This window comes from Acinetobacter sp. AG1 (genome assembly GCF_001005525.1).
GTDB lineage: Bacteria > Pseudomonadota > Gammaproteobacteria > Pseudomonadales > Moraxellaceae > Acinetobacter > Acinetobacter modestus.
Genome location: NZ_LBMZ01000118.1, coordinates 1 through 57671, shown reverse-complemented (window position 1 = coordinate 57671; position 57671 = coordinate 1). Strand labels below are relative to the sequence as shown.

52 protein-coding genes and 1 riboswitch (1 of these 53 running past the window's edge) are annotated in these 57671 nt (G+C 37.6%); of the genes, 24 read left to right on the top strand and 28 right to left on the bottom strand.

Going from position 1 to position 57671, the window contains the following annotated elements:
• Positions 1–1146 carry the 5' portion of a 30S ribosomal protein S12 methylthiotransferase RimO gene (rimO, locus tag AAV96_RS12910; RefSeq protein ID WP_046739592.1) on the bottom strand. 198 nt of this gene lie to the left of the window's left edge, so 1146 of the gene's 1344 nt are visible here — the first part of the coding sequence; it begins with the start codon at positions 1144–1146; the stop codon falls past the left edge of the window.
• A 328-nt stretch (positions 1147–1474) separates the two neighbouring features.
• Here rimO and glnL point away from each other — a divergent pair, with 328 nt between their 5' ends.
• The 5 genes from glnL (at position 1475) to AAV96_RS12885 (ending at position 6556) form a co-directional block, all read left to right on the top strand.
• Positions 1475–2584, top strand: coding sequence for a nitrogen regulation protein NR(II) (glnL, locus tag AAV96_RS12905; protein WP_004662024.1), 1110 nt, complete (start codon positions 1475–1477; stop codon positions 2582–2584).
• Complete coding sequence (glnG, locus tag AAV96_RS12900) at positions 2571–4058, top strand: nitrogen regulation protein NR(I) (RefSeq protein WP_004662022.1); 1488 nt, start codon at positions 2571–2573, stop codon at positions 4056–4058. Before glnL ends, glnG begins: the two co-directional genes overlap by 14 nt.
• 147 nt (positions 4059–4205) lie before the next feature.
• On the top strand, positions 4206–4847 hold the full coding sequence (locus AAV96_RS12895; RefSeq protein WP_046739591.1) for a TetR/AcrR family transcriptional regulator: 642 nt from the start codon (positions 4206–4208) through the stop codon (positions 4845–4847).
• Positions 4848–4959: 112 nt separating this feature from the next.
• Positions 4960–5880, top strand: coding sequence for an ornithine carbamoyltransferase (gene argF / locus AAV96_RS12890; protein ID WP_004662017.1), 921 nt, complete (start codon positions 4960–4962; stop codon positions 5878–5880).
• A gap of 151 nt (positions 5881–6031) precedes the next feature.
• Entirely contained in the window at positions 6032–6556 is a 525-nt protein-coding gene (locus AAV96_RS12885; protein WP_046739590.1) for a protein tyrosine phosphatase family protein, read from the top strand.
• Here the strand turns inward: AAV96_RS12885 and ispF are convergent.
• Positions 6544–7035 carry a 2-C-methyl-D-erythritol 2,4-cyclodiphosphate synthase gene (gene ispF / locus AAV96_RS12880; protein WP_046739589.1) on the bottom strand — a complete coding sequence of 164 codons (492 nt, stop codon included), beginning with the start codon at positions 7033–7035 and terminating at the stop codon, positions 6544–6546. The two genes, AAV96_RS12885 and ispF, sit on opposite strands and share 13 nt — an antisense overlap.
• A gap of 98 nt (positions 7036–7133) precedes the next feature.
• On the opposite strand from ispF, the gene AAV96_RS12875 reads away from it, so the two are divergent.
• Positions 7134–7781, top strand: coding sequence for a hypothetical protein (locus AAV96_RS12875; RefSeq protein ID WP_046739588.1), 648 nt, complete (start codon positions 7134–7136; stop codon positions 7779–7781).
• Between the two features lie 47 nt (positions 7782–7828).
• On the opposite strand, the gene AAV96_RS12870 is transcribed toward AAV96_RS12875, so the two are convergent.
• The 4 genes from AAV96_RS12870 to galE all read right to left on the bottom strand — a co-directional run bounded on the left by AAV96_RS12870 (position 7829) and on the right by galE (position 12641).
• A complete protein-coding gene (locus tag AAV96_RS12870; RefSeq protein ID WP_046739587.1) occupies positions 7829–9073 on the bottom strand; it encodes a D-amino acid dehydrogenase in 1245 nt (414 codons plus the stop codon).
• Positions 9074–9253: 180 nt separating this feature from the next.
• A riboswitch (glycine riboswitch) is annotated at positions 9254–9343 on the bottom strand.
• A 136-nt stretch (positions 9344–9479) separates the two neighbouring features.
• Positions 9480–9971, bottom strand: a complete 492-nt coding sequence (locus AAV96_RS12865) for a hypothetical protein (RefSeq protein ID WP_171066582.1) — start codon at positions 9969–9971, stop codon at positions 9480–9482.
• A 115-nt stretch (positions 9972–10086) separates the two neighbouring features.
• Positions 10087–11481 (bottom strand): class II fumarate hydratase, encoded by a 1395-nt coding sequence (gene fumC / locus AAV96_RS12860; RefSeq protein ID WP_046739585.1) that lies wholly within the window; start codon positions 11479–11481, stop codon positions 10087–10089.
• A 152-nt stretch (positions 11482–11633) separates the two neighbouring features.
• Positions 11634–12641, bottom strand: a complete 1008-nt coding sequence (galE, locus tag AAV96_RS12855; RefSeq protein ID WP_004662006.1) for a UDP-glucose 4-epimerase GalE — start codon at positions 12639–12641, stop codon at positions 11634–11636.
• Positions 12642–12705: 64 nt separating this feature from the next.
• Between galE and tusD the strand changes: the two genes are divergently transcribed.
• From tusD to AAV96_RS12835, 4 genes are read left to right on the top strand one after another with little or no spacing between them, the layout of a single operon-like run.
• Positions 12706–13074 carry a sulfurtransferase complex subunit TusD gene (gene tusD, locus AAV96_RS12850; protein ID WP_046739584.1) on the top strand — a complete coding sequence of 123 codons (369 nt, stop codon included), beginning with the start codon at positions 12706–12708 and terminating at the stop codon, positions 13072–13074.
• A 43-nt stretch (positions 13075–13117) separates the two neighbouring features.
• Positions 13118–13468 (top strand): hypothetical protein, encoded by a 351-nt coding sequence (locus tag AAV96_RS12845; protein WP_005160339.1) that lies wholly within the window; start codon positions 13118–13120, stop codon positions 13466–13468.
• Positions 13469–13479: 11 nt separating this feature from the next.
• On the top strand, positions 13480–13764 hold the full coding sequence (locus tag AAV96_RS12840; RefSeq protein WP_046739583.1) for a hypothetical protein: 285 nt from the start codon (positions 13480–13482) through the stop codon (positions 13762–13764).
• 27 nt (positions 13765–13791) lie between these two features.
• Entirely contained in the window at positions 13792–14103 is a 312-nt protein-coding gene (locus AAV96_RS12835; RefSeq protein ID WP_004662001.1) for a TusE/DsrC/DsvC family sulfur relay protein, read from the top strand.
• Between the two features lie 10 nt (positions 14104–14113).
• Here AAV96_RS12835 and AAV96_RS12830 read toward each other — a convergent pair whose 3' ends face one another.
• Positions 14114–14977, bottom strand: a complete 864-nt coding sequence (locus AAV96_RS12830; protein ID WP_046739582.1) for a DMT family transporter — start codon at positions 14975–14977, stop codon at positions 14114–14116.
• Positions 14978–15097: 120 nt separating this feature from the next.
• On the opposite strand from AAV96_RS12830, the gene AAV96_RS12825 reads away from it, so the two are divergent.
• A complete protein-coding gene (locus AAV96_RS12825) occupies positions 15098–16492 on the top strand; it encodes a PLP-dependent aminotransferase family protein (protein ID WP_046739581.1) in 1395 nt (464 codons plus the stop codon).
• Between the two features lie 5 nt (positions 16493–16497).
• Here AAV96_RS12825 and AAV96_RS12820 read toward each other — a convergent pair whose 3' ends face one another.
• The 13 genes from AAV96_RS12820 to AAV96_RS12760 all read right to left on the bottom strand — a co-directional run bounded on the left by AAV96_RS12820 (position 16498) and on the right by AAV96_RS12760 (position 33952).
• Positions 16498–16980: a winged helix-turn-helix transcriptional regulator gene (locus AAV96_RS12820; protein ID WP_004661997.1), complete on the bottom strand. Its 483-nt coding sequence runs from the start codon at positions 16978–16980 to the stop codon at positions 16498–16500.
• 179 nt (positions 16981–17159) lie between these two features.
• Complete coding sequence (locus AAV96_RS12815) at positions 17160–18386, bottom strand: molybdopterin molybdotransferase MoeA (protein ID WP_046739580.1); 1227 nt, start codon at positions 18384–18386, stop codon at positions 17160–17162.
• A complete protein-coding gene (gene moaCB, locus AAV96_RS12810; protein ID WP_005216003.1) occupies positions 18386–19309 on the bottom strand; it encodes a bifunctional molybdenum cofactor biosynthesis protein MoaC/MoaB in 924 nt (307 codons plus the stop codon). The genes AAV96_RS12815 and moaCB overlap by 1 nt, the downstream gene beginning before the upstream one ends.
• 17 nt (positions 19310–19326) lie before the next feature.
• Positions 19327–19848 carry a molybdenum cofactor biosynthesis protein MoaE gene (locus AAV96_RS12805; RefSeq protein ID WP_046739579.1) on the bottom strand — a complete coding sequence of 174 codons (522 nt, stop codon included), beginning with the start codon at positions 19846–19848 and terminating at the stop codon, positions 19327–19329.
• 1 nt (position 19849) lies between these two features.
• Complete coding sequence (locus tag AAV96_RS12800; RefSeq protein WP_046739578.1) at positions 19850–20101, bottom strand: MoaD/ThiS family protein; 252 nt, start codon at positions 20099–20101, stop codon at positions 19850–19852.
• Between the two features lie 26 nt (positions 20102–20127).
• The gene (gene moaA / locus AAV96_RS12795) at positions 20128–21156 is read right to left on the bottom strand and encodes a GTP 3',8-cyclase MoaA (protein ID WP_046739577.1); all 1029 of its coding nucleotides are present in this window, start codon (positions 21154–21156) and stop codon (positions 20128–20130) included.
• 272 nt (positions 21157–21428) lie between these two features.
• Positions 21429–23726 carry a molybdopterin-dependent oxidoreductase gene (locus AAV96_RS12790; RefSeq protein WP_046739576.1) on the bottom strand — a complete coding sequence of 766 codons (2298 nt, stop codon included), beginning with the start codon at positions 23724–23726 and terminating at the stop codon, positions 21429–21431.
• 20 nt (positions 23727–23746) lie between these two features.
• Positions 23747–24622: a MaoC/PaaZ C-terminal domain-containing protein gene (locus AAV96_RS12785; protein WP_046739575.1), complete on the bottom strand. Its 876-nt coding sequence runs from the start codon at positions 24620–24622 to the stop codon at positions 23747–23749.
• Between the two features lie 172 nt (positions 24623–24794).
• A complete protein-coding gene (locus AAV96_RS12780; protein ID WP_046739574.1) occupies positions 24795–25424 on the bottom strand; it encodes a molybdenum cofactor guanylyltransferase in 630 nt (209 codons plus the stop codon).
• On the bottom strand, positions 25421–28201 hold the full coding sequence (locus tag AAV96_RS12775) for a nitrate reductase (RefSeq protein WP_046739573.1): 2781 nt from the start codon (positions 28199–28201) through the stop codon (positions 25421–25423). The genes AAV96_RS12780 and AAV96_RS12775 overlap by 4 nt, the downstream gene beginning before the upstream one ends.
• A gap of 192 nt (positions 28202–28393) precedes the next feature.
• Complete coding sequence (gene nirD, locus AAV96_RS12770; protein WP_004661980.1) at positions 28394–30013, bottom strand: nitrite reductase small subunit NirD; 1620 nt, start codon at positions 30011–30013, stop codon at positions 28394–28396.
• An 11-nt stretch (positions 30014–30024) separates the two neighbouring features.
• Positions 30025–32571 (bottom strand): nitrite reductase large subunit NirB, encoded by a 2547-nt coding sequence (gene nirB, locus AAV96_RS12765; RefSeq protein WP_046739572.1) that lies wholly within the window; start codon positions 32569–32571, stop codon positions 30025–30027.
• A gap of 28 nt (positions 32572–32599) precedes the next feature.
• Entirely contained in the window at positions 32600–33952 is a 1353-nt protein-coding gene (locus AAV96_RS12760; protein WP_004661977.1) for an MFS transporter, read from the bottom strand.
• Between the two features lie 526 nt (positions 33953–34478).
• On the opposite strand from AAV96_RS12760, the gene AAV96_RS12755 reads away from it, so the two are divergent.
• From AAV96_RS12755 to accC, 5 genes are all read left to right on the top strand, one after another.
• Positions 34479–35069, top strand: coding sequence for an ANTAR domain-containing response regulator (locus AAV96_RS12755; RefSeq protein WP_004661975.1), 591 nt, complete (start codon positions 34479–34481; stop codon positions 35067–35069).
• On the top strand, positions 35070–36080 hold the full coding sequence (locus tag AAV96_RS12750; RefSeq protein ID WP_046739571.1) for an ABC transporter substrate-binding protein: 1011 nt from the start codon (positions 35070–35072) through the stop codon (positions 36078–36080). It begins immediately after the preceding gene.
• Positions 36081–36825: 745 nt separating this feature from the next.
• Positions 36826–37275: a type II 3-dehydroquinate dehydratase gene (gene aroQ, locus AAV96_RS12745; protein ID WP_046739570.1), complete on the top strand. Its 450-nt coding sequence runs from the start codon at positions 36826–36828 to the stop codon at positions 37273–37275.
• Between the two features lie 26 nt (positions 37276–37301).
• Entirely contained in the window at positions 37302–37724 is a 423-nt protein-coding gene (accB, locus tag AAV96_RS12740; protein ID WP_004661971.1) for an acetyl-CoA carboxylase biotin carboxyl carrier protein, read from the top strand.
• Positions 37725–37741: 17 nt separating this feature from the next.
• Positions 37742–39106: an acetyl-CoA carboxylase biotin carboxylase subunit gene (gene accC, locus AAV96_RS12735; protein WP_004661970.1), complete on the top strand. Its 1365-nt coding sequence runs from the start codon at positions 37742–37744 to the stop codon at positions 39104–39106.
• Between the two features lie 46 nt (positions 39107–39152).
• On the opposite strand, the gene AAV96_RS12730 is transcribed toward accC, so the two are convergent.
• Positions 39153–39629, bottom strand: a complete 477-nt coding sequence (locus tag AAV96_RS12730) for a hypothetical protein (protein WP_005160433.1) — start codon at positions 39627–39629, stop codon at positions 39153–39155.
• Between the two features lie 204 nt (positions 39630–39833).
• Here AAV96_RS12730 and AAV96_RS12725 point away from each other — a divergent pair, with 204 nt between their 5' ends.
• Positions 39834–41324, top strand: a complete 1491-nt coding sequence (locus tag AAV96_RS12725; protein ID WP_046739569.1) for an amidase — start codon at positions 39834–39836, stop codon at positions 41322–41324.
• 1 nt (position 41325) lies between these two features.
• Here AAV96_RS12725 and AAV96_RS12720 read toward each other — a convergent pair whose 3' ends face one another.
• Positions 41326–42498, bottom strand: a complete 1173-nt coding sequence (locus AAV96_RS12720) for an MFS transporter (RefSeq protein ID WP_205625871.1) — start codon at positions 42496–42498, stop codon at positions 41326–41328.
• Between the two features lie 208 nt (positions 42499–42706).
• Positions 42707–44095, bottom strand: a complete 1389-nt coding sequence (locus AAV96_RS12715) for an amino acid permease (protein WP_005215980.1) — start codon at positions 44093–44095, stop codon at positions 42707–42709.
• 355 nt (positions 44096–44450) lie between these two features.
• On the opposite strand from AAV96_RS12715, the gene fahA reads away from it, so the two are divergent.
• The 6 genes from fahA (at position 44451) to AAV96_RS12685 (ending at position 49352) form a co-directional block, all read left to right on the top strand.
• A complete protein-coding gene (gene fahA / locus AAV96_RS12710; RefSeq protein WP_046739567.1) occupies positions 44451–45758 on the top strand; it encodes a fumarylacetoacetase in 1308 nt (435 codons plus the stop codon).
• The gene (gene maiA, locus AAV96_RS12705; protein WP_046739566.1) at positions 45745–46377 is read left to right on the top strand and encodes a maleylacetoacetate isomerase; all 633 of its coding nucleotides are present in this window, start codon (positions 45745–45747) and stop codon (positions 46375–46377) included. The genes fahA and maiA overlap by 14 nt, the downstream gene beginning before the upstream one ends.
• 16 nt (positions 46378–46393) lie before the next feature.
• The gene (locus AAV96_RS12700; RefSeq protein WP_004661960.1) at positions 46394–46942 is read left to right on the top strand and encodes a VOC family protein; all 549 of its coding nucleotides are present in this window, start codon (positions 46394–46396) and stop codon (positions 46940–46942) included.
• 2 nt (positions 46943–46944) lie between these two features.
• Positions 46945–47649 (top strand): CoA transferase subunit A, encoded by a 705-nt coding sequence (locus AAV96_RS12695; protein ID WP_046739565.1) that lies wholly within the window; start codon positions 46945–46947, stop codon positions 47647–47649.
• A 10-nt stretch (positions 47650–47659) separates the two neighbouring features.
• Complete coding sequence (locus AAV96_RS12690) at positions 47660–48301, top strand: 3-oxoacid CoA-transferase subunit B (RefSeq protein WP_046739564.1); 642 nt, start codon at positions 47660–47662, stop codon at positions 48299–48301.
• A 271-nt stretch (positions 48302–48572) separates the two neighbouring features.
• On the top strand, positions 48573–49352 hold the full coding sequence (locus tag AAV96_RS12685) for an IclR family transcriptional regulator (protein WP_046739563.1): 780 nt from the start codon (positions 48573–48575) through the stop codon (positions 49350–49352).
• Between the two features lie 59 nt (positions 49353–49411).
• On the opposite strand, the gene hppD is transcribed toward AAV96_RS12685, so the two are convergent.
• Positions 49412–50467: a 4-hydroxyphenylpyruvate dioxygenase gene (gene hppD / locus AAV96_RS12680; RefSeq protein ID WP_046739562.1), complete on the bottom strand. Its 1056-nt coding sequence runs from the start codon at positions 50465–50467 to the stop codon at positions 49412–49414.
• A gap of 501 nt (positions 50468–50968) precedes the next feature.
• Between hppD and AAV96_RS12675 the strand changes: the two genes are divergently transcribed.
• Entirely contained in the window at positions 50969–52639 is a 1671-nt protein-coding gene (locus tag AAV96_RS12675) for an FMN-binding glutamate synthase family protein (protein ID WP_005215972.1), read from the top strand.
• A gap of 32 nt (positions 52640–52671) precedes the next feature.
• Here the strand turns inward: AAV96_RS12675 and AAV96_RS12670 are convergent, their stop codons facing one another.
• The 4 genes from AAV96_RS12670 to AAV96_RS12655 are packed head-to-tail and all read right to left on the bottom strand — an operon-like array spanning position 52672 to position 56401.
• The gene (locus tag AAV96_RS12670; protein ID WP_005160442.1) at positions 52672–53700 is read right to left on the bottom strand and encodes an alpha/beta hydrolase; all 1029 of its coding nucleotides are present in this window, start codon (positions 53698–53700) and stop codon (positions 52672–52674) included.
• 1 nt (position 53701) lies between these two features.
• Complete coding sequence (locus AAV96_RS12665; RefSeq protein ID WP_046739561.1) at positions 53702–54835, bottom strand: YdcF family protein; 1134 nt, start codon at positions 54833–54835, stop codon at positions 53702–53704.
• Between the two features lie 8 nt (positions 54836–54843).
• Complete coding sequence (murB, locus tag AAV96_RS12660) at positions 54844–55878, bottom strand: UDP-N-acetylmuramate dehydrogenase (RefSeq protein WP_046739560.1); 1035 nt, start codon at positions 55876–55878, stop codon at positions 54844–54846.
• A 16-nt stretch (positions 55879–55894) separates the two neighbouring features.
• Positions 55895–56401 carry a low molecular weight protein-tyrosine-phosphatase gene (locus tag AAV96_RS12655; protein WP_046739559.1) on the bottom strand — a complete coding sequence of 169 codons (507 nt, stop codon included), beginning with the start codon at positions 56399–56401 and terminating at the stop codon, positions 55895–55897.
• Positions 56402–57671 lie beyond the last annotated feature (1270 nt).

The following is a 57671-nucleotide window of genomic DNA, read 5'->3' as shown; positions in this document are numbered from 1 at the left end:
TACTGTCATCGTCTGACCAATACGTTTTTGTAGTTTTGCAGCAGAAATCGCTTGCTGAACTTCCATGAAACGCTCATAACGATCTTGCTTGATCTCTTCTGGCACATGATCAGGAAGATCATTCGCTGTCGCACCCTCTACTGGCGAGTAAGTAAAACAGCCCACGCGATCTAATTGAGCTTCTTTTAACCATTCTAATAGAATTTGGAAATCTTCTTCAGTTTCACCAGGGAAACCCACAACAAAAGTTGAGCGAATCACCAATTCAGGGCATTTTTCACGCCACAATTTCAGACGCTCTAATGTATTTTCGCTATGGGCTGGTCGCTTCATCAATTTTAAAATGCGCGGACTGGCATGCTGAAAAGGAATATCTAAATATGGCAGGATTTTTCCTTGTGCCATTAGGTCAATGACTGCATCGACATGTGGGTAAGGATAGACATAATGTAAACGCACCCAAATACCAAGCTGACCAAGTGCTTCACACATATCATAGAACTTAGTTTTTACAGGTTGACCATTCCAAAAGTCCAACTTGTATTTGGTATCAACACCGTAAGCAGAAGTATCTTGAGAAATAACCAATACTTCTTTTACACCAGCACGTTTTAATGCTGATGCTTCATCTAAAACACTACCCACAGGACGAGAAACTAAATCACCACGCATACTTGGGATAATGCAGAAAGTACAACGATGGTTACAACCTTCTGATATTTTTAAATAAGCATAATGTTTTGGTGTTAGACGTACACCTTGTTCTGGGACTAAATCAATAAATGGGTTATGTTTGGGAGGAGCTGGTACATATTCATGTACAGCTTCCATTACATCTTGATAAGCTGCCGCCCCTGTAACTTTAAGCACATTTGGGTGCATTTGACGAATTTTATCTTCATCTTTACCTAAGCAACCTGTAACGATCACACGACCGTTCTCGCTCATGGCTTCGCCAATGGCATCTAAAGACTCTTGCACTGCAGATTCAATAAAACCACAGGTGTTAACAACAACCAAATCTGCACCGTCGTAATCTGATGCAACTTGATAACCTTCAGTCTTTAACTGAGTTAAAATTCGTTCAGAATCTACCAATGCCTTAGGACAACCTAAAGATACAAAACCGACTTTGGGGGTCTTCATGAATCTGCGCTCCACTTGAATCGGCGTATTGTATGACTTTTCTTTGCTGCCGCATAGCTACAAAGCCATCTCTTTGTGTAATGCACCAAAATACAACCAAAATTTTAAACAAACCCCAACAACGCACCATTTTAAAGCATGATAAAATATTGAAATAACTCAATCTATGTGAAAAATACAGCATAAACTCATTATTTATGAATTAAGTTATTGAAAATTAGCTAATACAAAGTTGGCTTGCATTTTGCATTAAATACATTTCAGAAGTTAATGGCTATTCATCTACATTGATATTTATTGCGCCATTTTAAAACAGGACGATTCACAAATGGATCAACATAACACTATCGACTATCGACTGCTCGTAGATAATCTGACCACTGCCATATTATTGGTCGATAGTAACCTTAATATTTTTTATTTAAATTCGGCTTGTGAAGCATTATTCGATGTTAGTTTACTTCGCGCATCAGGTCAGCCTGTGCTCAATCTACTTCATGCACATGACGATTCATTTAATACACATGAAGCTTTATTAAATACATTAGAAAGCGGACAACATTACACACGTCGCGAAGCTGTAATTAATGTGAACTTTAAACCAATCCATGTGGATTATACGGTCTCACAATTAAATGCAGGTAAAAGTTATCACCCACTTTTATTAATCGAACTCAATCCAATTGATCGAATGTTGAAAATTTCTAAAGAAGAAAATTTAGTACAACAACATCAAGTTGCACGCCAACTAGTCCGCGGCGTGGCACATGAAATTAAAAATCCTTTAGCGGGCATTCGTGGTGCAACACAATTACTTGCTCGCAGCTTAAATGATGAAAGCTATCGTGAGTTTACCGACATTATTATTAGTGAAGTCGATCGCTTAACCAATCTAGCAGATACCATGCTTGGTTCACGTCAATTACCAAGCTATGAGCTGGTTAATGTGCATGAACCTTTAGAGCGCGTTCGTTCACTTATTGTGAACCAAACGAAGAAAAAAATTAAGATTACCCGTGATTATGACCTGTCTTTACCTGATGTGATGGCTGACCGTGATCAACTGATTCAAGTTATGCTCAATATCAGCGTAAATGCTGTGCAAGCAATGACTGAAAATAAAGATTTTTTTGTTGATTCAGAACCAGAGCTGATTTTAAGAACGCGCATTCAACGCTTAGTCACAATTAACGGTGTTCTGAATCGCTCATCGATAAGAATTGATATCGAAGATAATGGACCAGGTGTTCCAGAAAGCATATTAGAGTCTGTATTTTACCCTCTTGTTACTGGACGAGCAAAAGGTACAGGACTTGGCCTCAGTATCGCGCAAAACATTATGCATCAACACAACGGAATGATCGAGTGTCAATCCGTTCCAGGAAAAACCATATTTAGCTTATATTTACCTTGGGAGTCAGACCGTGTCACGAAATAAAATTTGGGTAATTGATGATGATCGTGCCATGCGTTGGGTACTCGAAAAAACTTTTAAAGAAGAAGGTTTTGACGTCACCAACTTTGAAGAGGCACAAACAGCGCTCGAACGTTTGCATGATGCTGCACCCGATGTCATTTTGACAGATATTCGTATGCCTGGAATTGATGGCTTAACTTTCTTGTCTAAAGTTAAAAACACGCATCCAGATCTACCTGTCATCATCATGACAGCACATTCTGATTTAGAATCTGCTGTCTCAAGTTACCAAACTGGTGCATTTGAGTATTTACCGAAACCTTTTGATATTGATGAAGCACTAGCCTTGGTCAATCGTGCTATTTTACACATCAACAAATTGCAACAACAAGAAGCAACCAAAGCAACGACACCTCTACAATCAACCGAAATTATTGGTGAATCACCTGCAATGCAGGAAGTGTTTCGTGCCATTGGACGTCTATCTCAATCCCATATCACGGTTCTTATAAATGGTGAATCAGGTACTGGTAAAGAACTTGTCGCACATGCATTACACAAGCACTCACCTCGTCGCGCCAAACCATTTATTGCACTTAACATGGCCGCTATTCCAAAAGACTTAATTGAAACTGAGTTATTTGGGCATGAAAAAGGTGCATTTACAGGTGCAAATACTCAGCATCAAGGTCGATTTGAGCAAGCCAACGGCGGTACATTATTTCTTGATGAAATTGGTGATATGCCTTTTGAAACACAAACACGCTTACTACGCGTCCTTGCTGATGGCGAGTTCTACCGTGTTGGTGGACATATTCCAGTTAAAGTTGATGTCAGAATTGTAGCCGCAACTCACCAAGACTTAGAGAAGTTGGTGAATGAAGGTCGTTTCCGTGAGGACTTGTACCATCGCCTGAATGTGATTCGCATTCATATTCCGAAACTTGCTCATCGTAGTGAAGATATTCCTATGCTTGCGCAACATTTCTTGGCGCGTGCAGGTAAAGAATTAGGTGTTAGTCCTAAAATCTTACGTACAGAAACAACTGACTATATGCAGCAACTACCTTGGCCAGGTAACGTTCGCCAATTAGAAAATACTTGTCGTTGGTTAACAGTGATGATTACTGGACGTGAAGTCTATCCAGAAGATCTACCTGCTGAGCTAAAACAAGTTGCTATACAGAAATCGACGAATGATGCATCAACTACAAGCCCAGCTTTAGTTGAAAGAATTGCTGTACATCATTGGGATGAGCTACTAGCTCAATGGGCGATTCAAAAGTTAAAAAATGGTGAAATGAAAATTTTAGATATCGCAACACCAATGTTTGAACGCACTTTGATTAATGCAGCCTTACAACAAACACGTGGTCGCAAACGCCATGCAGCAGAGCTTTTAGGTTGGGGACGTAACACGCTTACTCGCAAACTTAAAGAACTTGGCATGGATTCAACAGACGATGATGAAGACGATGAAGTTCGTTCAGCATAAATCATAAATAGTCCATAAAAGCGAGTAATGATCACATTACTCGCTTTTTTACATTGAGATGTTTAGATACATGATCTAATGTCATAGCCATACAAGACATATGGTTTTTGCTATAATAAAATATTCCCTCAACGCTCATTGAATATAATGACTGATATTTGTTACCCAAGTTGCGAACAACCTCAAACTCGTCGTGGTCAAGAACGTCGCCTTGCCTTATTACTATGTGCAACCGATTTATTTCTTGAAAAAGGTTATGATGCGGTTTCCTTGGATGATATTGTCAATCATGCAGGTGGCTCAAAAGCTTCTATTTATAAATATTTTGGCAACAAAGAAGGTCTTTTTACTGCGATTTGTGATTATCGTCGTGAAGTGTTTTTTAAAGGTGTTTGCTTTCCATACACTTCAGAACAAAATAATTTAAAAACATACCTTGTACAAACATTACAACGCTTTTATCAACATATTATTCAACCTGAAAATATTGCCTTTATGCGCATGTTCACAGAACAAACTCAAAAAGATATACAGTTAGCTCACTATTTTTATGACCAATGTGCTTTAAATATACAGAATACGATTGCATTTGCTTTAGGTCAGGCACACGACCTCAATGAAATATACTGCTCTAACCCTCATTTCTCTGCCATGATGTATTTCGGAATTCTACGTGATGTTGAGTGGCGACTTTTAATGGGTTTAGAAGTATCAGCAAATGACGCTGAAATAACTGATTATATTAATTATTCCGTTGATTTATTCTTAAAAGCTCATCAAAAAGTCTAATTCTTTTGCATTTTTTAGGTGGTGTAGTATAGTAGTCAATTCCTTTTTTATCACCACCCATTAAATAACAATTAATTATTGTTTTTATTCAATAATTATTGTGGGAGTAACTATGGCGCTTCGGCATTTCCTGACTTTACGAGACCTTTCAACTTTAGAGTTGCAACGCATTTTAGACCGTGCACAAGAATTGAAACGCATGCAACATGCAAATACGGTTTTTCAACCATTTGTAGGTAAAGTCTTAGGAATGATTTTTGAGAAATCGAGTACACGTACACGTATTTCTTTTGAAGCTGGTATTTGCCAATTTGGTGGTAATGCAATTTTCCTTTCTCCACGAGATACTCAATTAGGTCGTGGTGAGCCAATTGAGGATTCAGCACGTGTCATTTCAAGCATGCTTGATATCGTAATGATTCGTACTTTTGGCCATGATATTGTTGAACGTTTTGCTTCTTATTCGAAAGTTCCTGTCATTAATGGATTAACGGATGACCATCATCCATGTCAATTACTTGCTGACTTACAAACCTTTCAAGAACACCGTGGAAGCATCAAAGGTAAAACGGTTGCTTGGATTGGCGATGGCAATAATATGTGTAATTCATACATTGAAGCAGCACATATGATGGGTTTTAAACTCAAAATTGCTGCACCTGAAGGTTATGAACCAAAACCTGAGTTTTTGACTGAATTTGCCGATTGTGTCGAAGTGTTCAATAAAGCTGAAGATGCTGCAGTTAACGCTGACCTGATCGTAACTGATGTATGGGCAAGCATGGGGCAAGAAGAAGAACAAAAGCTTCGTGAAAAAGCATTTGCTGATTTCCAAGTGAATGAAAAATTAATGGATCTGGCTCATCCAGATTGTTTATTTATGCATTGCTTACCAGCACACCGTGGCGAAGAAATTTCTGAGCACATGCTGGATCATAAAAATGCTGTTGTTTGGGATGAAGCAGAGAATCGCTTACACGCTCAAAAAGCATTAATGGAATTCTTATTAAATGAGAATTTAAAGAAAGACTAAATAGCTAAAGAAAACAGCATCATCATGATGCTGTTTTTATTTTTGCGATCTAAATTGAACACTTAAATAAAAACACTTATAGTAGAAAAATCTTTTATTAGAAGAAGTTTCTTCTCTTGGTTGAAACTTTGATAACTACAAAGCGAACATTATGACTTCACTCGAACAAGCACTTTCTGAAATTCCTAGTTTTTCTTTGGTGCACGAGCATCTATTTAGTTCTGCTCAGCCAAGCGCTGAACAATTATTGCAAATTAAAGAATATGGCTGTAGTACTGTAATCAATCTTGCGACGAGCAAATCAGAAAATCATTTAGCTAAACAAGACCAAATCTGCTTGGATTTAGGCTTAAACTACATTCATATTCCTATTGATTGGGATCTTCCTTGTGCAGAACAATGCTTATTCGTTTTAGATTTAATTGCTCATCTTGTTCAAAATGAAATTGTTTGGCTGCATTGTGCCAAAAACATGCGTGTAAGTAGTTTGATGTATTTATATCGTCAATTTTATATGGATATAGATATGCCCACAGCTCAAGCATTACTTCATGAGATTTGGGAACCGAATGAGACTTGGACTGGTTTAATTCATAGTATTACTTTACAACTGCAAGGTCGTAAAGCAACACTTGAACTTGAACAATCATTAATGGATGTAGATCATCTTGCTTGATGTGAAATTAAGACAGTTGCTGTTGCTAAAATGCCTTCTTGGCGACCTGTAAATCCTAGTTGTTCCGTTGTCGTTGCTTTGATACTAATTTGAGTGATATCGACTTCAAGTACATCAGCAATACTTTGGCGCATTTCTAAATTATGTTTTGCGAGCTTTGGACGTTCACACGCAACTGTGATATCAGCATTATTTAAATGATAACCACGATCTAAAATTAATTGATATACGTGTTTCAATAAAATGCGGCTATCAGCTCCTTTATACTCAGGATCAGTATCTGGGAAATGTTGCCCAATATCTCCCAATGCTAATGCGCCAAGTAAAGCATCACTCAATGCATGCAAGACCACATCACCATCTGAATGTGCTTTTAAACCATGCGTATGCGGAATTTTAATCCCAGCTAAAGTAACGAAATTGCCTTCTTCAAAAGCATGTACATCAATCCCTTGTCCAATACGAATTTGAGCAACCATATGATTTTCCTTTTACAATATACTGAACAAATCTTGTATTCAGGCTTTCTATTTCGCTATAGTACAGTGAGCAAATTAGGCTGAACATATAAGTGATTATGCTGTTGAACACCTTAATAAATCAATTAAAGAAATCTGGTTATATCATCACATTGAGTTGTTTTTGCTCATCATTTGTATTTGCCGCGTCAATTAATTGTACAACACAGAATGCTGAGCGAAAAAAAATTTGTTCTAAGCAGTATCAAGACCAACGAACTAAGCTGAATAATAAGTTTTTAACCGCTTATCTTGTGACTGATGCTCCAATTCAACTACTACATGACACACAAAAGCTTTGGCTTAATCAAATCCAACAGTGCAAATCGAAAATTTGTTATCAGCAACAATTTGATGTTCGTTTAGATGATTTAAACTTTTATACTTCAATGAATCAGACGCTTACACAACACTATTTAAAATTTGAACATGGTGATTTAGCCAAACAACCTGTTCACATCCAGATTCATCAACTGGATAAAGATAAGTTAAAAATCGAAGGAATTGCTTATCGTAATCCCAATAATCGTGTAGAGACTCAAACTTTATCTTTACTTGCCTACACGACTCCCGAGCAAAAGAATCTAATTATTGATAATGAAAAAAAGTGCCAGTACCAATTTGACTTTCAAAAAGCTTTATTAATTATAAAAAGTGAGCAAAAAGGTTGTGAACGCTTTACAGGAATTTATCGTTTGTATGATTAATCAACAAATGCAATATAAGCCGATATTTTCACATCGGCTTTTTATATTTAGCTTGGGAATTTTTGTGCAATTTCCTCGCTAATCAATACCGCTGTTGCGGCAGATAAAGTCCAGCCTAAATGCCCATGCCCAGTATTGTAAAATACTCGCGCATGTTTCCCCTGTTTCACTACAGGCAACATATTTGGCATCATCGGACGTAAGCCCGCCCATGGTACAGCGTGCTCAGTTGAAATATCAAAATTTTGGTTAACCCAATTAATCAAAGGTTGGATTCGATCTGCTCGAATATCCCGATTGTAACCATTAAACTCAGCTGTACCAGCTACACGGAAACGATCCACGCCTAATCTTGAGGTTACAATCTTTGCACTTTCATCTAGCAAGCTGACCCAAGGCGCATTTTTTACACTTCGCTCATCTTTAAGCTGAACTGTAATTGAATATCCTTTTACGGGATAGACATTGACTGTATCCCCCAATAAATCTGCAAGCTGATAACTTCCCACACCACCGCACACTAAAATAATATCAGCTTCAATTTGAGTCAGTTGAGTATTATCAGGGTGCATATTCTCTGAACTATTTTTGCAATCTACTACAACTCTATCCTGCAAAAACTTGATATCAATCACATCTAAACCAAAGCGATATTTGACACCATATTGTTTTGTTTTTTCAGCAAGACCAACAGAATACTTATGAATATCCCCTGTTGCATCCGCAGCAGTGTAATATCCACCATAATAATCACCAGTTAAATTTGGCTCAATAGATTTCATTTCTTCAGGTGTTATTGCATAACGCTCAAGTTTACCCTCGACTAAAACATCATTCACTTTTTTGGCAATATCGAAGTCTTGTTTAGTATGGTACATGTGCAAAATACCGCGCTTTTCTAAATCAAAAGCAATATTTTCTTTTTCTGCAATTTCAAATAATCGTTGTCTTGCTAACAACGCTAAACGAACTGTTTCAATTGTATTTACCTTATAGTCCTTAATGTGAGTCAAAAACTCGACTAGCCAGCGATACTTATGCACACTAAAAGACGGATTGAGCAATAAAGGTGCATCTTTCTTACTCATCCATTTAATCCCTTTCAACACTGTTGCCTTCTGATTCCAGACCTCAGCGTTACAAGCAGACAACTGCCCACCATTGGCAAATGAAGTTTCCATTGCTGGAAATAAATGACGATCAATCACTGTGACTTCATAACCCAATTTAATTAATTCATAAGCAGACGTTACACCCGTAATCCCCGCACCAATAACAACAACATGTGGCATAGCAAACTCCTTGAAATGCATAACATTTCATAATGCTTAGCCCCATCTGTCATGGTACCTGAGAGTTTTGGCAGATGATTACCAATTAATCATTAAGCCTTCCCCTTCGGTGAGTGTTAATCGTAGAAGAAAAATTATCGTATGTTTCTACAAGTTGAGCACTGCTCTCCAGATTGTATTTCTATTATTACAGTCCTTCTGCCTGAGAGTTTCCGGGGTCGTTGCTCCTTCGGCGAGTTCATTGAAGAACTTCTCTCCCGCAATAATATTTATATCCATATAAGCAATATATATGCCGCTTAAAAATACAGACACTAAATTCTTGTAATTGTTTGTAGATTAAGATTTATGCAATTTAAAATAAATCGAAGTATAAAAAAGCAGACTTGAAGTCTGCTTTTTTATACTAAAATTTGCACTGCAAAATTTGATCTGAGAACTGTCCTTTCCATAGTTCTCGTAATGTTGGTAAATAGAATTTTTCACCAATCATCACTAATTCAGCATCAATCAGTGCATGAATCTCATGCATCAAAACATAATCCAATGCAATCAAGGAAAGCTGTGCTTGTTTCTGAGAAATCTGCTTACGTTTAACTTGCGCTTTTTTAACTAACTCGTTGGCAAAATTTTTATCTTTATAAGCGGTAATGGCACTTAAACGTAATTCAATGATTCCCCAACCTTCCAATAATTTCTTAAATACTTCGAAATCTTTAGATGTTGCTTCCCATGTGACATTTTCCAAATTATTGTCTTCTGGTAAAACTGGTAACAATAAGTCGGCGGTGCTCGGAAAAATTTTCTTTAAATTCAACAGAAACTTAACAGGATTTTCATTTGGAAGATCAGAAAATTGGATATTGGTTTTGGTATCTGTCAAATAAATATTGAGCATAATGAAGCAACAATCAGGTAAATCAAAAGCATATTGTACGCAGATCGGTTTATAAAAACTACTCATAAAAAATCCCCCTAGGTTAAAGAAGGATTTTTTAAACTAACAATACGATTTACTTACTATTCGGAGAAACCATATTTTCAGGTCTAACTACTTCATCAAATTGCTCAGCAGTCACTAAGCCAAGTTCAACTGCAACTTGCTTTAAGGTTTTATTTTCCTTATAAGCTGTTTTGGCAACTTTGGCAGAATTTTCGTAGCCAATCACAGGATTGAGTGCTGTGACTAACATTAAAGAGTTATGCAAGAAATAATCAATTTTCTCACGATTTGGTTCAATACCTACCGCACAATGATCATTAAAACTATTACAAGCATCTCCTAATAACTGAATTGATTGCAATAAGTTATAAGCAATGACTGGCATAAATACATTCAGCTCAAAGTTACCAGAAGCACCCGCCACATTAATGGTAGTGTCATTACCTAGAACCTGAGCAACAACCATGGTCATCGCTTCACTTTGTGTAGGATTGACTTTACCCGGCATGATACTTGAACCAGGTTCATTTTCTGGAATACGAATTTCACCAAATCCGCAGCGAGGACCACTCGCCAACCAGCGAATATCGTTAGCAATTTTATTTAAGCTGGCTGCCAATGTTTTTAATGCACCTGAAGCAAATACAGCCGCATCACGTCCTGCCAAGGCTTCGAACTTATTCGGTGCAGTCACAAATGGTAAACCTGTCAGTTCAGCCAGTTGCTCAGCTGCTTTCACTGCATAATCTGGATGTGCATTTAAGCCAGTACCTACCGCCGTTCCTCCTAAAGGCAACTCATAAAGACCTGCAAGTGCTTGCTGTAAACGTTTTAGACCATGCTGTAGTTGGGAAACATAACCACTGAACTCTTGTCCCAAGGTTAAAGGAGTCGCATCTTGCAAATGGGTACGACCAATTTTGACAATATCATCAAATTCTTTGGATTTAAGCTCTAAAGTCGCTTTTAGTTTTTCCACTGCAGGAATAAGTAATTCATTGATTTGAATACTTGCAGCCACATGGATTGCTGTTGGGAAAGAATCATTGGTTGATTGCGCACGATTGACATGATCATTTGGATGTACTGGTTTTTGTGCACCTAGTACTTGTCCTAATTTTTGATTGGCAATGTTTGCAATCACTTCATTACAGTTCATATTACTTTGCGTACCAGAACCTGTTTGCCAAACTACAAGCGGAAATTGTGAGTCCCATTGACCAGCAATCACTTCTTCAGCAGCATCAACGATATATTGACTTAAATCTTCAGGTAATTGTTTTAACTCAGCATTGGTTATTGCAGCCGCTTTTTTCACCAAACCCATGGCACGAATCATGGCACGCGGTAAACGTTCTTGACCGATTTTAAAGTTCTGTAAACTTCGTTGCGTTTGTGCACCCCATAAGGCGTCATTTGGAACTTCAACTTCGCCCATAGTGTCATGTTCAATTCGCATTTGCATAAACAACCTCTGCTTTATTTGGTTAAAATGTTCACGGGCTGAAGCAAACTGATGCTTTTGGCTAGCGAAGACTCAGTTCATATTGATGTATATTTGATAAGTCTTAATTATCCTAAACAAAGCCATTAAAATTGTAAATAAGAATCATTATCTTAATTACCTGTTAAGGTATTGCGATAAAAGCGCCATTCGTCTTCAATCATTTGTGATAGAGAACGTTTAGGAACCCAATTTAATATTTTTTTTGCTTTATCAATATTTGCACCCAATTGCGCTAACTCTTGGTTTTGATATACAGCAGGTTGCACTTGAATTTCGGTCTGAGTGACTCTTGCAACTTCATCAATCAAATTTTGTATAGATGTGAGTTGATGATGTGCAATATTGAATGCTTCCAAACAACTTGTTTGTGTTTTTAACCAATTTAATGCGATCAAAACTGCATCACAAGCATCCAAAACATGTAAAAAGCTTCTTTCAACCGTTCCATCTTCTGTCCGTGCTTGATTTTGCAATTCGATACAATCTCGCTGCATCGCTGCAACTTGTAAAGCTAAAGGCACAATATTTTTAGGGAGTTGAGTTACGTATTCCCCTAAAACGCCATGTTCAAAAGCACCAACAATATTAGATAATCTGAGATTGATAATTTTCCATTCATGATCGACTTTATAAGTATCCGCAATAATATCTTCAACCATTTGCTGAGATCGAATGTATGGATTAGGGTAGCGATAATTAAACTCAGTCTCTTCAACTACACTTGGATTAGATTGCCCATATACGGCCAAACTAGAAATATTGATTAACTCTCTAACCCCCATCCGCTGCATTGCTCTCAATAAGCTCATAATGCTGCTGACATTATCATTGTAGTATTCCAGAGGCTTTAGAACAGATTCTTCAAGCGATTTAAAACTGGCTGTATGAATAACAGTATGAATTGAATATTGTTCAAATACTTTATTTAAGGCAGGCGTATTTCTCACATCTACTTTAACAAATGGAATATACATTCCTGAGATGTATTCTAAGCGCTCCAAGGTTTGTAAAGTCGAATTGGCTAAATTATCAACAATAACAATTTCTTGCCCACGTGCTAATAAACTCAAAGCAATATGTGAACCGATAAAGCCTAAACCACCTGTCACCAAAATCATTGTATACTTACCTTCTTTTTTAATCTGTCCATCATTTTGCTTACATGACCATAGTGAATGTTCAATGAGTACACTACTGTTAATAACTTCTGCACCTACTTCAATTATGGCTTGGCATGCTTTTGGTTTAGCTCAAGCATTAGTAAATAAGTCCGAAGATTTTCGTGTCTTCTTTTACCAAGATGGTGTTCAGGTTGCGAATGATTTACAGTGGCTCCCTGATGATCAACGCAATCTAAAACAAGAATGGCAAAAGCTTGGCATTCGACTCCCTGTCTGTGTCAGTGCTGCCCTTGCTCGGGGAATCACTGATGCAAGCAATGCCCAACGTCATTCACTTCAACAACACAACTTAGCGCAAGGTTTTGAGCTAGTTGGGCTTGGAGAGCTAGCTGATGCTGTACAAAGCTGTTCTCGTTTAATTCAATTTTAGTTTAAGTTCATTAATAGAGTGTTGCTTTTAAAAGGTAAATTGTGTGAAATCTGTACTCGTCATCCTAACGCAATCCAATTTAACTAGTTTGCAGATCAACGAAAGCGTGTCTGCAACTATGGTTTTAGCAACCTTTGGTATTTCTGTCAAAGTATTATTAAAAGATGCTGCACTGAGCTTATTGAACAATAAGTTAGAGTTCGATCAATTCAAACAAGCTTTCAAAGTTGCTGCCAATATGGTGGACAGTTTTGAGTTCTATGATCTAACCCCGATTTTAGTTGAAACTAAAAATCAACACTTGGCGATTGCGCAAGATAGTGATCAAGAAATCGAGTTTGTTGAGATTCAGCCTGAATTTATTCAATCTTTCGATCATATTCTGTATTGGTAGAGCTCAGAAACATGGAAAATTCAACTTTATTTTTGATTCAATCCCCTTACTACAACACAGATAAAATCTGGATTGAGTTAGCTCAAATGGCACATGTGAATGATACGATTGTAGTCATGGGAGATGGGCTTTTACTGCTAACTAAAAAGATTGTTGATCTTTATCCAAATCTTTATTGCTTAAGTAATGAGCAAAGTTTACTTAGAGAAGAAATCAAATCTGAGGTCAAAATTATAGAATACGCTGAATTCGCTGATTTAGCTTTGCAATTCAAACGATGTATTTCTTTAAAATAAATTATTTTTAGTTAATTAGGTTATTTCATGCAATTAGAGTTAGATCAAGACGGTCATTTGGTCGATTATACAATTTGGAATACTGAAGTTGCCCAGCAACTTGCTCAATCACTTGATCTAGAACTGACTGCTTGGCATTTCGAAATTCTCCACGCCGTACGTCAATTTTATCAACAATTTGGGCATTCCCCAGCAACTCGTCCACTGATTAAATTTTTGATGAAGACGGTTAGTGCTGAAATCAATAATGCTGAATTACAGCAAAGATTTAACACAGGTTTAGTAGCGCGTCATCTAAGTCGTTTAGCTGGTGTTCCCAAACCTGCCAATTGTTTATAACTGCTATAAATTATGCAAATTTTTTGGCGCATGCAACACAGGCTATCACAGCGATGGTAACGGCAAACATCGCAACACTTACTTGCTCGTGAAGCAAAACAGCTGCAATCATTAGTCCAAATATGGGTTGTAATAATTGTAATTGTCCTACTGTTGCGATACCTCCTTGTGCTAAGCCTTTGTACCAAAAAAAGAAACCTATTAACATGCTAAATAGAGAAACATAAGCTAACCCCAATTTCGCAGCGCTTGAAATCTGTGTGAAGTCTATAGGCATGTAGAGATATGAAATCAACAACATAACTGGCAAAGTTATTAACAGCGCCCAACAAATAACCTGCCACCCTCCTAAGTGTTTTGATAATTTTCCACCCTCAGCATAACCAAAGCCACACAGTAAGATCGCAAGTAACATAAAAATATCGCCATAGCCAAATCGCCATGTACCACTTTGAATGATCATGTAAATAAAAACGATCAAAGCACCTAAAACTGCAAATAACCAAAAATTTACATTTGGCTTTTCTCCACCCCTCAATACACCAAAAATAGCAGTCGATAAAGGAAGTAAACCAACAAAAACAATCGTATGTGCAGCACTCACATATTGCAAAGCGAGCGCAGTAAATAACGGAAATCCTATCACCACGCCGATTGCCACATAAAATAATGCAAGCCAATCCCTTTTAGCAGGAAACTGTTGTTTTAACAGCAAAAGTAAGAATAAACCTAATAATCCCGCAATTGCAGCCCGAGCAGCAGTTAAAAAAGTAGGACTGAAATCCATAACAGCGACACGTGTTGCAGGCAAAGAACCCGCAAAAATAATCACGCCGATCAGTCCATTTAACCAACCCTGATTCACAACTTTCATTTATTTTCTCCAAATCTATTTGGAGAATTTAATCTGTAATATGTTATATTCCCACATACAATACAGTACAATTTCAAATAACTGTATTGGTATTTTTACCAACACAGTGCGAAAAATGATATGAAAACAACAAAAATTGATTTAGTCATACAGCACATTAATCAACAAATCAACAATCGCTCATTAATGCCTGGTTCTCGACTACCTTCCGTTCGTGCGTTAGCGAGACAATTAAACTTATCTATTTCAACTATTGTCGAAGGCTACGAACGTCTTGTGGCAAAAGGTATAATTGAAGCAAAAACAGGTTCAGGCTTCTTTGTAGCTGGGCCACTTGTACCTCTCTCGATTTCTGAGATTCACCCTAAAATCGATCGAAATATTGACCCTTTGTGGATATCAAGACAAGCTTTGGAAGCAAAATCAGATGTACTAAAGCCTGGCTGTGGCTGGCTACCCAATGAGTGGATGCCACATGAGCATATTCGTAAGGCAATCCGTAAAGTTTCTAAAACCAATCCAAACATTCTGACGGATTACTCTACCCCACTTGGGCTTCCTGCCTTACGTGAATTGCTAGCACGTAGAATGCAAAGCAAAGGAATTGAAGGGATTGCAAATCAGATTTTATTGACTGATTCTGGTACGCAAGCGATTGATCTGATATGCCGTTATTTTTTAAAACCAAATGATGCTGTATTGGTAGATGACCCTTGCTATTTTAACTTCCATGCCTTGCTAAAAGTTCATCAAGTTCAAATCATTGGCATTCCCTATACCAAAAATGGACCTGACTTAGTCGCATTTGCAACTGCTATTCAAGACTTCAATCCAAGGCTTTACATTACTAACTCTGGAATTCATAATCCAACTGGTGCTGTATTAAACGCAGCAACAGCCTATCAAGTTCTCAAACTGGTAGAACGGTCGAATTTGATTGTCATTGAAGATGATATTTTTGCAGATTTAGAAGTACACACTGCCCCACGACTTGCCGCACTTGATGGTTTATCACGGGTAATTCATATTGGGAGTTTTTCTAAAACCCTATCAGGTTCAGTCCGTACAGGCTATATTGCCACCAAACCAGAATGGATTGAGGATTTAACCAATATCAAGATTGCAACAAGTTTTGGCGGTAATCAATTATCTGCTGAAATTTTGTATGCAGCATTAACAGATGGGAATTATCGCAAGTATTTAGAAGAACTGAAAATCAACTTAGCAAAAGCAATGGATTCAACCATCAAACAATTAGAAAAACTAAATATAACACCTTGGTTTAAGCCACAAGCAGGATTATTTTTATGGTGTGAACTACCTAGACATTTAGATATTGCGTCTATTGCACAAACTTGTTTGGAAAATGGTGTGATTTTAGCGCCAGGGAATGCATTCAGCCAAAGTCAAAATTTTAAGAATTTTATCCGTTTTAATGTCGCACAATGCAGTAACTCGAAGGTTTTTGCCGTTCTATCTCATGCTATTCAACAAGAGCAAGAACGGCAGCATTGATAAAATTATGCAGTTTTTTGTTTTTGTTCAATAAAAGCAAAATATCCTGGACCAGCTGATACACGGACATCTTTTACATTCAGCGGTTCATCACATTCTGAGCAAACCACTCTTGGATTCATTTTCTTACCACAACCTTTGTGTGTAAACTCAATCGGTTTTCCAAGTCCCATATCCATCCACTTATCAGCCCACTGCACCATCGCTAAAATAAGAGGATAAAGATCCAAACCTTTATCAGTAAGTTGGTATTCAAATCGTTCTTGACGTTCTACATAAGGCACTTTGGTTAAAATACCATGCTCGACTAAACGCTTAAGACGCTCTGAAAGTACGTGGCGGGTCAGTCCCAAACTACGTTGGAAGTCATCAAAACGACGTATTCCCATGAAAGCGTTACGTAAAATTAGCATTGTCCAACGATCACCGAGTACAGAAAGCGTTCTCGCAACTGAACATGGCTGATCGCCAATTTCTTCCCATTTCATTATTATCACCTGATCATTTTTTAGAACTTTAAAGACATCTCATCGATGCCTTGAACCGTCATGTTTAGAAACTAAACACTATAAAATATACACTAAACCACCTGATCAATCAGATGCAATATTGGCACTCAGTTAAATGTCAAAAAATCAGATCATTTCATCTAAATTCATTCGATAACTTAGCGATTAATAAAAAGACCTGAAAGTTCTTGTCCAGCATCTAACTGAATATTTGCAGGAATACGCACTAAACAATTGGCCTGCATTAAATTACTCAACATATGTGATTGTTGTTTCGCAAGGCTTTGTAACTTGAGCTGTCCCTGATCAAAATAAGCATGCATTCTTAAAAATCGCTCACGTGCATCAGATTTCAGTCCATGGGTGAGTACTCCACTAAACCATTGCATAGGCTCACGTTGATTTTGCAAAGTATCCAATAAAGCGTTGCCATAAATCTGCATACACACATAAACAGCCGCTGGATTACCCGGTAAACCTAATAAATAACAATGATGGTCAGGATCTTCATATTTTGCAAAAAATAATGGCTTACCCGGTTTTTGTTTAACTTTCCAAAATATCTGTTCAAATCCAGTCTGGAAAGCACATGGACGAACGAAGTCATAATCACCCACAGAGACACCACCCGTGGTAATAATGACGTCATATAAAGATTTTAATCGATCGAAACATGCTGTGACTTGTTCAGCCGCATCTGCAATATGTAGAATCTCAACATCCATACCATAAGCTTTGAACCAAGCCTTCAGTAACGGCCCATTGGCATCAAAAACTTTACCAATGTGTAGATATTCAGGTTGCTCAGCAACCTCATCACCAGTAATAACCACAGCAACCTTAGGCTGTTGAAATACCTCGACAGTTTGCACACCTGCCATACTTAAAGCAGCAAGTGCACCGATATTGATATTCTGACCAACGTCCGCAAGCTGTTGACCTTGTTTGACTTCTTCACCAGTAAATCGAATATCAGCCTGTGGTTTAAGCTGTTCAATCAGTCGAATTGTCTCCGACTCAACTTTAACAATTTCTTGTCGAGCAACATGTGTGGTGCCTTCAGGAATTTTGCCACCTGTAAAAATACGAATGGCTTGCCCATCAAGCAATTGATATTCGAGTTTACTACCCGCTTTAATCTCACCAATTACATCAAAACAAACATCTTGAAGCTGTGTAAGTGAACTATTAATCGCATAACCATCTACCGCACTTTGAGAAAAGCTAGGTAGATTGACCTCGGAATAGATTGCTTTAGCGAGATAACGATTCAAACCTTGGGCTAAAGCCAATACCTCAGTCGTCAATGTTTTGGGCTGAGTTCGAATGAGTTCAAGTGCCTCATCAATACTGATTAAACCCTTTTCAGCACCACATCCAGACATTATTCATATCCCCCCGGATGTGGTAAATCTCGGCAAACATCAAAAATATGAACGAGAGCTGGCAGAATAGCTGCCATTGATTCACTCGCACCACCACGGCTACCCGGCAGCGTTACCACTAAGGAACGATCAATAAAACCTGCTACACCACGAGACATTGCCGCATATGGTGTGCGTTTTTGGCCAAAAGAACGTGCCGCTTCCATCAGACCGTCTAATTTACGTTCTAAAAGTGGTTCAAGTGTATCAACAGTAATATCTCGTTTACCAATACCTGTACCACCGACGGTCATGATACATGCATAAGACTTTGTCAATTCTAGTACCAATTCTTTCAATTGATCTGATTCATCTGGCAAAATTTGATAATGAATTGGATCAAAACCTGCTTCGGTTAAGGTCTCAACGACTGATTTCCCCGCGGTATCAGGTTTACGTCCTGCTGCAACAGTATCAGAAAGCACAATCACTGCCGCAGAAACAGACTGACGTAGAGTCCGTTTAAAATGTGACTTACCGCCTTTTTTCTTAAGCAATTTACATTGGTCTAAACACAATTCATCAGGTTCACAATGCGGCTTCAACATGTCATAAATGGTTAACCCTGCCAAACTCGCAGCAGTCAAAGCCTCCATCTCAACCCCTGTAGGCCCAATGGTTTCTACAGTCGTCAGAATCACAACGTGATCATGTTGTAAATCATATTCAACATCAGCACGATAAATCGGTAAAGGATGGCAAAGAGGAATCAGTTCATCAGTGCGTTTTGCCGCCAAGATTCCTGCGATACGAGCTGTTTTTAATGCATCGCCTTTTTCAGTATTTCCATCACGCAGTAGCTGAATGCAATGTGGTGGAGCGTATAAAATCGCTTGTGCTTCTGCAACACGATAACTTTCGGGTTTCATCCCAACATTTTTCATTTTTACTTCCTAACGCTTTATTCGTGTGTATGCTCATGCGCACAATTTTCGTGTTCGTGACGGTGGTGATGTTCATGTTTATGGACATGCGTTTCAGTTCCGACCGTATCTTTACGAATACAGCAACCTTCTACATATTGACTTGTACCATCCATAAAGAACTCTTCTTTCCAAATTGGTACTTCATGTTTTACACGTTCAACGGCTTCTTCACAGGCTTGAAATGCTTCACGGCGGTGAGCAGCATATGCAATTGCAATGATTGCTGTTTCACTCACATCTAAATAACCAATTCGATGCATCACACGCACATAAGAAACCTGATGCTTCTCTTTAATTTGCTGCTCGATTTCACGAATCATTTTTTCAGCAACAGGTGTATACGAGGTATATTTTAAAGCTTTAACTGCTTTACCTTCATGATGATTACGTACAGTTCCAATAAAAATATCAATACCACCACATTCAGGAAATGATTGTATAGGATCAAAACTGTCTAGGCTTAGAGCCTGATCTTGAACTCTTGAAAATTCGCGCATTTCATCCTCCAGCAACAGGTGATAACAATACCAAAGTACATGAAGTATTTAATGCTGTTTGACGTAACACAATATCTTCACCTACCGCACACGCACATTTATCCATCGCTTTTGTTGCTTCTGGGTAAAGCATTACAATATGACTTAACACTTCTTCAACCGTTTGATTTTCTGCAAACTCAAATGCAAGCTCTTTTGGCAATAACCGTTCAATAGCACCAAAAGCTTCTATTTTTATGTCAATGGTTTGCATATTCTCTCCAGACCACTTTTTCCAAACTAACCACCCAACATATGCATACTAATTTTGCGTACTTGTTGGTGTTTTATCGCATGATAACCTTTCGCTTTGTGCCAAATATAAGGTTTAATTTGCTGATCAAGCTCTTGATAATTGATATCTTGAGCTAATTGTTTCTGTTTAATCACAGCTTGTAAATACGGCTTTATATTCAGACCCTGTTGTGCAAATAAACAATTAAATAATTCACCTTGTGCTGTTAATCGAATTCGATCACAATCACCGCAAAATGAATGAGTTATTGTAGAAATAATACCAATACAATATTGCCCGTCTAACTGATACTGACGTGCAGGCTCATGCTGCTGTTGCAAAACTTGAATCTGATAAAAAGGCTGAAGTTGCGCTAAAATTTCAGCTTCACTCACAACTGACTGATCTGTCCAATGCTGATCGCCATCTAGAGGCATAAATTCAATAAAACGTAATGGAATGCTATGTTGCTTAGCCCACTTTACCATTGGCAGAATCTGATCATCATTTTGACCTTTCATCAACACACAATTGATTTTGAAAGCAAGCCCCGCTTTTTTTGCCGCCTCTATCCCATTTAATACGGGAGTGAGCTCTTTTTTAGTCAGTTGCTTGAATTGATCTGGATCTAAACTATCTAGGCTGATATTAAGATCATCTAATCCAGCTTGTTTTAGGGGTTCCGCATATTTAGCTAAATAATGTGCATTGGTAGTGATCGAGACTCGTTTTAAACCCAATACTCGTAAACTCTGCAAATCACGAATAAAATGAACAACACCCTGACGCATTAAAGGTTCGCCCCCAGTAATGCGAATATTTTCAATCCCTTGCTTCACCATATATTGGCAAAATACCAGCAACGCTTCAAAACTTAGTAAATCTTGTTTTTTCATCCATTCTGGATGTTCAGGCATACAATAGGTGCATTTGAAATTGCAACGATCTGTCACGGAAATCCGCAACTTACGTTTAATACGACCATACTGATCTTCTAAGATCGGAATGTTCGTAGATATATCATGCTTCATCATTTGCACTCATATTGTGAAACTTCTTACTACCTTCAGCACAAGTTCTGTGCATCTTTGCTATCGAGTTTACAGCGAATTAATTTTAATACAGCAATATTTATTCCAATATGAAATCTATTTGCTTGCAATGCTTATTGTTCACTCAAATAAGCAATCATCTTAATTTGTAAACAACAATTAAAATAAGGTAAACCTTCCTAATAAAAAACATTGCACCAATTTTTCCCATTTTCCGCTAAAAATGAAAGAATTTGGTGCATTTCTTGTAAAAGCTAATCCGCAATAACGGATACATCTAAACGTTCCAATCTTACGGGTACATACTTATGATATGGTGTCTTCGATAATGGATCACAATGTTGAGTTGAGGTTAAACGATTTAACTCGGGTCCGATGGGTTCACCACCACGATAGCGTAAGCCATAACCATGCGGTAATGATACAACGCCTTTACGCATCCCCTCATCAACTTCAACGACAACAGATATTTCTCCATGCTCAGAGACACATCGCAAACGCTGACCTGTTTCAATGGAAAATTGAGATGCATCTTCTGGATTTATTTTTAATCGACCTTCTGCATCAACCTTACGCCAAGCCGGATCACGATAAATTTGATTTGCATTGTAACTACGACGCTCGCCAGCAAGTAAAATAAATGGATAATCATCTGTTAATGTAAGATTTTTTTGTTTGAGTTGGGCTAATTCAAGAAACATTTCTGGAATAGCTAAACGTATTTTTTTATCTTTATAGACAATCAAGCTCCATACATCCGCATAGTCATGTTGCGATAAAACTACACCTGAACGTTGATGCAAAATCGCTTGAAATAGTTTAACACCAAGATTCAAACGATTGCCCTCATAGCCTGCTTGTTTAACTGCATGATAATGTTGAGAAGCATATTGCATACATAATGGTAACAAGAGAGCTGTTGCAGCCGCATCCTTAGGTAAAGTTTTACCTAAGGTGCGATATACAATCGATGCAGCAAAAGGAATCAACTTTTTATTTTTAGCAAAACTTGCAGCTAATGCACCAAAGTAAGGAAGATAGGCTGTTTTAGCTGAATCTTTTTCTGCAATTTTACTGAGTATTGGAAATTGTTGAGGTATCACCTTCATCGCTTCAAGCAAGCGAGTATAGATCTCTGCCTCAGGCAAAGAATCACCTTGTGCGGTAAACAACGGATGACGTAAATGGAAGCCATTTTTTGGAAATTCTAAATTAAAGCCTGTAAATTCCCATTTTTCGAACTGACTACGTGCAGGCAAAATATAGTCTGCAAAGCGAGCAGTCTCAGTCATTGCGACATCTACCACAACCAACAAGTCTAAAGCTTTAAAAGCTTGTTCGTAAGCAGTGGTATCAGGATAAGTAAGTAAAGGATTACAACTATCCACAAAGACTGCTCTTACTCTTTTTTCTCCAGCTTTTAGAATTTCATCTGGCAAAATGTTTGGCGGAAAGAACCCAGAAATTGGAAACATTTTATGATGTACTGTACGGCGATATTTAGGATTACGCTCATCAGTATTGGTCAAAATCGGAATAAACATGGTATGTAGATTGTTCGTGCCTTGTTTACCAAAATGCCCTGACAATAAATACAAAAGCTTTTCTAAATAACCATTTAATGTCGTATTTAATGTATGTTGAATGCCTAAATCAATTCGAACGCATCCACGTTTAGCTTTAGAAAAATCGCGAACAATTTGATAAATCTGTGCGACTGAAACATCTGCTTTTTGAATATATTCCTCTATCGGAATAGCAAGAAATGCCTGTTTTACCTCTTCAAAACCATGCGTATGCTTTTGAATAAAATCTTGATCATAAAGATTTTCGCGTAACATAATTGCAATCATGGCAGACATTAAATAAGCATCTGTTCCGGGCTTGAGTTGCACATGAATATCAGCCTGTTTCGCAGTTTCTGTCACACGTGGGTCAAAAACGACCATGGTACGATTTGGATCTTTCTTTATATGCTTTAATGTATCTCGTGCGTTTGGGATACCATGCGCTTGAAATGGGTTTGTTCCAATAAATAGTACATAATCTGCATGCTCAACGTCTTCTGTCGTGTGACAAGCCTGACTGCCAAACAAACGACCATTCACCCAAAAGTCACCTGTCTTTTCTTGAGCTAAAGAGTTATATGCATAAAAACTTTTCATTGCGTATAGCAGCTGGCGCCCATAAGCCGCACCCAGATGGTTTCCTTGTCCACCTCCACCCACAGAGGCAAAAGCAGTTCCACCAAACGTATCTCGAATATGCACGAGCTGATCTGCTATTTCTTGAATAGCCTGATCCCAACTAATTTCTTCGAATGAGCCATCTGGCTGACGCTTTAAGGGTCTGGTCAATCGATCTGCATGTTTTTGATAATGTTGCAGGCGAGCTGCCTTTTGACAAATATACCCTTGCGAGAAAGGATGCTGATCATCACCCTTAATTTTTTTAAACTGATTATCTTCAATTTCAACGCTTAAACCACAATTACGAGAACATAAAATACAAGCTGTGACGTCTTGCTTCGATGCAGATACTGTTGTTGTCATTTTCCATCATCCTGTCTTTATTATTTAAATTGACCCATTAAACAAACTTGTCCAGCAGAACCTATAACTCGAACATACTTTTCGCTCTGTTCAGTAGATGTTTCAACTTGATTATGCTGTGATGGTAACTTTACTGGTTTTAAGAATCGAACATCAATTTGTTTAACTTCTTCTGGGAGTAACTCAAAACTTTTTGCAAATACCCCGAAACCATGCAGTACTTTTTGACCAAAATTTGAAAACTTTGCCAACAAACCTACCCAATGAATCGGGTTGAAATCACCTGTAAGAAGTGCAAATTTAAAACCATCATCTGATTGAACAGACCATTCTCCTTGCACCGTCCAATTTTTATGCTCTTGTGTTTCTGTGCGTTTAACTTTTTTGAAAGTTGGCAAAATAAACGCCATATGCAATACGGTTTCAACTAGATCAGGCTGAGAAATTGTTCCAGTCGTGATTTGAACAGAAACCCGAGCTAAGCCATTGCGTTCATCAACTTGTGCAATTTTTGCCTGAATCATTAATTTCTCATTTCGTGGAATCTTGCCATTCATTTTCAGACTGACACCCTGATTAATTACTTGACTCAGTGGATAATGGGTTTGTAATAACAAACGTGTTGCAAATGACAACCCCCATTGAGAAACCATATGTGGAGGAATTGAGTCTCGATATTTGTTGATTTTTGAACCCGTCCATTTCACATAATGCTCGATCAGATCGTTACTTGGAGGATCAATCACCTCGATAATCGGAACAATAACTTGCCAATCAAGCGCTCTTGGTGTGGTCTTTTTCAAAGTACGAAGTCCAATCTGTCCGAGACCAGCCAGAGTTGACTGATGCTCCAACAAAAAATGCAACGGAATCTGTTGATAACGAATTGTGAACATCTGAAGCCCCTTTCCTTTTATTTTTCTAATATTCCTTTAGCTACAGAATATTAGTTCACATCTGTTAAAAATATTTCGATGTAAAATTAAACAAGTTCTAAAATAGAACTTGTTTAAACAAAGGTCAAGAATTCTTATCTAAAACTTTATATTTTATGGAAGCTAAAAGAAACTAGTGCGCTGTAAACATCTGATGAAAAGCTTTCATCTGTTTGTACTGCTGTAACTCATCTAAAGAATTAATACTATGGCAAAACAGGCTTTGCTTTTTAAATGAAACACTTTGTGCATGCAATTGCTTAAAACAATCTCTTAAACTTAATTTATTGGTATTAATTTGTTGTTGTAAAATTGGCAGACTTTCTTTTTTTAATAAACAAAATGGATATAAAGCATCTCCATTAATTGCAACATAAGCCACTAGCGCTTGTGGATTTTTTTGTAGTGCGCGATGCAACTTAATTAAAACTTGATTGGGTATATACGTAACATCGCACGGAATAAATAAAGCATAGTCCGATTGTAGATATGACCACGCACTTTTCATCCCCATTAATGGACCTAAAAAACCTGTTTGATCATCTGAATAACAATAGATATTCGGTTCAATCTGCTTGTAAATCGAACTATCTCGATGACTGTTTACCCAAATGCTTTGCACTTCTGATTTAAATTTCTGACAAATTTTAGATAGTTGAATTTGATCATCAAATTGTTGAAGTAATTTATTCATGCCATTCATACGGCGTGCTTGTCCTCCCGCCAAGATCACTAGATCTGTAGCGGGAATTTGTATAGTCATGCTTCTGCCTCCAACTGACAAGTCTTAATCAAACCACGAATTTCTGGTAAACATGAACCACAGTTACCACCCGCTTTTAAACATGCCGTGACTTGCTTTTCATGCGTGATATTTTGAGTTTTGATCGCTTCAATAATCTTGTTTTTTCCTACTTTGAAACAACTACATACCAATGGACCATCGTTATTAGCAGCAGACATTGGCATACCTGCCAACAATGCTTTACGGTGCAAGGCACTTAATCGTTCACGTTTAAATAAACTTGCAACCCAATCACGATCTGGTAATAACTCAGCAGGTGCAATATATAGGCTTGCGATTAAAATCCCATCTTTGAGTACAATACTATGACTGAGTTGCGATGAAATATCCTCAATACTTAACCATTCATATGTTTCATCGACAAAAGGTAAAAAGGTTTTTAAGTTTTTCTGAGTTTGATCAATACTGTGTCGATCGGCAAGCTCATAACGCATTGCTTTTGCAGTTTTGATTTTTGTCCACCATGCACAGGTCTGTAAAGATGCTTTGATTTGATGTTCGAACCCTTCTCTAACATATAAAACACCCTGCCAAGTTGTATGGAAAGGCTGTATCGATACTGGCGTATGCTTAAACTCAGGTTCACCTGAAATTGCATCGACAACAGGGTTAACAACTTTACCAATCCGAGCATCTGAAGCAACTTGTTCTGTCCAATGAATCGGGGCAAAGATTTGTCCACGACGAACACCTTGAGCCAATGTCACACGTAATACACAACTTCCCCATGCCGAACGAATCTCGACCAACCCTTTATCGCGAATACCAAATTTAAGTGCATCGTTTGGATGAATCTCACAAAATGGTTCAGCACGATGTGTGGTCAAATTTGCTGATAAACCTGTACGTGTCATGGTATGCCATTGATCCCGAATACGCCCCGTATTCAGAATTAACGGATAATCTTCAGAAACTGAGTGTACGGGATCGATTGCGATCGTTGGGATAAGTTTTGCTTTACGAGAAGCATAACTAAACTCACCTTGACCAAAAAGTTGCTTAACCGATGTCGTCTGACCTTTTTCCCACACAGGCCATTGCGTTGGTTTTAACTCGTTATATTCTTCAAAACTTAGATTGGTTAAACCTTTTAAATTAAAATAACGAAAATTTTCTACCTGATCACGTTCAGCTAAACTTGCATTTTGATATGCAGACAATGCAGCATGCTCATTAAAGATGTCACACGCATTGCTAAAATCAAAACCAGAAAAACCAAGTTTTTTTGCAACTTCTGCAACAGCCCACCAATCTGCTTTGGCTTGTTTTGGTGAAGCTAAAAATGCGCGTTGGCGTGAAATTCGACGTTCTGAGTTAGTTACCGTTCCATCTTTTTCACCCCAACCCAAGGCTGGTAGCAAAATATCAGCATAAGCCGTGGTATCGGTATCAGAACAAATATCTGAAACAACGACAAATTCACATTTATCCAATGCTCTTTTGACTTGATCGGCATCAGGAAGACTTACCACAGGATTGGTCGCCATAATCCAAATTGCTTTAATTTTTCCACTTTCAACCGCTTGAAACAAATCAACTGCTTTAAGTCCAGCTTGTGTCGCAATGGTTGGGCTATTCCAAAAACTTTGCACTAAATTTTGATGCGTTGGATTATCAATGTCTAAGTGTGCTGCCAACATATTGGCCAGTCCACCAACCTCACGACCACCCATCGCATTAGGTTGTCCAGTCATTGAAAATGGAGCAGCACCCAGCTTACCAATTTTACCCGTCAGTAAATGACAGTTGATAATACTATTGGCTTTATTCACTCCTTGAGATGATTGATTAACTCCCATTGAAAAAAGAGTTACTACTTTTTCAGTTGTGGCAAATTTATCAAAAAACAGTTGTAATTTTTCTTCTGAAATCCCTGTGCGTTTTGCAACAGCTTTAAAATCTTGTTCCGTTCGATTCGCTTCTAAAAGTGCTTGAAGCCCCTCTGTGTAAGACTCAACAAACTCATGATCGGCATAACCATGTTGATATAAATATTGTAATAATCCTTTAAACAAAGCCACATCTTGACCTGGCAAGATTGGCAAATGTAAATCTGCTTGCTCACAAGTGCTCGTAAATCGTGGATCGACGACAACCACAAATAAATTAGGATTTTGACTCTTCACTTGCATAATCCGTTGATACAAAACTGGATGGCACCATGCTGTATTTGAACCAACCAATACCACCATATCAGCATGTTCAAAGTCTTCATAACTTGCAGGTACAATATCTTCACCAAAGCTACGTTTATGCGCAGCTACGGCTGAAGACATACATAGACGTGAATTGGTGTCAATATTGGCTGTGCCTAAATAACCCTTTACGAATTTATTCACCACATAATAATCTTCAGTTAATAACTGCCCCGAAACATAAAATGCCACACTTTCGGGTCCATATTGCTCAATACATGCCTGAAATTGAGTTGCAATTTTGTCAATTGCAACATCCCATGTTGTCACATTACGGTGATTTTTGCGTCCCAACATCGGATTTAAAACACGGGTTTCCAACCCTAAGGTATCTGCTAAATTGCTCCCTTTAATACAGAGTCGTCCAAAATTTGCAGGGTGTTCTGTGTCTCCTGCAACTTTAATATTTGAACCTTGTGTTTTATGTTGAACTTCAACATTAACACCACATCCAACGCCACAATATGGACAAGTTGTTTTTGTAATGAGTGTTTGTGCATGATCGGAGCGACTGTGTTCTAAATTTTGAATACTGTTCATGACTGCTCCTTTACCTATTCCATCTTTGCCCTAACTAAAGTTTCGATTGCTTAAAATTGTATGATCCGTGATCAATAGCCAATTTATAATCTACGTCTTAACTTTTATTGTGAATCTTTGGTTGACTACCATAAAGTAGTTAAATGACTGAGTTTTTGGTTTAGGAGAAATTTCTCCTAAACCAAAGTAAGATTAACCTGCTTTTTTCAATGCAAAATCTTTACCAAATAACAATTTATTTCTAAATGTCGAAACAGGTGTTTGATCCGCAATTAACTCGGCATACCACATACCATCTTCGGTATCACCGAATAAAACAGCGCCAATCACTTTATCTTTTTGGATAATAATACGCTTGTAAATATGGCGTTTTTCATCATTTAAGATAATGTCTTCATAATCTTCTTTAGGCTCAAAATTACCTGCTGAGAAGACATCGACACCACTGACTTTAAGCTGAGTTGGTACAGTTGGAGACTTGAACGTTAAGCTACCATGTTCAGCCAAATGGGTTGCACAAATAAATGCTTGCCCCCAAAGTGGCTCCACCAATCCAAAGGTTTGATTACGATGTTCAATGCATTCACCAACAGCATAAATACTTGGATCAAAGGTTTGCATGGTGTCATTCACTAAAATACCGCGATTACAACGTAATCCAGCACTTTGCGCCAAAGTGATATTTGGACGAATACCTACAGCAAAGACCACCAAATCAGCATCTAATAAAGTACCATCTTTTAAACGAATCTGACTGACATGACCATTTTTACCAATTAAAGCTTCGGTATTGGCTTCAGTAATAATCTTGATGCCTTTCTCTTCAATGCTATGACGTAGCATACGGCTTGCTCGACCATCTAATTGACGCTCCATGATACGATCCATTAGATGCAGCACCGTTACATTCATGCCACGTTGCTTCAAGCCATACGCTGCTTCTAGACCAAGTAAACCACCGCCAATCACGACTGCATTTTTTTTAGTTTCACAATATTTAATCATGGTATTCACATCATAAATATCACGAAAACTAATCACACCTTTCAAGTCAACACCTTGTACTGGTGGAATAAACGGCTTAGAACCTGTGGCAATAATTAAGCGGTCATAATCAACAGTTTCACCTTTTTCTGTATGGACTGTCTTGCGAGTACGATCAATTTTTATCGCAGGATCATCAGCAATAAACTTAATCCCTTTATCGCTATACCAAGCATGAGGATGCAACATAATATCTTCGATCGTTTTCTCACCTGAAAGCACTGGTGACAGCATAATACGATTATAGTTACCCCAAGGTTCTTCACCAATGACTGTCACTTCATAACGATCTGGCGCCATATCAAGCAAATCTTCTAGGCAACGCATCCCAGCCAAACCATTACCAATCAGAACAAGCTTTAACTTCTCTTGTGAAATTCCATTATTGGTAATATAAGTTTTTTGTGGTACGGCTCCGACCCAGACACGACCATTTTCAATTTTAGTCGGAAAAACTAATAGTTTTTGATCTTTATCTTCTAAGCAGCGTCCAGTCGCCAAACTAAAATGTTGTTTGTAAATAGGTGATGCAATCACGCGTTCACCTTGCAAATCACCAATAATACCGCGCGCCATAACATTCGCTTGGCTGAATGGATCTTTATTGCTTAATGCATAAATACGTTTTTCGTTTCCTACGCGAAATAAAGCAACTGATTGCCCCGCAATAAGTGCACCTGCGCCAGTATTTGGTGTGATGTCATCAAGGTTACATACATCGACCCATTGATTTTCTGGAAGCATACTCATGTCTTTTAAATTTGTCATTTTGATTCTCCTTATGCTTCTACCATCGGGATACGATCAACTGAACGTTCAGCTTCATTTAATGGACGGATTTGATCACGAACTTCGGTAAATTGAATATATGGATCAGCTTGCTCTTCAGCGCTTGCATTGATATAGGTTTGGAAGCGTTTACGAATTTCAGGATTCTCTACCGCTGTACGCCATTCATCTTGATAAGTTCCAATCACATGCGCCATACGATTTTCCAGTTCTTCAGCAAGCCCCAGAGAATCATCAACAATCACAGCTTTGAGATAATCTAAACCACCTTCCATATTGTCACGCCACACACTCGTACGTTGTAAACGATCCGCAGTTTGGATATAGAACATAAAGAAACGGTCGACATAACGGATCAAAGTTTCGGTATCAAGATCAGAAGCTAAAAGCTCTGCATGGCGTGGCTTCATTCCACCATTACCACACACATATAGATTCCAGCCTTTTTCTGTCGCAATTACACCGACATCTTTACCTTGTGCTTCAGCGCATTCACGCGTACAACCTGACACAGCCATTTTTAATTTATGCGGTGAGCGTAAGCCTTTGTAGCGATTTTCTAATTCAATCGCTAAACCAACAGAATCATCCACACCATATCGGCACCAAGTGCTACCCACACATGATTTCACTGTACGTAATGATTTACCGTAAGCATGCCCTGACTCGAAGCCTGCTGCATTCAACTCTTCCCAAATAAATGGTAACTCGTGTAGTTGAGCACCAAATAAGTCAACACGTTGACCGCCAGTAATTTTTGTATACAGGTTATATTTTTTAGCAATTTGACCTACAGCAATCAAACCATCTGGAGTGACTTCACCACCTGCCATGCGCGGAACAACCGAGTATGAACCATCCTTTTGGATATTTCCTAAATAGTAGTCATTACTGTCTTGTAAACCTGCGTGCGTTGGCTCCAATACAAAGTCATTCCAGCACGATGCCAAAATGTTCGCTGTCATTGGTTTACAGATATCACAACCTAAACCATGACCATGTTGTTGAATCAAATCATCAAATGTCTTGATTTCATTGACACGCACCAAGTGATAGATCTCTTGACGTGAGTATGGGAAGTGTTCACATACGTGGTTATTGACCGTTACACCTTGACGTTGTAACTCAGACTTTAAAACTTGAGTGACTAATGGTGCACAACCACCACAAGCCGTTGCTGCTTTGGTACATTTCTTTAAAGCACCTAATGAAGTTGAACCATCACAAATCGCTTGGCAAATATCTGCTTTTGATACGTTGTTACATGAACAGATGGTTGCGCTATCAGGCAGTAAATCAACACCGCTACCTCCTGCTTTTGCACCTGAGTCAGCAAATCCTGGCATGATTAAGCTTTCAGGTGTTTCTGGCAATGCGATACCATTCAACATCATTTGTAAAAGATCGTTATATTCTTTTGCATCACCAACAAGTACTGCGCCCAGTAATTTGGTTTTATCTGCATCTACGACGATTTTCTTATAAACCAATGCATCTTCATCAGCATAGAAATAGCTAAGCGAATTCGGTGTCATGCCATGAGCATCACCAACCGATGCCACATCTACACCCATCAATTTCAACTTAGTGCTCATATCAGCACCAGCGAAACAATGTGTTTCTTCAGCTAAGATATGCTTGGCTGCAATACGCGCCATGTCATAGCCGGGCGCAACGAGACCATAGATTTTATTGTCCCAAAGTGCACACTCACCAATCGCATAAATATCTTCATTTGAAGTTTGGCAATAATCATTAATCTTGATACCCCCACGCTCGCCAAGTGCCAACCCGCTGCTGCGTGCAAGTTCATCACGTGGGCGAATACCTGCTGAGAATAGAATAATATCTGTTTCAAGCTCGCTACCATCCGCAAACTTCATCACATGCGTTGCGCTTTCTCCCGCTTCAATAGATGAAGTTGCTTTTTGAGTATGAACTTTTACACCAAGGTTCTCGATTTTACGACGTAAAACTTTACCGCCTAAGTCATCAATTTGAACCGCCATTAAGCGTGGTGCAAATTCAACAACATGCGTTTCTAGGTTTAAATCACGTAAAGCTTTTGCAGCCTCTAAACCTAATAAACCACCACCAATCACCACACCCGACTTTGAATTTAAGCTTGCAGCGCGAATCCCATCTAAATCTTCAATGGTTCGATAAACAAAACAGTTCTCACGATCATTGCCTGAAATTGGTGGAACAAATGCATATGAACCTGTTGCCAATACCAATTTGTCGTAGCTAATCACATCACCAAAACTTGTTGTCACTGTTTTTTCTACAGCATCGATTGCAATTGCTTTGGTATTCAAGCGTAAGTCAATGCCATGTGCATCTGCAAAATCAAAACGTGCCAGTGATAAGTCTTTTGCTGATTTTCCTGAAAAATATTCAGTTAAATGTACACGATCATATGCAATGCGTGGTTCTTCAGCAAGAATCGTAATTTCTAATTCATCATCAGCTTTCTCTAAGATGGCTTCGATGAATTTATGACCCACCATACCGTGACCAATCATCACTAATTTCATTGTGTTTCTCCTAAAATCTAATCTGAGATTAAGCTGCGCTGTTTTGTTCTGAGCCGCGTTCTAAAATTGCTTGTTCAAATAAGCGTTGTTCTTTTTCTTTATGCTCTACTGAAAATCGGATAAGCATTACTGAGCTTGCTGCGATGACAACTAAACCACCTAGAACCATTAAGCAAGTTTGGATATCAACCATGCCTTTCAATAAGAATCCCGCTGCAACTGCACCTACATTTCCACCTGCACCAATAATGCCTGCAACACCACCAAGTGCTTCTCGATCGATAAAAGGAACCAATGCGTAGGTTGCACCACATGCCATATGCGTAAAGAGAGCGAATATCGTCATACTTAAAATCGCAAATACTGCACTGTTCATATGAGAGAACAGCATCAAGAATAAGCCTTCGCCCAAGATCAAGATGAATAGGATTCTTGTTCGGCCATCTAAGCCTTTTTTGATTGCAATTTTATCTGAAACGATACCGCCAAAGGCACGAGCGAACAGTGCTAATAATCCAAAAACACCTGCCGTCATACCTGCTTCTTTTAAACCAAAATTGAAATGTTCGACGTAGTACATCGCAATGATGTTATGCATGAAGATTTCGATACCAAAACATGCAGCGTAAGAGCAGAATAGAATCCAAACACGATAGTTACGTGCAGCATGCATTAAAATTGCAATACCGCCTTTTTTATCACTACCCGCAGCAAAACCTTGTGCACGCAGTTCTTTAAAATCACCTTGCGGACAATCTTGTGTGAATTTCCAATAAAGAAGTCCAACAATCACCATCATCACACCAGGTACAATCAGTGCAATTCTCCATCCCATTGCTTGCTCTACACCAAACATCACCAATGCAGATAGAAGTAGTGGCATAAGGGCTTGCGTTGCTCCACCTCCTGCATTCCCCCAACCTGCTGAGGTCGCATTTGCTGTACCTACAACGTTAGGAGCAAACATAATGCTAGTGTGATATTGAGTAATTACAAAACTTGCACCTATTGCGCCAATCAGTAATCGAAAGAAAAGGAACGATTCATAACTATTTGCTAATGCAACACCAAATACAGGAATACTTCCTAATAGCAACAAAGTGGTATACGTCTTACGTGGACCGTATTTGTCGCACAATGGCCCTACAATCAGTCGAACCAGAATCGTGATGGCAACTGCGGCAATATTAATGTTTGCGATTTGATCTTTGGTTAAATGAAACTCACCTGCAATGACAGGCATCAATGGTGCGCAGGCAAACCAAGCAAAGAAGCAAACAAAGAAAGCAAGCCAACTCATGTGGAATGCTCGCATCGCTGGCGCTGAGAAGTTAAATAACTTAATTGATGTGGCTTTTTTCGCCGATAAATCTAAAGACATTGCCATCTCCTATACTGAACGTATACTGCTTTGTTGACACATATCGCTGTGTAAACAAACCGATCAGATCGGACATCGTTGGCCGTCTTACAATTTTTAAAAAGTCTTCATTGACTCAACAAAGACAAAGCAAGTGTTATGCCAATTAATAAAATAAAAATAAAAAAATAATACTAACCATTGTTTAATAATGGTTTTTTATAAAATAAATAACGTTTTAAATATCTTTAAAATGATTGAACAAATGCCGAACACATCAATGAACTGTTTTAAAGCACAATTAAACATGCTTCAAAATAATTCTTTTTATGCACCAACAATGAACATTAATTATTTTTAATAAAGATCACATCCATTTTTTATTTGTTTCCCTTAGCTGCAACGATACAATAAAGCGCACAAAATCGAGGCTAAAGTAATGCCTGCACTGAATAGATCATTCCTCATGGCATTAATTTTGCTTCAAAAAAATACTTAAAGCGCATTATGCTAAATGTGCATTGACTTATAATTTGACTTTATATTTATGCCGAAACTCAAAATCGCACTTATTGACGATGATCAGGCTCGAGCTGAATACATTAAAACATGTTTAATTCAACATGACTTTGATGTCGTTGCTAGTTTGACTTTAGATCACCTCAATGTTTTTAAATTAGAACATCTTCAAGCAGATGTTATTTTGCTTGATATGGATCACCCTCATCGTGATGTAATTGAGAGTTGCGTAAGCAATTTTGACTTACCAACGGTATTATTCACCAAGAACACTGACCGAGATATGATTAAACAGGCGATTGATGCAGGGATTACCGCCTATATCGTTGATGGTATCGATCCAAGCCGATTACATACCATTTTAGATATTTCAATTCAGCAATATAAAAAACATAAAAAGTTAGAAGGTGATCTCAAAGATGCAAAGACCAAACTAGCAGATCGCAAGGATGTTGAGAAAGCTAAAGTCCTACTGATGCAATTACACGGATTAACCGAAGACAAAGCATTTCAACTCCTTAGAAAAAATGCCATGAGCCATCGTATGACCATTGGTGAAATGTCACGTCGCTTGCTCGATGCACAACAGCTTTTGAACAACCAATTAAAGGATGAATGAATGAGCAGTTTAGAAAAAAGTGAATTGCAACTTGGCTACATCCCTTTACTCGATTGTATTGCGCTATTATGGGCAAAACAGCGTGGTTTGTTTGAAGCAGTAGGTCTAAGCATTACCTTAACCAAAGAAGCTTCTTGGGCAAGCCTACGTGATCGACTGGCTTTTGGTCTTTTAGATGCTGCACATTGCTTATCTGCCATGTTGCCTGCAGCTGCAATAGGTGCTGATCAAATTGGTATTCCATTACAAACACCGCTCGTTCTCAGTGAAAATCGAGCTTTTATAAGTTTAAGTCAAAAACTATGTTATCAGTTAGATATAAAGAAATATGAAGCTGTAGACCTATCAGCTAAAAAATTAGTAGAACACATGAAAAAAAATCATGTGGTTTCTTTAGGACATGTTTTCCAGCATTCCATCCATCATTATTGCTTAAGAGAATGGTTAGCATTAGCAGATTCTGAACTGGCACATTCAATACAAGTCAAAACCTTACCACCTCCATATATGGTAGAAGCGCTAAATAACCATTTAATTGATGGTTTTTGTGTTGGCGAGCCATGGAATACTCAGGCAGAGCTGGCGGGATTAGGGCAAATTGTCGGCTCGAGTCAAGACATCATTCCAAATGTTGCAGATAAAGTTCTAGCTGTAACGCAAGAGTGGGCTCAAAAGCATCCAAATACACTAATTGCCTTAACTCGCGCAATCTTACAAGCTCAACAAGAGTTACGTGTGTTAGAAGATTTTGAACCTGTCTGGCAACTTTTAATTGATTTTGATGTCATCCAGTTTGAATGTTCGCCAAGCATTCATGTTGAAAAATACTACACGATCCAAGATATAATTCGGAACTTCGTTAAAAGTAGCGCTATACCTAAAAGTACAGATTTTGAATGGTTGTTTCAGCAAATGCAAAAATGGAACAATTTGCCTGTAGGTTCTGTAGATTACGAAAATAAAGCACAAAGTTTTCTACTATTAGATACTTATTTAGCAGCATCAAAATAAGAGAACTCGTTATAAAAAAAAGCTGTCTTGTGAAAAGACAGCTTTGAAAAGACCCATAAGAGATTCTGCCAATCGAGAGCTATCTCTTATGTAATAGCTATACTATCTATATTCAATTTATCTTTTTCGGACATTTTCATGTCATTAGCAGCCATACAAAACTTCACAATTCATCTTTTTTGCCAATAAGCCACTTTCGTCGATTTAATCAACCCCTCCCCACGAGCTTGAATCCAATGTCAAATTGAAGCTAATGCTTGTTATCAATCTAAACTGGCATATTTTTTATAAATCAGTATCACTACGCTTCATCCACTGCTCTCTTTAGAAGTATATTTATACTAATTTTAAAAAATGCATTACAATAAAAATAAATATTTTTCATAAACTTAGAATAAAAAAATATTCATATCTTGAAATAAACACATGAACTAATTGGAACTCAATATATGTTTCAAAAAAGCAAATCAATGAATTACATGACTTTCGAGTTACACAAATTACATGAACGAAATAAGGTAATTCAGTTTAAAATAGTAAAAAATAAATAAGCCTAAAATTTGTCATATTTTAACATTGCCATTTCCTTGCAAAGTTTTCATTATATGCACCATGCTTGGTATGCAACTTTCTTCATCCATTAAAAGAAATTATAAGAAAAAATGCAGAATTTTGTGCCATAATAAGCAAACTTTGCAGACATCTTGCAAAAAACATTTGCAGATTTAGAACTGGAGCAGGCTGAATGAGCTCAACCATTTTGGTAATTCACGGACCGAATTTGAACTTGCTAGGAAAACGCGAACCAGAGGTTTATGGTTATCTCACCTTAGATGATATTAACCAGCAACTCGCCACTCAAGCTCAACAAGCATCATTTACACTAGATACATTTCAAAGCAACTGGGAAGGTGCGATTGTCGATCGCATTCATCAAGCACAAACCGAAGGGGTTAAATTTATCATTATTAACCCTGCAGCCTTGACTCATACATCAGTTGCTCTACGCGATGCCCTTCTTGGCGTTGCGATTCCATTTATTGAGGTTCATTTGTCAAATGTTCACGCCCGTGAATCATTCCGTCATCACTCATATTTATCAGACAAAGCCATTGGTGTTATTTGTGGCTTAGGTGCGAAGGGTTACTCCTTTGCTCTCGATTTTGCAATCGAAAAAATTCAATCTTCTAACTAATTTATACATTTCAGGAATGCTCACTCATGGATATCCGTAAAATCAAGAAACTCATCGATTTGATGATTGAATCTGACTTACAAGCGATTGAAGTTAAGGAAGGTGATCAATCCATCTCATTAACTCGCCCTACTCCAGTTTACGCAGCGGCACCTATGGCAGCAGCACCTAGTGCTTCTGCTCCTGTGGCTCCAGCAGCAAAAACACCTCGTGGCGCTGTAGAAACGTCACCGATGGTTGGTGTGTTCTATTCTGCACCAAGCCCAGGCGAAGGCCCATTCGTAAATGTAGGTCAAACAGTTTCTGCAGGTGAAACACTTGGTATCATCGAAGCGATGAAAATCATGAACCCAATTGAAGCGACTAAAAGCGGCGTGATTGAAGAAATTTTGGTAAAAAATGGTGAAGTGATCCAATTTGGTCAACCACTTTTCCGCTACCGCGCCTAATTAATTTGGGGATTCTAATGTTGCAAAAAGTATTAATTGCAAATCGCGGTGAAATCGCTTTACGAATTACGCGAGCTTGTAAAACGCTTGGCATTAAAACAGTTGGTATTTATTCTGATGCTGACAAAGACTTAATGCATTTACGCTTCGTTGATGAAGCTGTCTGTATTGGGCCGGGTACCACAAGTGAAAGTTATTTAAATATTCCTGCAATTATTACTGCTGCAGAAATTACAGGTGCGGATGCAATCCATCCTGGATATGGCTTTTTGTCTGAAAATGCTGAATTTGCTGAAATTGTAGAAAGCTCAGGTTTTATTTTTATTGGTCCTCGCCCTGAACACATTCGTCTTATGGGTAACAAGGTATCCGCGATTATTGCCATGAAAAAGGCTGGCGTACCTACCGTGCCTGGATGTGACCATGCAGTAACGATTAACAATGCACTTGCTGAAGCAAAAGAAATTGGCTTCCCGTTGATCGTCAAAGCTGCATCAGGCGGCGGTGGTCGTGGTATGCGTATCGTTGAACGTGTCGATACATTGCTTGAATCGGTTCAAGCTGCACAACGTGATGCTGAAATGTGGTTTGGTGATGATACTGTATACATGGAGCGCTTCTTACAGAAACCTCGCCATGTAGAAGTTCAAGTGCTAGGTGATGGTAACGGACATGCAATCCATTTATATGACCGAGACTGTTCTTTACAACGTCGCCATCAAAAGGTTTTAGAAGAAGCACCTGCTCCAAATCTACCAGAACAAGCACGTGCTGATATTTTAGAAGCATGTGTCAATGCTTGTAAGTTAATGCAATACCGTGGTGCTGGAACTTTTGAGTTTTTATTTGAAGAAGGAGAATTCTTCTTTATCGAAATGAATACTCGTGTTCAAGTTGAGCATCCTGTAACTGAAATGGTTACTGGCATTGATATTATTGAACAACAACTGCGGATTGCGGCTGGTTTAGGTTTAAATATTGAACAGCATGAGGTAGAAGTAAAAGGTCATGCGATTGAATGCCGTATCAATGCTGAAGATCCGACGACCTTCTTACCTTCTCCTGGTAAAATAGAAAATTTCTATGCACCAGGTGGCGCAGGTATTCGCTTAGATTCTCATATTTATCAAGGCTATAGTATTCCGCCGTATTATGATTCGATGATTGCAAAGCTCATCGCTCATGGTAAAGATCGCAAAACATCTTTAGCTCGCATGCGTCAAGCTTTAGATGAAATGATTTTGACTGGAATCAAAACCAATATTCCATTGCACAAAGATCTTATTTTGCAGGACAAAAACTTCTGTGAACAAGCTATGGATATTCATTATCTAGAGAAGCATCTACTAAAACAGCTTGAACCGAAAGCTGAAAAAGCATAAATAAAAAAGCCTCTAAGTTAAGAGGCTTTTTTATTATTCAATCTTTCTAAGGTAGGACACGGCGTAATGTCGCAAAACATTTTTCGCCTTTTTCATTGGCGCAAAAATTAATGGTGTGATCATTTTCCCATTTCACAAAATATTGCGAAACTTCACCAGTTTGGTCTAGTGTTTGACCTGAGCAGTCCATCTGATTATTGTCATACTTAATCTGTAGAACTAATGCTGGTAAACGCTCTTTGTGATCTTCTGAAGGTTGATAATCATATAAACCATAAGACCACTCTTGGTTACTCTTAATTACAACTTCATTCATTCCACGAAAATTATAGTATTCGACACACTTCTTATTATTAGGAATTTCCATTCCCCATAGCCCCATGATTTCAGGACGAGTTATTACCCGAATCGCATTTGCTTTAGCCAATTGTTGTGCTGTTACTGCTTTTTCATTTACGACCGTGTCTGCCATAGTCCATGTTGAGCAAGCCCATAATAATCCAATAATATAAATATTTTTCATAGATTTAATTAAGTCGTAATCTAAACGGTGCAAGGCTTTAAATTAGCATATTTTTTGAGAAAAACATGCATTCATAACCATATAAACACAATATTTTTAGCTTGAACTTTATTTGATTGTTATGGCATTTTTTCAGGTATGCTAGTTCTAAATTTACAGTTATTTTATTTACATTATAAAGATTTAGCTTTAAGGATAAAAGCCATGAAATTTTCTGAATACGTGCAATATGATGGTTTAGGATTAGCAGAACTGGTCAAAAGCAAACAAGTTCATCCTTCAGAATTATTAAAAATTGCATTAGAACGAACAGATAAAGTCAATCCAAAGCTAAATGCCATTATTATTCCAATGTATGAGCAAGCGAAGCAGCGCACACAGCAAGAATCCTCTGGATTATTTGCAGGCGTTCCATTTCTAGTCAAAGACTTATTCCAAGAATATCAAGGTATTCCAACCTCTTATGGTAGCCAAGCGCTAAAAAAAATTAATTATACGCCTGATTTTAATGCTGAAATCGTAAACCGCTGGGAACAAACAGGGATTATCACTTTTGGTCGTACAAACACGCCTGAGTTTGGTATCAAAGGAATTACTGAACCCGATGCTTGGGGGGCTTGCCACAATCCGTGGAATTTAAAACACAATAGTGGTGGTTCTTCTGGTGGATCAGGCGCTGCAGTTGCAGGTGGAATCGTCCCAGTTGCAGGCGCAGGTGACGGTGGCGGATCAATTCGTATCCCCGCTTCTTATTGTGGTTTATTTGGATTAAAGCCGAGTCGTGGTCGTACACCTTGGGGGCCACAATACAGTGAAGCAATGCATGGTGCTGCCATGCAACATGTTCTCTGCAAAACAGTTCGCGATAGTGCTGCCATGCTCGATGCAGTTCAAGGTCCAGAACAAACTTCACTTTTTAGAATAGAAGCACCTGAAAAGAAATATTTAGATATCATTCAACAAGCTCCAAGAAAACTCAAAATTGCTTTTAATACTCAATCACCAATTGGAACAAAAGTTTCTAAAGACGCGATTCAAGCTGTTCAACAAACCGCTAAGTTACTGGAGTCTTTAGGGCATATTGTTGTAGAAGATCGTCCAAAAATAGATGGTTTAGCATTAGGAAAAGACTTTGTAACGACTTGGTTCAGCCAGTTCTCATATATGCTGGCACAAATTAAACAAATGGCAGGTGCAACTGATCATGATTTCGAATTAGATTCTATTGCCCTCGCTGCTTTTGGGGCTAAGACAACCGCAACAGAATATATTCATACACTTAATAATTGGGGGCTTTATAGCACTCAAATGAACATTTTCTTTGAAAAATATGACCTTTATTTAACCCCAACAACAGCATCAGTCGCACCAAAGAATGGGGAAATTGCTACACCTAATTGGCAAAAACCTATCTTGAAAGGACTGTTAAAAGTAGGAAAAGCGCACTATCTCGCACAAGGTAAATTAGTTGAAAAAATGGTACAGGATAATTTAAGTTGGGTACCTTTTACGCAGTTAGCAAATGTTACAGGTCTACCTGCCATGTCAGTCCCATTATATTGGAACAAAAATGGCTTACCTTTAGGCAGCCAGTTTATTGCACCTTTTGGACGTGAAGATCGTTTATTGCAACTTGCAGCACAATTAGAACAGACACAACCGTGGATGTCTCAATATCAGAATATTCAACTCTAATCTAAGTTTTAGCTGCCGTTTCCAATTGATTCGGCAGCCAAAATACTAAAAACAAACCGATGAGTACGATACCACTTGCATATAAGAAAATTGTTGCGCCTGAAAATACTTGCCAAAAATGCCCAGCTAATAGACTTCCAGATGCGACCCCTAACCCCCACATGGTGCTGTAAAGTGCTTGTCCCCGACCTTGTTGCTCAGCTGAAAAATTTTGAAAAATCACTTTCATTGCAATTAAGTGAAATAATCCAAAACTAAAGGCATGTAAACATTGAGCGAATAACTGACCCCAAAAATGTGTGTTTAATATACTAACCAAAAACCAGCGTAAACTTGTCAGAATCAAACATACTGCAACTAGTGTCCGCCAAGAGAAACGAGTAAAGAAAACTTTTTGTGCTATGGCAAACATCATAATCTCTGCAATTACGCCTGTTGCCCACAGCGTTCCAATTTGTGTGGTGCTAAATCCTATATCTTTTAAAAAATTACTATAAAAACTATAAAATGGCGCTTGTGAAAATAATAAGACAAATTCAATTGCAAAAAATGCGGCCACAGTAGGTCGTTTTAAAATAGGTATTATAGATTCTAGTTTTTTTTGCGAGCTAGGCGCATGTTCAGGCTCTTTAATGGTAAATGACCACAAAAAAGCTAAAAAAGAAACCGCTAGAAGTAAAATGGGTAGCATGGAAATTTGAATAATTTCTAATAAAGCACCAATAATAAATACGCCCAATATGAAACCAACAGATCCCCATTTTCTAACTTTTCCATAAAGCTCTGCGCGTTTATCCCCCAACCAGAATAAAGTAACGCCTTCAAATTGCGCCAAAATTGCATTTTGAAAGAAACTAAAGATCAGCATGAGTAGCGCAACAGATTGAAAGCTATTTGGAATAACAAAAATCGCAAACCAGATACAGGCTTCCATCCATGTTGCAATACGCACTAGCAACATTCGTTTGCCTGACTTATCAGCAATCCAGCCCCAAATCAGGGGTGCAAAAAAACGAGTAATAATCGCAATTGAAGACAAAATACCAATTTCTTGATAATTGAAACCTTGATCTTGCAGATACAGGTTCCAATAAGGCATGAATGTACCCACTATGGAATAGTAGAATAGGTAGAAACCACCCAATCGGGTTTGGATACTTAAAGATTGAAACAATTCACGCGCCTTTTACATAGATCAACAGCTATCATTCACAACAAGATGTATTGCCTTGCGATAAACATAAATTTTAGCGGATTTAGATATTTTATTCGTCCTTTTATTTATGATGAATATCCACCTCAGTAACTTTTATTTTTCATTTAACAATAATAAAGGGGCTGAAATATTCAGCCCCTTTATTAATTTAGATACACTTTAGCCGTTATATGTCTGTATGAAGAGCCACACTTGGTTGAGCATTTCTTAACTTTCGCTGTTTAAGAAAATACGCAAACATGAGACAAAGAATCCATGCTGGAATCATCATGACGGCAATACGCATATCTGGCGTTAAAGACATCACCACCAAAATGCCAAGCATAAAAATGATACATAAATAATTGCTGAATGGATAAGCGATACTAGGGAACTTACTTGTTACTCCCTGTGCTTGCATAGTCTTACGAAACTTTAGATGTGTCCAAGAAATAACAACCCAGTTAATCACAATCGCTGCAACAACGAGCATCATCAACAAGCCGAAAGCTTTTTCTGGGAAAGCATAATTTAGTAAAACACACAATACTGTTACAAATGCAGAAATCAGTACAGCATTTGTAGGAATACCATTTTTGTTAATTTTCTTCAGGAACTGAGGTGCATTACCCTGCTGCGCCAAGCCCAATAGCATACGGCTGCTACAATAGCTTGTTCCATTATAAACTGAAACTGCCGCCGTTAAAATTACAAAGTTCAACATAGTCGCAACACCTTGGCTGTCTAGTGATGCAAACACCATCACAAATGGACTACCACCATTCGCCATTTGATTCCAAGGAAACAAAGCAAATAAGATAAAAAGTGTCGCAATATAGAAAATTAAAATACGATAAATAATTTGGTTTACCGCTTTAGGTAAGGTTTTATCTGGATCACGCGCTTCCGCAGCCGTAATACCAAATAATTCAATTCCACCGAATGCGAAGATAATTACAGCCATAGCCATAACTAAACCTTTTATGCCATACGGAAAGAAACCACCTAGTGCCCAAAGGTTACTAATACTAGCTTGCGGGCCCGCAGTGCCTGTAGCAAGTAAATAGGAACCAAAAGCGATCATTGCTAAAATTGCCAAAATTTTGATGATTGAGAACCAAAACTCCATTTCACCAAACAATTTTACATGCAATAAATTGATACCGTTGATTAATAGGAAAAAGGCTAATGCTGAAGCCCATGTCGGAATTTCAGGCCACCAATATTGGATATATAGACCAATTGCACTCAGCTCCGCCATACAAACTAAAATATTTAGTACCCAATAGTTCCAACCTGACATAAAGCCAGCGAATGGACCCCAGTACTTATAAGCAAAGTGACTGAAAGAACCACTCACAGGCTCTTGTACAACCATTTCACCTAACTGTCGCATCATTAGAAAAGCGATAAACCCAGCGATTGCATACCCCAGGATGACTGATGGTCCTGCAAGCTTGATTGATTGAGAAATACCGAGAAACAATCCAGTACCAATTGCACCACCTAGTGCAATAAGTTGGATATGCCGATTGCTTAAACCGTGTTTCAGGTTTCCTTGCTGTTGGTTTGACATATGATTATTCTCATCCTTGTCACGTAATTTTATTATTCAAAATTACGTATATCATAAATTAATCAGAAATGCCTAGTATTGATTGAAAAATAATTAAGTTACTTTTCTCGTAACTGCGCATATAAGCAGAAATTTCAATAAATAACAATAATTATGAATTATGTAATTAAATTATGTATTGCGTAATTAATTTATTTGCGTATTATAGAATAAATAAGACACCACCTTTCTTGCTTAATCGAAGTAAATAAGCGATATGAAATAAAAATATTTTATTAAATTTCATGTTATTAGGTTAAGAAAGATAAACAGTTCAAATAGTTCTTGACAAAATTTGAGACAAGGAAAGCAAATTATGACGCAACTTTTAACATCTTTTCTTGAAATAGATCCCCTTTCAGATTTCACAATACATAATTTACCTTATGGTATTTTCAGTGAAGTGCCTAATGGTCATAAGCGCGTTGGTGTCGCAATTGGTGAATGGGTACTTGACCTAGCCTTATTAGAATCGGAAGGCTTATTAAATATTGATGGAAATATAAATTGTTTTAATCAAACTACACTCAATAAATTTATTGAGTCAGGTAAACATAATTGGAAAAACGTACGCAAAATGCTGCAAAGTTTACTTTCAATTGATAATCCAATACTTCGCGATAATCATGATTTGATTTCTCAAGCTTTATTGAAAAGAGATAGCATTACTCTACATTTACCAATTCATATTCCTGGCTATACCGATTTCTACTCATCAAAAGAACATGCCACTAACGTTGGTACGATGTTTAGAGATCCTAAAAATGCTTTACTTCCAAACTGGAGTGAACTTCCAGTTGGCTACAATGGTCGTGCAAGTTCAGTCGTGGTCAGTGGTACAAATATCGTTCGCCCATCTGGTCAGATCAAACTACCAAATGTTGACCGCCCTATTTTCTCTGCTACCCGTAAACTAGACTTTGAGTTAGAAACTGCGTTCGTTGTTGGTAAATCGACTGAACTAGGACAGCCTATTTCTATCGATAATGCATGGGATCATATTTTTGGTATGGTGCTATTGAACGATTGGTCCGCACGCGATATTCAACAATGGGAATATGTTCCTTTAGGACCATTTAATGCGAAAACCTTTGCAAGCGCCATTTCTCCGTGGGTTGTTACCATGGAAGCTCTTGAACCATTTAAAGTAAAAGGTCCAGAGCAAGATCCAAAACCACTAGATTATTTACAAGAAAATATTGCTAATAGCTATGACATTCATCTTAGCGTTGAGATACAAAGCCCTCAATCACAATCAACGGATGTCATTTGCCAAACGAACTTTAAATATATGTATTGGTCGATGGCTCAACAACTCACTCATCACACCATTGCGGGCTGTAATGTCCAAGTTGGTGATCTCATGGGCTCGGGTACGATCTCTGGGTCAAAAATTGACTCTTATGGAAGTTTGTTGGAATTAACTTGGAATACGACCAAACCTATTACCCTATCTAATGGGGAAAACCGCGGTTTCTTAGAAGATGGAGATCGCGTCATCATGAAAGGTTATTGTGAAAAAGATGGTATTCGTATCGGATTCGGTCAAGTCGAAAATACCATTCTTGCAGCGCATACATTTAACTTCGATAAAAAAGAGGTTGAACAGTATGAAACTGTATAGTTATTTTCGTAGCTCTGCTGCCTATCGTGTCCGTATTGCACTTAACCTAAAAGAACTTAGCTACGAAACGGAAAGCATTCATTTAGTTAAAAATGAACAACAAATGGATCGCTATAAAACTTTAAATCCTAGTCAATTGGTGCCCACGCTCATTGATGAAGATAACGTTTTCTTACAATCGATGAGTATTTTAGAGTATTTGGAAGAACAATATCCAACCAAAGCCCTATTACCTAAAAATCAGGTTGAGCGTGCCAAAGTTCGTGCTTTTTCCCAAGCAATTGCTTGTGATATTCATCCTTTAAATAATTTAAGGGTATTGAAATATCTCAATAATGAACTTGCTGTCACTGATCAGCAAAAAAATGATTGGTACACACATTGGTTAATCGAAGGCTTTAGAAGCCTAGAGCATCAACTTCAGCACTCAAATGGACAATTCTGTTTTGGAACTAAACCAACGTTTGCAGACTGTTGTTTAATCCCCCAAGTCTATAACGCAAAACGTTTCAAAATTGATTTAAGTGCTTTCCCAAAAATTGAAAGTATTTATCTGCATTGTCTAACTCTCCCAGCATTTCTACATGCCTCACCAGAACAACAACCAGATTGGGAATAATGAAAAGGAATTTGATATGAGTTTTGCAATTAAAAAAATTCACCACGTTGCCTATCGCTGTAAAGACGCCAAAGAAACTGTGGAATGGTATAAAAAAATGCTGAATATGGATTTTATCCTAGCGTTTGCTGAAGACCATGTTCCCTCAACTAAAGCTTTTGACCCCTATATGCATTTGTTCTTGGATGCAGGGCAAGGAAATGTATTGGCTTTTTTTGAACTTCCAACACAGCCTGAAATGGGACGTGATGAAAATACACCTCAATGGGTACAACATATTGCTTTCGAAGTTGAGAATCAGGAAGCACTATTAGATGCAAAAGCACATTTAGAGCAACACGGAGTAAAAGTGTTAGGTGTAACTAATCACGGTATTTTCCATTCTATTTATTTCTTTGATCCTAATGGACATCGCCTAGAACTCACTTATAACGACAGTCATGCTGATGCCAAAATTGCTCGTATCACTGAAGAGATGAAACTTGAAATGTTAGATGAATGGAGCCGTACCAAACGAGCACCTCAACACACACATTTCTTGCATCAAGAAGAATTAGGAGCATAGACATGGTCAACAAAGTCTCTGTAAATGCCGAGACAGCACTTCAAGGTATCGTCAAAGATGGTCAAACCATTGCTGTTGGTGGTTTTGGATTATGTGGTATCCCAGAAGCGTTGATTCAAGCTTTAAAACAAAGTGGTGTTAAACAACTGACCTGTATCAGTAATAACGCTGGCGTAGATGACTATGGGCTTGGTTTACTGCTACAAACCAAACAGATTAAAAAAATGATTTCATCTTATGTCGGTGAAAATAAAGAATTCGAACGTCAATTTTTAAACGGCGAATTAGAAGTTGAACTGACTCCTCAAGGGACACTCGCCGAAAAACTTCGTGCTGGAGGTGCAGGTATTCCTGCATTCTATACTGCGACAGGTGTCGGAACAAGCATCGCTGAAGGCAAAGAGGTTCGAGAGTTTCAAGGTAAGTCTTATTTACTTGAATCCTCATTAACCGCTGATGTTGCTTTAATCAAAGCTTATAAAGCAGACAAAGCAGGAAATTTAGTTTTCAGAAAAACTGCGCGTAATTTTAATCCTGAATGTGCAATGGCGGGTCGCTATACCATCGTTGAGGTCGAGCAAATCGTTGAGCTAGGCGAAATCGATCCAGATGATATTCACTTAGCAGGTATCTATGTGAATGCAGTCATTTTGAATGCTAATCCAGAGAAACGTATTGAACAACGTACATTAAAAGTTGCTGTATAAGGAGTGAGTCATGGCATGGACTAAACAACAAATGGCACAACGTGCAGCCCAAGAATTACAAGATGGCTTTTATGTAAATTTGGGTATTGGCTTACCAACCTTAGTAGCAAACTATATTCCTACTGGTATAGATGTTTGGTTACAATCTGAAAATGGATTATTGGGTATTGATGAATTTCCGACTGAAGAACATGTCGATGCAGATCTAATCAATGCTGGTAAACAAACCGTGACTGTAAAAAATGGTGGCGCATTCTTTTCAAGTTCTGAATCATTTGCGATGATCCGTGGTGGACGTGTTAACTTGGCCATCTTAGGTGCAATGGAAGTATCAGAACAAGGTGATCTTGCCAACTGGATGATTCCAGGAAAGAAAGTTAAAGGCATGGGTGGTGCAATGGATTTAGTTGCTGGAGTACAGAAAGTTGTCGTCTTGATGGAGCACTCCACCAAAGATGGTCAACCCAAAATCCTAAAGAACTGTACTTTGCCTCTAACAGGTAGTCAGGTTGTGAATCGTATTATCAGTGATTTAGGTGTACTGGATATCACAGAAAATGGTGTGGAACTTGTTGAGTTAGCAGAGCAAGTGAGCTTTGATGAAATACAAGCAGCAACTGGTATTGAAATCAGAAATACACTTGCAGCATAAGTTTCTATCGGTATTGAAGACATATAGCTTTAATACCGATTTTTTATTGCCTAAATTTCATCGAAATCACGTCTTTAAGTTTATTTTGAATATGATAAGACCGAATGTAACATTAAAAATCATCAAAATATGCTTATACAATTCACCTATTTAAGTCATTTAAAAAGATGATTTTTATTTTATCCATTACTCAGGCATTATGTGCTGAGTTGATATTGTAAAAATGATCCATAGAACACCACTAAAGAGAATCTAGATTAAGGGCTATTGAATGATTGAAGAAAAGTTATCTGGTGGGGTTCAATCTCTTGAGGTAGGTTTAACCGTACTCAATGCACTTTTAGAACACAATAAACCAATTATTTTGAAAGATCTGTCTCATAAGCTAGATATGCATCCTGCGAAAGTACATCGTTATTTGGTTAGCCTAATTCGTATGAATTACGCCAAACAATTAGATGATGGGCAATATACTTTAGGAGATCAAGCTTGGCGTTTAGGTCTGAGCTGTATTCAACATACTGATGTTTTGCAACTGGTTCAGCATCTAATTTATGAATTACAGAATAAGATCGGTTGCGGCATCCAGATTAGCAAATGGTCACCTCAAGGTCCTTTGGTTGTTCAATCAATCGAATCAAACCACCCGATTTCAATTGTGACCAAAGTAGGTTCAATTATGCCTTTGGTCAACTCTGCTGCAGGTCGTGTGTTTGCCTCATATTTACCTGAAGCAGTTATTAAGCCCCTTATGCAGGCTGAATGGGATAAAGCGACTCGTAATCATTATCCGATCAAGCCGAACGATTGGAATGAGTTCATCGCCTTAAAAGAGAAAACATTAGAATATGGTATGGCGATTGCCCAAGGAGATTTACTCGTTGGAATCAATGCTGTCGGTATTCCTATCTTCAATGCTCACCGCTCGGTGGAATTTTGTATTGTTGCTTTAGATAGTGAAATGTTTTTACCTGTACAACAAGACAGTGAAAAACTCGAATTGTTTAAACGCGAAGTCGCTGCAATCAATCAATTTATTCAAACGCGATAAATATTTGCAAACAAAAAAAGCCAAGTAATAAATTTCTTGGCTTTTTCTTTTTAGAGTTTTTATTTTGCTTCTAATACACCGCGGCGAATTTGATCACGTTCAATTGATTCAAATAGCGCTTTGAAGTTACCTTCACCAAAACCATCATCGTCCTTACGTTGAATAAACTCAAAGAACACTGGTCCAAGCATATTTTGAGAAAAAATCTGCAACAGCAACTTTTTCTGACCATCTTTGGTATTACCATCCAGCAAAATACCACGCTTTTGTAATTCTTCAGTCGGTTCACCATGTGCTGGCAAACGATCCTTCAACATTTCGTAATAAGTCTCTGGTGGTGGTGTCATAAACTCCAAACCCAACCCTTTTAACTTATCCCATGTTGAAAGCAAATCATCAGTAATAAAAGCAATATGCTGAATGCCTTCACCATTAAAATCTGCTAAGAATTCGGCAATTTGACCATTACCTTTATCTGAATCTTCATTTAATGGAATACGAATCATGCCATCTGGTGCAGTCAAAGCTTTTGAAGTCAGACCAGTATATTCGCCTTTAATATCAAAATAACGAATTTCTTGGAAATTAAAAATCTTCTCGTAGAAATTTGCCCAATAATCCATACGTCCTTTGTAGACGTTGTGAGTCAAATGGTCAATTTCGTTTAAACCTGCGCCTCTTGGATTTTTATCTACGTCATCAAAAAAGACGAAGTCATTAGAATAAATATCACGGTCAACAAGAAAAATTGGCATTCCACCAATTCCTTTAATCGCAGGAATATTGAGTTCCATCGGTCCAGCTTGTGTGTACATCGGCTCAGCACCAAGCTCAACAGCATTTTTAAACGCTTTAGCTGCATCGCGGGTTCTAAACCCCATTGCACATGCTGATGGGCCGTGTTCTTTGAAGAAGAATGAAGCATAAGATTCAGGCTGATAATTCAAAATGATATTGATATTACCTTGGCGCCATAAATAAACTTTTTTAGATTTATGTTTTGCGACTTTAGAAAAACCGATTGTTTCAAAAATTTGATCTAAGCCATTTTCCGTCGAAACAAACTCAATAAAAGCAAAACCACATAGTTCTAATGGGTTATCTAAAATGTCCATCTAGTTTCCCTTATTTAGATAAATTCATCCGTTTGAATACTAAACACATGCTTATGTATAACAATCAATAGCATCTGCTTAACTTACTAGAGAAAGGTAACAAGTGTTTTTATAAGTGTCTCAAAAACATCCTGATTGAAACCTTTCCTGTCCTTATCGCAACCAATACATCTTTTAGAAAACCTATTCTCAGTATTGATTTTAATCCATAGAACCATGCTACAAGAAAGATTAAATTTATGCAATACATAATTTAATTACGAATAGTATAATTTAATTAAATTTCAATCTCACCAAAATTAGGTGAATTTTCACTAGAATAAAATTTAAAAAACAAGCACGCCATATCAAAATCTGACATTCTTAAAAATCGAGTAAATAAATCCTGATGTGTTACAAGGCAATTAAAAATAATTATCAAATCTAACAATTCGTTACTTGTAGATTGCATAGGTTCAGGGCATGGTTTGACTACTGCTGAATTATAGGAAATTGTTGCCTATGGCTAGCCCTGCTCAAGCAATAAGACATAAATTACTTAATACTTTCTTTTCAAGACACTCGGTTTGGTTTCTTTGTATTTTTACTGCTTTAACTATTACTTGGTTTAGAACGATTTATACACCACACACCATTTATTATTTTATTTCAGATACGTTATTAAATACGCTATGGCTTGTCACCAGCTTACTGAGTCTCTTGGGTCTACATGATTTATTGCAAAAAAAGCATGCAATACTCAGAAACTATCCCATTTTAGGGCATTTCCGTTTTATCTTTGAAGATGTTCGACCTGAGATCAGACAATACTTTATAGAGTCTGATCAAGATGCATTACCCTTTTCAAGAATGCAACGTAGTCTTGTTTATCAACGTGCAAAAAATGAAAATGCAGACAAGCCATTTGGTTCAATTATCGATGTTTATGAACCAAACTATCGCTTTATCGTTCATTCAATTTCTCCATGCCCGCCTGCTGACCCAAGCACTTTTCGCGTACAGATTGGCAATAGCCAATGTAGTCAACCCTACAGTGCATCCATAATGAATATTTCTGCCATGAGTTTTGGAAGTTTAAGTGCGAATGCAATTCGTGCACTCAACAAAGGTGCTCATCTAGGAAATTTCTATCATGATACGGGTGAAGGTAGCTTGAGCCCTTATCATCTGGAAAATGGTGGTGACATCGTATGGCAAATTGCAAGTGGCTATTTTGGTTGTCGAACTGCTGATGGACTATTTGATCCTGAAAAATTTAGACAACAAGCACAAAATCCAAAAATTAAGATGATTGAGCTAAAACTCTCTCAAGGTGCAAAACCCGGACATGGCGGAATATTACCAAAACATAAAATTACGCAGGAAATTGCAGAAATACGAGGCGTTTCTAGAGACCAAGATTGTATTTCTCCTGCGAAACATCCAAGTTTTAACACACCTATCGAAATGATGTTCTTTATTCAAAAACTTAGAGAGCTATCTGGTGGAAAGCCCGTGGGTTTTAAACTGTGTATTGGTCAACCTTGGCAATTCATGAGTATTGTCAAAGCGATGCTTGAAACCCAAATCATCCCTGACTTTATCGTCGTTGATGGCTCTGAAGGGGGTACAGGTGCAGCACCAATTGAATTTAGTGATTATATCGGCACCCCCTTAAGAGAAGGCCTACGCTTTGTACATAACACTTTAATAGGTGCAGGCTTACGACAACAAATAAAAATTGGTGCCAGTGGAAAAATGATTAGTGCTTTTGATATTGCGAGTACCTTTGCTTTGGGCGCAGATTGGGTTAATTCAGCACGAGGCTTTATGTTTGCTGTGGGATGTATTCAAGCGCAAAGTTGTCATACGAACCAATGCCCTGTTGGAGTTGCAACGCAAGATCAAGATCGTCAAAAAGCGATAGATGTTCCGACTAAAGCCGAACGAGTATTTAATTTTCATAAAAATACATTACATGCATTATCAGAAATGATTGCAGCTGCAGGCTTAAAGCATCCATCTGATATTAAAGCCCATCATCTTGCCCAGCGTATGAACGATCGTGAAATCAAAAATTATGCACAAATTCATTTTTTTCTTAAAGAAAATGAATTACTGCAAAATGATCTGAACGATGAAGAAAATTTCTACTATAGAATGTGGAAATTAGCAGATGCTAATACATTCTAATTATAATAATGATTAAGTTATAAAAATCACCACTAGTAATAGTGGTGATTTGGTTTTGCATGTAAAAATGCAGGAATCAATCCAGTCAAAGCAGCTCGAATATCTGCACGCTCATTAATCAATTGATGTGAACCCTCTTCCAACATCAACAAGGTCTGTAATCTAAATTTACGGCGAATATATTCAATGTTATAACGCCAATCTACCGTTTGATCGAGTGCACCTTGAGCAAGCCATACAGGAATACGACATGCAGGTCGATGTTCCATTTCTAACATCCATTTAGACATTGCTAAAATCCAATCCATCCCCATCATTCGAGGTTGTAATGGATCAGTTAGGCGAATAAATCTTAAAAATTCAGGATTATGATTATTACGACGGAAATGTCGTGGTACTTGGCTCTTTATACGACGAATAATTCCCAAACCAACAGAATTATGCCACCAAGCTGTTTTTGCGGGTCGAATTAATGGCGATAAGAGCAACACTCGATTAACGATCGGATCTTCTCTACGCTCAGCAAATTCAAGTAAATGATGCATCCAAATTGCACCACCGGTACTTTGCCCTATTCCTAACCATGGTTTTGGTAGTTGTTTAGCACTACGAACAACATCATAAACTGCATGCAATACTTGCTGGTAATGGTCAAAATTCTGAATACTTGCTGGTGAGCCATTACTTAATCCGTGACCAGGCAAATCGTATGTAATAACACTGAATCCTTGATCAAGAATTTCTTTTATAATGGGTTGATAAATACCACTATGTTCTAAGTATCCATGTAATAAGCATACCGTACCTAAAATCTTTTCGCGTTGAGGCTGAAACACTTGTACATGTAAACGAAATAATGGCATTTCAACATAGCCTTGCCAGTGTTCGCATTCAAGTAAATCTAAACCATAAAGCTTTCTATAGGCTTGTAGTGCTTTTGAAGGTTCTATTATTTTTGATAAATCAAGCGGCTCTAAAAGCTGAGGCGTTGTTTCTCTGTTGGGGATAGGTAAATCCAATTGTTTGAGTATTGTCGGATTTAAAAATGGAATATTGGACATATTATGGTATCTCTCGACAATCACTTGAGCCAAAAAGCGTATCACGAATCGTTGCTAGCAATTCATAGTTAGCACGACGACTGTGATCATAGTTTTGTTCACTTGGTCGCCAGTCTGTCAATGTTGTTGGCATCGGTGCGATCACAGGAACAGTTTCAATTCCATTGAGTGCAAATAAACGTCTTGTTCGTGGCATATGATATTCATCTGTGATGAGAATAACTGTCGGTGCGCCACCTTTCTTTTGCAGTAATAATGAACTAAATCGGGAGTTTTCACAGGTATTCATACTTCTATTTTCTAGAAGCTTCGCTTCTATACCGCGTTCTTTCAGCCAAGCTTGCATATAGGGTGCTTCAACACCACTTAAAACAATAGGAAGAGGATACTGCTTTTCGACTTGCAAAGTTTTTTCCAACCGAAGACGTGTATAGTTATTTACAACAATATCTTTACCATTTGCACCAAGTGTCAAGCCACCACCTAAAACAACAATTGCATATGGCTGAGACAATCCTTGCGACTCGTTCATTCCATCTTTGTTCTTCTTCAGATCAACTAAATCTTTATTTGTCTCGTCTTTTTCATCTGGATAAACGGGTAACTCAACAGGATAGGTTTCTAAAAAAGCAATATATTTTCCCATTAATGCCTGATTATCAGGCGTATTCCACTGTAAAAAATCCATTGGCGTACTTGCTGCTACAGCAGAACTCTCTTGTTCCTGTTCTGACTTCTCCGCCATTAATGGAATATTCGTCTGCTGATTTTCTTCTACATTTTCGCGTTCTTGCTCTTCGGTAATCAGTTGTTGTAATAATTTATAACGTGCTTGAATTAATCTTAAATCTTCAGGTTTTTCAGACTGAAATGTTTTTTCCATTAACTTGAGATAAGCTTGGCGCGCAATCCACAAGTTAGACCCCGGCTCCAAAGTTTCATGCTCGCTTAATGCAGCTGGTTTCTGACTTTGTGCAGCAACTTCATTCACATCAACAGGCACAAATCGGTTTAACCCCTTTACAACCAATTGCGAATAAAATGGCGAATATAAAAAAAGTACAAAGCAGCCTAATAGCACGAAAAATATAGTTATGATTCGTACTAAGCCAATCATCCAATGTACTTTATCCATAAAATTCCTTATACATGATGCGCTTGGATTAAGCCTTGCTCACTATACAACACTGGTTCAGGTTCTAATTGAATATTAAACTTCTGTTTTACATCACTTTGTACAGTTTGATAGGTATTTTTAACATCAGCTAATGTCGCGTCTGCATAATTCACTAACACCAATGCCTGTTTATCAAACATTCCAACCGAACCAAGTTGTTTACCTTTCCAACCTGTTTGATCAATCAACCAACCAGCTGCAACTTTAACATTGCTATGTGCTTGAGGATAATGGGGAATATTTGGAAAATGTTGAGCAATTTTGCCAAATTCAGCTTCAGTCAAAATTGGATTTTTAAAAAAGCTTCCAACATTTGGAAATTCTTTTGGATCAGGCAATTTACTTTGACGAATATGAATCACCTGATTTTGTAAATTTTCAGCGGTGAACTCCTCTCCAACAGCTTGTTTAAGATCACCATAACTCAACTTCAAATCAGCTTTTTTTAATAATTTGAAAGTAACACTCACGATGATATAGCGGTTTGGATAGTCTTTGAAAATACTATGGCGATAAGCAAAGTGACAGTTTGAACCTGAAATAGAGTCAAACACTTTTAGTTGACGATCATAGACTTGAACAGAATCGATAAACTCGCCAACTTCAACACCATAGGCACCAATATTCTGCACAGGTGATGCCCCCACTAAACCGGGAATTAGTGCGAGGTTTTGCAAACCAAACCACTGTTGTTGAGTGCTGTACAACACAAAGTCATGCCATACTTGCCCAGCCCCCACTTTAACTGTGATAGTATTTTCATCTTCAGCGATAACATTTATCCCTTGTATATTTAAATGCAACACCAAAGCTTGAATCTGTTGGGGTAATAACACATTACTTCCACCAGATAAAATCAAAGCATTCAAATTGTGTTGCTCAGCAAATTTTAATGCCTCAATCACATCATCAGGATGATTGATTTGAACATAATGCGAAGCAATAGCATTCAAATTTAATGTATTTAAGTTTTTAAGCTGAACTTGTGCTTGTACCTGCATATTAAATTAAATCCTATTACCCTACTTTCATTTGCTTTTTAAAAACGTTAACCCATGCTTGGCTACTAGATTCACATTGATCAAGTACTCGATCAAATCCATCCGATCCACCGTAGTAAGGGTCAGGAACAGCTTGTTGCATAAAATGAGGGTCATGCTCACTCATCAATGCGATCTTGGCTCGAATTCGATCAGCACCGAATTGATTTACCGCTTTTGATATTAATGCCTGAATATCATCAAAATTTTCATGATCCATCGCAAGAATAAGATCAAACTCAACAAAGTCCGCTAAAACAATTTGTCTTGCTCTTAATGTCGATAAATCATAACCACGTTGTATGGCATGTTTTTGACTACGTAAATCAGGCGCTTTGTTTGGATGATAATTACTGGTTCCCGCAGAATCGACCACCACATTTAAACCATGTGTCTCACAATAATGTCTGAGAATTGCTTCTGCTGTAGGAGAACGACAAATATTCCCTAAACAAACGCATAGAACCCTGTATGGTGTTTCCATTAAAAAAACATTCCAAAATTTTGTTTTTTAACAAAATATAAATATTGCATACAAAATTCCTGCAAACTGCTTAAATGTGATCATACGTGAATTGACCATTGTGACATCAGGTATTTTGTCAAAAATTGCTTTGATTTGAAAGGAAATAGTAACGATCAATATTGAATATTCTTTATCAAGATCTACTCTTTAGGAATTAAGAATATGTGTCAGTTTTAAACTAATTAAAAGAAACTGTGATCAAATAGTATATTCATAAAAATTATGAATCGTTTTAGATCAAAAAAGATAAACTAAAAATATAAAAACTTTTTAAAAAAGTGGTTTTCTGCAAGGAAAGAAATTGAAAAAATGTCTTCTTAAGAATTTTAACAACCTTAATCTGTAGTTTATTCACACTATTTTATCTAAATTGATAGAGGTAGAAAAAGTGCAATAAACAACAAAGATAAAAGAGCACCTTTAGATCCGATAAAATGTTCTTTAATAAAAATATTAGTATATGAATTAGGCTAAAACAATACTGTATTTGATGCAGTTCAGCTATACGCTGTCATAGATAAAAAAGAGAAAAACTATTTGGTTAAATCAAAAAATATTGTATATTCGAATCATAATTTTGATAAAAATACACCATCAAGAGTAAAAAACTATGTCAGCTTTTTTAGTCACTATCGGGTTTCTCTTTTCAGTGAGTGGAATGATATTTAGCCCACACATATTTCACAATTTAATCAAAAACACTCAAGAACGTAAAATTATAAGCTTTGTATCTATGTTACCAGGGATACTAATATTATCTCTTGGATTTTATTTAAGTTGATAGTTTAAAAATTAAAATTCACTTAGAAATTATACTCATCTTAATTTTACAACTTAATCAAATTAACAACCTTTGGTAAGTCAGACTAAAAATATTCAACTTAAAGCAATGATAATAAAAATATTTTTATTACCTTCAGATCATCCATGCATCTTAAAAAAATATGATTTTTCATCTAATATTTAAAATTTCTTGATTTATTGTTACATTTATTTAAATAATTTTTTATTCTTTCTAAATTAAAAACCTAATCTTCATCTGGAATAATTATATCAATTATTAAATGTGATTTCTTATTAAAAGTGAAATATTTAAAATTTAGATTATTATTAAAATACAACCATTGACTCACTTACCAAAAGATCGATTGGTTTTTTTAAATCATAATCACATAAAATTTGAATTTCTGCAAAGTAGTTCTATATATTTATCATTGGATTTTAATAT

What these genes read in the sequence shown, in the direction of transcription:
- glnL (WP_004662024.1), top strand. Translation starts at nt 1,475, where the DNA reads ATGGATCAACATAACACTATCGACTATCGACTGCTCGTAGATAATCTG.
- AAV96_RS12895 (WP_046739591.1), top strand. Translation starts at nt 4,206, where the DNA reads ATGACTGATATTTGTTACCCAAGTTGCGAACAACCTCAAACTCGTCGT.
- argF (WP_004662017.1), top strand. Translation starts at nt 4,960, where the DNA reads ATGGCGCTTCGGCATTTCCTGACTTTACGAGACCTTTCAACTTTAGAG.
- AAV96_RS12885 (WP_046739590.1), top strand. Translation starts at nt 6,032, where the DNA reads ATGACTTCACTCGAACAAGCACTTTCTGAAATTCCTAGTTTTTCTTTG.
- ispF (WP_046739589.1), bottom strand. Translation starts at nt 7,035, where the DNA reads ATGGTTGCTCAAATTCGTATTGGACAAGGGATTGATGTACATGCTTTT.
- AAV96_RS12875 (WP_046739588.1), top strand. Translation starts at nt 7,134, where the DNA reads ATGCTGTTGAACACCTTAATAAATCAATTAAAGAAATCTGGTTATATC.
- AAV96_RS12870 (WP_046739587.1), bottom strand. Translation starts at nt 9,073, where the DNA reads ATGCCACATGTTGTTGTTATTGGTGCGGGGATTACGGGTGTAACGTCT.
- AAV96_RS12865 (WP_171066582.1), bottom strand. Translation starts at nt 9,971, where the DNA reads ATGCTCAATATTTATTTGACAGATACCAAAACCAATATCCAATTTTCT.
- fumC (WP_046739585.1), bottom strand. Translation starts at nt 11,481, where the DNA reads ATGCAAATGCGAATTGAACATGACACTATGGGCGAAGTTGAAGTTCCA.
- galE (WP_004662006.1), bottom strand. Translation starts at nt 12,641, where the DNA reads ATGATTTTGGTGACAGGTGGTTTAGGCTTTATCGGTTCACATATTGCT.
- tusD (WP_046739584.1), top strand. Translation starts at nt 12,706, where the DNA reads ATGAGTACACTACTGTTAATAACTTCTGCACCTACTTCAATTATGGCT.
- AAV96_RS12840 (WP_046739583.1), top strand. Translation starts at nt 13,480, where the DNA reads ATGGAAAATTCAACTTTATTTTTGATTCAATCCCCTTACTACAACACA.
- AAV96_RS12835 (WP_004662001.1), top strand. Translation starts at nt 13,792, where the DNA reads ATGCAATTAGAGTTAGATCAAGACGGTCATTTGGTCGATTATACAATT.
- AAV96_RS12830 (WP_046739582.1), bottom strand. Translation starts at nt 14,977, where the DNA reads ATGAAAGTTGTGAATCAGGGTTGGTTAAATGGACTGATCGGCGTGATT.
- AAV96_RS12825 (WP_046739581.1), top strand. Translation starts at nt 15,098, where the DNA reads ATGAAAACAACAAAAATTGATTTAGTCATACAGCACATTAATCAACAA.
- AAV96_RS12820 (WP_004661997.1), bottom strand. Translation starts at nt 16,980, where the DNA reads ATGAAATGGGAAGAAATTGGCGATCAGCCATGTTCAGTTGCGAGAACG.
- AAV96_RS12815 (WP_046739580.1), bottom strand. Translation starts at nt 18,386, where the DNA reads ATGTCTGGATGTGGTGCTGAAAAGGGTTTAATCAGTATTGATGAGGCA.
- moaCB (WP_005216003.1), bottom strand. Translation starts at nt 19,309, where the DNA reads ATGAAAAATGTTGGGATGAAACCCGAAAGTTATCGTGTTGCAGAAGCA.
- AAV96_RS12805 (WP_046739579.1), bottom strand. Translation starts at nt 19,848, where the DNA reads ATGCGCGAATTTTCAAGAGTTCAAGATCAGGCTCTAAGCCTAGACAGT.
- AAV96_RS12800 (WP_046739578.1), bottom strand. Translation starts at nt 20,101, where the DNA reads ATGCAAACCATTGACATAAAAATAGAAGCTTTTGGTGCTATTGAACGG.
- moaA (WP_046739577.1), bottom strand. Translation starts at nt 21,156, where the DNA reads ATGATGAAGCATGATATATCTACGAACATTCCGATCTTAGAAGATCAG.
- AAV96_RS12790 (WP_046739576.1), bottom strand. Translation starts at nt 23,726, where the DNA reads ATGACAACAACAGTATCTGCATCGAAGCAAGACGTCACAGCTTGTATT.
- AAV96_RS12785 (WP_046739575.1), bottom strand. Translation starts at nt 24,622, where the DNA reads ATGTTCACAATTCGTTATCAACAGATTCCGTTGCATTTTTTGTTGGAG.
- AAV96_RS12780 (WP_046739574.1), bottom strand. Translation starts at nt 25,424, where the DNA reads ATGACTATACAAATTCCCGCTACAGATCTAGTGATCTTGGCGGGAGGA.
- AAV96_RS12775 (WP_046739573.1), bottom strand. Translation starts at nt 28,201, where the DNA reads ATGAACAGTATTCAAAATTTAGAACACAGTCGCTCCGATCATGCACAA.
- nirD (WP_004661980.1), bottom strand. Translation starts at nt 30,013, where the DNA reads ATGACAAATTTAAAAGACATGAGTATGCTTCCAGAAAATCAATGGGTC.
- nirB (WP_046739572.1), bottom strand. Translation starts at nt 32,571, where the DNA reads ATGAAATTAGTGATGATTGGTCACGGTATGGTGGGTCATAAATTCATC.
- AAV96_RS12760 (WP_004661977.1), bottom strand. Translation starts at nt 33,952, where the DNA reads ATGTCTTTAGATTTATCGGCGAAAAAAGCCACATCAATTAAGTTATTT.
- AAV96_RS12755 (WP_004661975.1), top strand. Translation starts at nt 34,479, where the DNA reads ATGCCGAAACTCAAAATCGCACTTATTGACGATGATCAGGCTCGAGCT.
- AAV96_RS12750 (WP_046739571.1), top strand. Translation starts at nt 35,070, where the DNA reads ATGAGCAGTTTAGAAAAAAGTGAATTGCAACTTGGCTACATCCCTTTA.
- aroQ (WP_046739570.1), top strand. Translation starts at nt 36,826, where the DNA reads ATGAGCTCAACCATTTTGGTAATTCACGGACCGAATTTGAACTTGCTA.
- accB (WP_004661971.1), top strand. Translation starts at nt 37,302, where the DNA reads ATGGATATCCGTAAAATCAAGAAACTCATCGATTTGATGATTGAATCT.
- accC (WP_004661970.1), top strand. Translation starts at nt 37,742, where the DNA reads ATGTTGCAAAAAGTATTAATTGCAAATCGCGGTGAAATCGCTTTACGA.
- AAV96_RS12730 (WP_005160433.1), bottom strand. Translation starts at nt 39,629, where the DNA reads ATGAAAAATATTTATATTATTGGATTATTATGGGCTTGCTCAACATGG.
- AAV96_RS12725 (WP_046739569.1), top strand. Translation starts at nt 39,834, where the DNA reads ATGAAATTTTCTGAATACGTGCAATATGATGGTTTAGGATTAGCAGAA.
- AAV96_RS12715 (WP_005215980.1), bottom strand. Translation starts at nt 44,095, where the DNA reads ATGTCAAACCAACAGCAAGGAAACCTGAAACACGGTTTAAGCAATCGG.
- fahA (WP_046739567.1), top strand. Translation starts at nt 44,451, where the DNA reads ATGACGCAACTTTTAACATCTTTTCTTGAAATAGATCCCCTTTCAGAT.
- maiA (WP_046739566.1), top strand. Translation starts at nt 45,745, where the DNA reads ATGAAACTGTATAGTTATTTTCGTAGCTCTGCTGCCTATCGTGTCCGT.
- AAV96_RS12700 (WP_004661960.1), top strand. Translation starts at nt 46,394, where the DNA reads ATGAGTTTTGCAATTAAAAAAATTCACCACGTTGCCTATCGCTGTAAA.
- AAV96_RS12695 (WP_046739565.1), top strand. Translation starts at nt 46,945, where the DNA reads ATGGTCAACAAAGTCTCTGTAAATGCCGAGACAGCACTTCAAGGTATC.
- AAV96_RS12690 (WP_046739564.1), top strand. Translation starts at nt 47,660, where the DNA reads ATGGCATGGACTAAACAACAAATGGCACAACGTGCAGCCCAAGAATTA.
- AAV96_RS12685 (WP_046739563.1), top strand. Translation starts at nt 48,573, where the DNA reads ATGATTGAAGAAAAGTTATCTGGTGGGGTTCAATCTCTTGAGGTAGGT.
- hppD (WP_046739562.1), bottom strand. Translation starts at nt 50,467, where the DNA reads ATGGACATTTTAGATAACCCATTAGAACTATGTGGTTTTGCTTTTATT.
- AAV96_RS12675 (WP_005215972.1), top strand. Translation starts at nt 50,969, where the DNA reads ATGGCTAGCCCTGCTCAAGCAATAAGACATAAATTACTTAATACTTTC.
- AAV96_RS12670 (WP_005160442.1), bottom strand. Translation starts at nt 53,700, where the DNA reads ATGTCCAATATTCCATTTTTAAATCCGACAATACTCAAACAATTGGAT.
- AAV96_RS12665 (WP_046739561.1), bottom strand. Translation starts at nt 54,835, where the DNA reads ATGGATAAAGTACATTGGATGATTGGCTTAGTACGAATCATAACTATA.
- murB (WP_046739560.1), bottom strand. Translation starts at nt 55,878, where the DNA reads ATGCAGGTACAAGCACAAGTTCAGCTTAAAAACTTAAATACATTAAAT.
- AAV96_RS12655 (WP_046739559.1), bottom strand. Translation starts at nt 56,401, where the DNA reads ATGGAAACACCATACAGGGTTCTATGCGTTTGTTTAGGGAATATTTGT.